Annotated in this window: 48 protein-coding genes and 1 riboswitch (2 of these 49 running past the window's edge); of the genes, 30 read left to right on the forward strand and 18 right to left on the reverse strand. The window is 70.9% G+C overall.

From position 1 onward, the window contains the following. Both ACFV46_RS12930 and ACFV46_RS12935 read left to right on the forward strand, forming a co-directional pair. On the forward strand, positions 1-2,168 hold the 3' portion of the coding sequence (locus tag ACFV46_RS12930) for a glycoside hydrolase N-terminal domain-containing protein (protein WP_385498110.1). The gene continues 247 nt to the left of window position 1, outside the view; 2,168 of the gene's 2,415 nt are visible here — the last part of the coding sequence; the start codon falls outside the window, past its left edge; it ends in the stop codon at positions 2,166-2,168. Positions 2,169-2,288: 120 nt separating this feature from the next. Continuing rightward, entirely contained in the window at positions 2,289-3,074 is a 786-nt protein-coding gene (locus tag ACFV46_RS12935) for a DUF1963 domain-containing protein (protein WP_385498111.1), read from the forward strand. A 58-nt stretch (positions 3,075-3,132) separates the two neighbouring features. On the opposite strand, the gene ACFV46_RS12940 is transcribed toward ACFV46_RS12935, so the two are convergent. Then, positions 3,133-4,233 (reverse strand): NAD(P)/FAD-dependent oxidoreductase, encoded by a 1,101-nt coding sequence (locus ACFV46_RS12940; RefSeq protein WP_385498112.1) that lies wholly within the window; start codon positions 4,231-4,233, stop codon positions 3,133-3,135. Positions 4,234-4,488: 255 nt separating this feature from the next. Then, positions 4,489-5,445, reverse strand: a complete 957-nt coding sequence (locus ACFV46_RS12945) for a GlxA family transcriptional regulator (protein WP_385498113.1) — start codon at positions 5,443-5,445, stop codon at positions 4,489-4,491. Between the two features lie 158 nt (positions 5,446-5,603). Here ACFV46_RS12945 and ACFV46_RS12950 point away from each other — a divergent pair, with 158 nt between their 5' ends. Then, positions 5,604-6,242 (forward strand): HD domain-containing protein, encoded by a 639-nt coding sequence (locus tag ACFV46_RS12950; protein ID WP_283288419.1) that lies wholly within the window; start codon positions 5,604-5,606, stop codon positions 6,240-6,242. Between the two features lie 354 nt (positions 6,243-6,596). Here ACFV46_RS12950 and ACFV46_RS12955 read toward each other — a convergent pair whose 3' ends face one another. Then, positions 6,597-7,121, reverse strand: a complete 525-nt coding sequence (locus ACFV46_RS12955; protein WP_361929790.1) for an AAA family ATPase — start codon at positions 7,119-7,121, stop codon at positions 6,597-6,599. 166 nt (positions 7,122-7,287) lie between these two features. Further along, positions 7,288-7,409: riboswitch (cobalamin riboswitch) on the forward strand. 48 nt (positions 7,410-7,457) lie between these two features. On the opposite strand from ACFV46_RS12955, the gene ACFV46_RS12960 reads away from it, so the two are divergent. The 8 genes from ACFV46_RS12960 to ACFV46_RS12995 all read left to right on the forward strand — a co-directional run bounded on the left by ACFV46_RS12960 (position 7,458) and on the right by ACFV46_RS12995 (position 15,802). Continuing rightward, positions 7,458-8,483, forward strand: a complete 1,026-nt coding sequence (locus ACFV46_RS12960) for an ABC transporter substrate-binding protein (RefSeq protein WP_385498114.1) — start codon at positions 7,458-7,460, stop codon at positions 8,481-8,483. Between the two features lie 17 nt (positions 8,484-8,500). Beyond that, positions 8,501-9,595, forward strand: a complete 1,095-nt coding sequence (locus ACFV46_RS12965; protein WP_385498292.1) for a FecCD family ABC transporter permease — start codon at positions 8,501-8,503, stop codon at positions 9,593-9,595. Beyond that, entirely contained in the window at positions 9,592-10,377 is a 786-nt protein-coding gene (locus ACFV46_RS12970; RefSeq protein ID WP_283288428.1) for an ABC transporter ATP-binding protein, read from the forward strand. The genes ACFV46_RS12965 and ACFV46_RS12970 overlap by 4 nt, the downstream gene beginning before the upstream one ends. A 337-nt stretch (positions 10,378-10,714) precedes the next feature. Beyond that, positions 10,715-12,301: an ABC transporter substrate-binding protein gene (locus ACFV46_RS12975; RefSeq protein WP_385498116.1), complete on the forward strand. Its 1,587-nt coding sequence runs from the start codon at positions 10,715-10,717 to the stop codon at positions 12,299-12,301. Positions 12,302-12,336: 35 nt separating this feature from the next. Then, positions 12,337-13,305, forward strand: a complete 969-nt coding sequence (locus ACFV46_RS12980; RefSeq protein WP_376726458.1) for an ABC transporter permease — start codon at positions 12,337-12,339, stop codon at positions 13,303-13,305. Next, positions 13,295-14,176, forward strand: coding sequence for an ABC transporter permease (locus ACFV46_RS12985; protein ID WP_283288434.1), 882 nt, complete (start codon positions 13,295-13,297; stop codon positions 14,174-14,176). The genes ACFV46_RS12980 and ACFV46_RS12985 overlap by 11 nt, the downstream gene beginning before the upstream one ends. Then, complete coding sequence (locus ACFV46_RS12990) at positions 14,173-15,138, forward strand: ABC transporter ATP-binding protein (RefSeq protein ID WP_283288436.1); 966 nt, start codon at positions 14,173-14,175, stop codon at positions 15,136-15,138. The genes ACFV46_RS12985 and ACFV46_RS12990 overlap by 4 nt, the downstream gene beginning before the upstream one ends. After that, complete coding sequence (locus tag ACFV46_RS12995) at positions 15,131-15,802, forward strand: ABC transporter ATP-binding protein (RefSeq protein ID WP_376726456.1); 672 nt, start codon at positions 15,131-15,133, stop codon at positions 15,800-15,802. Before ACFV46_RS12990 ends, ACFV46_RS12995 begins: the two co-directional genes overlap by 8 nt. A gap of 90 nt (positions 15,803-15,892) precedes the next feature. Here ACFV46_RS12995 and ACFV46_RS13000 read toward each other — a convergent pair whose 3' ends face one another. After that, on the reverse strand, positions 15,893-16,483 hold the full coding sequence (locus ACFV46_RS13000; RefSeq protein WP_361929807.1) for an XRE family transcriptional regulator: 591 nt from the start codon (positions 16,481-16,483) through the stop codon (positions 15,893-15,895). 127 nt (positions 16,484-16,610) lie between these two features. On the opposite strand from ACFV46_RS13000, the gene ACFV46_RS13005 reads away from it, so the two are divergent. Further along, positions 16,611-16,745 carry a hypothetical protein gene (locus tag ACFV46_RS13005; protein ID WP_376726454.1) on the forward strand — a complete coding sequence of 45 codons (135 nt, stop codon included), beginning with the start codon at positions 16,611-16,613 and terminating at the stop codon, positions 16,743-16,745. Between the two features lie 222 nt (positions 16,746-16,967). Next, positions 16,968-18,560: an MFS transporter gene (locus ACFV46_RS13010; protein WP_385498117.1), complete on the forward strand. Its 1,593-nt coding sequence runs from the start codon at positions 16,968-16,970 to the stop codon at positions 18,558-18,560. Between the two features lie 269 nt (positions 18,561-18,829). Here the strand turns inward: ACFV46_RS13010 and ACFV46_RS13015 are convergent, their stop codons facing one another. The 3 genes from ACFV46_RS13015 to ACFV46_RS13025 are packed head-to-tail and all read right to left on the reverse strand — an operon-like array spanning position 18,830 to position 24,680. Further along, the gene (locus ACFV46_RS13015) at positions 18,830-21,808 is read right to left on the reverse strand and encodes a hypothetical protein (protein WP_385498118.1); all 2,979 of its coding nucleotides are present in this window, start codon (positions 21,806-21,808) and stop codon (positions 18,830-18,832) included. A 2-nt stretch (positions 21,809-21,810) separates the two neighbouring features. Next, on the reverse strand, positions 21,811-23,643 hold the full coding sequence (locus tag ACFV46_RS13020; protein WP_385498119.1) for an HSP90 family protein: 1,833 nt from the start codon (positions 23,641-23,643) through the stop codon (positions 21,811-21,813). Positions 23,644-23,699: 56 nt separating this feature from the next. Next, complete coding sequence (locus ACFV46_RS13025) at positions 23,700-24,680, reverse strand: hypothetical protein (protein ID WP_385498120.1); 981 nt, start codon at positions 24,678-24,680, stop codon at positions 23,700-23,702. A 458-nt stretch (positions 24,681-25,138) separates the two neighbouring features. Between ACFV46_RS13025 and ACFV46_RS13030 the strand changes: the two genes are divergently transcribed. Beyond that, positions 25,139-26,581, forward strand: a complete 1,443-nt coding sequence (locus ACFV46_RS13030; protein WP_385498121.1) for an FG-GAP repeat protein — start codon at positions 25,139-25,141, stop codon at positions 26,579-26,581. Positions 26,582-26,710: 129 nt separating this feature from the next. Then, complete coding sequence (locus ACFV46_RS13035; RefSeq protein ID WP_385498122.1) at positions 26,711-27,688, forward strand: L-threonylcarbamoyladenylate synthase; 978 nt, start codon at positions 26,711-26,713, stop codon at positions 27,686-27,688. A 136-nt stretch (positions 27,689-27,824) separates the two neighbouring features. Here ACFV46_RS13035 and ACFV46_RS13040 read toward each other — a convergent pair whose 3' ends face one another. Beyond that, positions 27,825-28,466 carry a carbonic anhydrase gene (locus ACFV46_RS13040; RefSeq protein WP_385498123.1) on the reverse strand — a complete coding sequence of 214 codons (642 nt, stop codon included), beginning with the start codon at positions 28,464-28,466 and terminating at the stop codon, positions 27,825-27,827. 443 nt (positions 28,467-28,909) lie between these two features. On the opposite strand from ACFV46_RS13040, the gene ACFV46_RS13045 reads away from it, so the two are divergent. Next, positions 28,910-29,671, forward strand: a complete 762-nt coding sequence (locus ACFV46_RS13045; protein ID WP_361929823.1) for a ZIP family metal transporter — start codon at positions 28,910-28,912, stop codon at positions 29,669-29,671. A gap of 290 nt (positions 29,672-29,961) precedes the next feature. Here ACFV46_RS13045 and ACFV46_RS13050 read toward each other — a convergent pair whose 3' ends face one another. Further along, positions 29,962-30,585 (reverse strand): LysE family translocator, encoded by a 624-nt coding sequence (locus tag ACFV46_RS13050; RefSeq protein WP_383653022.1) that lies wholly within the window; start codon positions 30,583-30,585, stop codon positions 29,962-29,964. Positions 30,586-30,789: 204 nt separating this feature from the next. On the opposite strand from ACFV46_RS13050, the gene ACFV46_RS13055 reads away from it, so the two are divergent. Continuing rightward, positions 30,790-31,551, forward strand: a complete 762-nt coding sequence (locus ACFV46_RS13055) for an isocitrate lyase/phosphoenolpyruvate mutase family protein (protein WP_385498125.1) — start codon at positions 30,790-30,792, stop codon at positions 31,549-31,551. 160 nt (positions 31,552-31,711) lie between these two features. Here the strand turns inward: ACFV46_RS13055 and ACFV46_RS13060 are convergent, their stop codons facing one another. Then, positions 31,712-32,050 carry a MerR family transcriptional regulator gene (locus ACFV46_RS13060; protein WP_283288465.1) on the reverse strand — a complete coding sequence of 113 codons (339 nt, stop codon included), beginning with the start codon at positions 32,048-32,050 and terminating at the stop codon, positions 31,712-31,714. Positions 32,051-32,654: 604 nt separating this feature from the next. Next, complete coding sequence (locus ACFV46_RS13065; RefSeq protein WP_361929835.1) at positions 32,655-34,340, reverse strand: ribonuclease J; 1,686 nt, start codon at positions 34,338-34,340, stop codon at positions 32,655-32,657. Between the two features lie 308 nt (positions 34,341-34,648). Between ACFV46_RS13065 and ACFV46_RS13070 the strand changes: the two genes are divergently transcribed. The 5 genes from ACFV46_RS13070 to ACFV46_RS13090 all read left to right on the forward strand — a co-directional run bounded on the left by ACFV46_RS13070 (position 34,649) and on the right by ACFV46_RS13090 (position 38,656). Further along, positions 34,649-35,008: a hypothetical protein gene (locus ACFV46_RS13070; protein WP_283288469.1), complete on the forward strand. Its 360-nt coding sequence runs from the start codon at positions 34,649-34,651 to the stop codon at positions 35,006-35,008. A 310-nt stretch (positions 35,009-35,318) separates the two neighbouring features. Further along, positions 35,319-37,406: an NAD-dependent DNA ligase LigA gene (gene ligA, locus ACFV46_RS13075; protein ID WP_385498127.1), complete on the forward strand. Its 2,088-nt coding sequence runs from the start codon at positions 35,319-35,321 to the stop codon at positions 37,404-37,406. A 242-nt stretch (positions 37,407-37,648) separates the two neighbouring features. Beyond that, entirely contained in the window at positions 37,649-37,975 is a 327-nt protein-coding gene (locus tag ACFV46_RS13080; protein WP_385498128.1) for a PadR family transcriptional regulator, read from the forward strand. Then, positions 37,972-38,328, forward strand: coding sequence for a DUF1048 domain-containing protein (locus ACFV46_RS13085; RefSeq protein ID WP_385498129.1), 357 nt, complete (start codon positions 37,972-37,974; stop codon positions 38,326-38,328). The genes ACFV46_RS13080 and ACFV46_RS13085 overlap by 4 nt, the downstream gene beginning before the upstream one ends. A 1-nt stretch (position 38,329) precedes the next feature. Then, the gene (locus ACFV46_RS13090) at positions 38,330-38,656 is read left to right on the forward strand and encodes a DUF1048 domain-containing protein (RefSeq protein WP_385498130.1); all 327 of its coding nucleotides are present in this window, start codon (positions 38,330-38,332) and stop codon (positions 38,654-38,656) included. Between the two features lie 600 nt (positions 38,657-39,256). Here the strand turns inward: ACFV46_RS13090 and ACFV46_RS13095 are convergent. The 5 genes from ACFV46_RS13095 to ACFV46_RS13115 are packed head-to-tail and all read right to left on the reverse strand — an operon-like array spanning position 39,257 to position 46,822. Further along, positions 39,257-42,439 (reverse strand): glycoside hydrolase family 38 C-terminal domain-containing protein, encoded by a 3,183-nt coding sequence (locus ACFV46_RS13095; protein WP_385498132.1) that lies wholly within the window; start codon positions 42,437-42,439, stop codon positions 39,257-39,259. Positions 42,440-42,480: 41 nt separating this feature from the next. Next, positions 42,481-43,686, reverse strand: a complete 1,206-nt coding sequence (locus ACFV46_RS13100; RefSeq protein ID WP_385498134.1) for a glycoside hydrolase family 76 protein — start codon at positions 43,684-43,686, stop codon at positions 42,481-42,483. A 48-nt stretch (positions 43,687-43,734) separates the two neighbouring features. Next, entirely contained in the window at positions 43,735-44,556 is an 822-nt protein-coding gene (locus ACFV46_RS13105; protein ID WP_385498135.1) for a carbohydrate ABC transporter permease, read from the reverse strand. Beyond that, positions 44,553-45,512, reverse strand: a complete 960-nt coding sequence (locus tag ACFV46_RS13110; protein WP_385498136.1) for a carbohydrate ABC transporter permease — start codon at positions 45,510-45,512, stop codon at positions 44,553-44,555. Before ACFV46_RS13110 ends, ACFV46_RS13105 begins: the two co-directional genes overlap by 4 nt. Then, positions 45,509-46,822: an ABC transporter substrate-binding protein gene (locus tag ACFV46_RS13115; protein ID WP_385498137.1), complete on the reverse strand. Its 1,314-nt coding sequence runs from the start codon at positions 46,820-46,822 to the stop codon at positions 45,509-45,511. The genes ACFV46_RS13110 and ACFV46_RS13115 overlap by 4 nt, the downstream gene beginning before the upstream one ends. 294 nt (positions 46,823-47,116) lie before the next feature. Between ACFV46_RS13115 and ACFV46_RS13120 the strand changes: the two genes are divergently transcribed. The 4 genes from ACFV46_RS13120 (at position 47,117) to ACFV46_RS13135 (ending at position 52,320) form a co-directional block, all read left to right on the forward strand. Beyond that, positions 47,117-48,835, forward strand: coding sequence for a class I mannose-6-phosphate isomerase (locus ACFV46_RS13120; protein ID WP_385498138.1), 1,719 nt, complete (start codon positions 47,117-47,119; stop codon positions 48,833-48,835). Beyond that, positions 48,832-49,764, forward strand: coding sequence for an ROK family protein (locus tag ACFV46_RS13125; protein WP_385498139.1), 933 nt, complete (start codon positions 48,832-48,834; stop codon positions 49,762-49,764). Before ACFV46_RS13120 ends, ACFV46_RS13125 begins: the two co-directional genes overlap by 4 nt. Positions 49,765-49,808: 44 nt before the next feature. Continuing rightward, positions 49,809-50,816, forward strand: coding sequence for a LacI family DNA-binding transcriptional regulator (locus ACFV46_RS13130; RefSeq protein WP_283288486.1), 1,008 nt, complete (start codon positions 49,809-49,811; stop codon positions 50,814-50,816). A gap of 139 nt (positions 50,817-50,955) precedes the next feature. Beyond that, entirely contained in the window at positions 50,956-52,320 is a 1,365-nt protein-coding gene (locus ACFV46_RS13135) for a glycoside hydrolase family 125 protein (RefSeq protein WP_385498140.1), read from the forward strand. A gap of 78 nt (positions 52,321-52,398) precedes the next feature. Here ACFV46_RS13135 and ACFV46_RS13140 read toward each other — a convergent pair whose 3' ends face one another. After that, entirely contained in the window at positions 52,399-53,052 is a 654-nt protein-coding gene (locus tag ACFV46_RS13140; RefSeq protein ID WP_283288489.1) for a hypothetical protein, read from the reverse strand. Between the two features lie 348 nt (positions 53,053-53,400). On the opposite strand from ACFV46_RS13140, the gene ACFV46_RS13145 reads away from it, so the two are divergent. The 3 genes from ACFV46_RS13145 (at position 53,401) to ACFV46_RS13155 (ending at position 56,711) form a co-directional block, all read left to right on the forward strand. Further along, positions 53,401-54,903, forward strand: coding sequence for an FG-GAP repeat protein (locus ACFV46_RS13145; RefSeq protein ID WP_385498143.1), 1,503 nt, complete (start codon positions 53,401-53,403; stop codon positions 54,901-54,903). Positions 54,904-54,971: 68 nt separating this feature from the next. Beyond that, positions 54,972-55,355: an antibiotic biosynthesis monooxygenase gene (locus ACFV46_RS13150; RefSeq protein ID WP_361929870.1), complete on the forward strand. Its 384-nt coding sequence runs from the start codon at positions 54,972-54,974 to the stop codon at positions 55,353-55,355. 210 nt (positions 55,356-55,565) lie between these two features. Continuing rightward, positions 55,566-56,711, forward strand: a complete 1,146-nt coding sequence (locus ACFV46_RS13155) for a PQQ-dependent sugar dehydrogenase (RefSeq protein ID WP_385498144.1) — start codon at positions 55,566-55,568, stop codon at positions 56,709-56,711. 94 nt (positions 56,712-56,805) lie between these two features. On the opposite strand, the gene ACFV46_RS13160 is transcribed toward ACFV46_RS13155, so the two are convergent. Continuing rightward, positions 56,806-57,183 carry a MerR family transcriptional regulator gene (locus ACFV46_RS13160; protein ID WP_376726377.1) on the reverse strand — a complete coding sequence of 126 codons (378 nt, stop codon included), beginning with the start codon at positions 57,181-57,183 and terminating at the stop codon, positions 56,806-56,808. Positions 57,184-57,258: 75 nt separating this feature from the next. On the opposite strand from ACFV46_RS13160, the gene ACFV46_RS13165 reads away from it, so the two are divergent. Next, positions 57,259-57,671, forward strand: the 5' portion of a protein-coding gene (locus tag ACFV46_RS13165; RefSeq protein ID WP_385498145.1) for an SDR family oxidoreductase. It continues 316 nt past the right edge of the window; the window shows 413 of its 729 coding nt (coding positions 1-413); it begins with the start codon at positions 57,259-57,261; its stop codon lies off the right edge, out of view.

The raw sequence follows: 57,671 nt of genomic DNA on the forward strand, positions 1-57,671 counted from the left end.
TCAACGAGGACACACTGTGGGCGGGAGGCCCCTACGAACCGGCCAACCCGCAGGGCCTGGCGAACCTCCCCGAGATCCGACGCCGGATCTTCGCCGGCCAGTGGGGCCCGGCCCAGGACCTGATCAACTCGACCTTCCTGGGCAACCCCGTCGGGGAGCTGATGTACCAGACGGTGGGCGATCTGCGCCTGACGTTCTCCGGCACGGGTGACGTCGGCTCCTACCGTCGGGAGCTGGACCTCGACACCGCCGTGGCCACCACCACGTACACCCGTGGCGAAGTGGCCTACCGCCGCGAGGCGTTCGCCAGCCATGCCGACCAGCTGATCGTGGTCAGGCTGACCGCCGACACGCCCGGCGCCCTCTCGTTCACCGCCGCTTTCGACAGCCCTCAGCAGACCCAGAAGTCCTCCCCCGACCGGATCACCGCCGCGCTGGAAGGCACCGGGCAGACCCGCGAGGGGATCACCGGACGAGTCCGCTTCCGCGCACTGGTCCGTGCCCAGGCCGAGGGCGGCACCGTGGGGAGCGAGAACGGCACCCTCACGGTGACCTCGGCCGACGCGGTGACCCTGCTGGTGTCCGTGGGGACCAGCTACAACGACTACCGCGACGCCTCCGGCGACCACCGCGCCCGTGCCGAGCGCCCGCTGAACGCAGCCGTCGACACCCCCTACGGACGTCTGCGCGCCCGGCATGTGCGCGACCACCGCGCCCTCTTCCGGCGCGTCGCCCTCGACCTGGGTGTCACGGATGCCGCCGCCGCACCGACCGACCAGCGGGTGGCCGCCTTCGCCCAGTCCGACGATCCCCATCTGGTCGCCCTTCACTACCAGTTCGGCCGCTATCTCCTCATCGCCTCCTCCCGCCCCGGCACCCAGCCCGCCAACCTGCAGGGCATCTGGAACGACCAGCTCTCCCCGCCGTGGGACTCCAAGTACACGATCAACATCAACACGGAGATGAACTACTGGCCGGCCTCCACCACCAACCTTCTGGAGTGCTGGGAACCGATCTTCGCCCTGCTCGACGACCTCGCCCAGGCGGGGCAGAAGACCGCGCGGGTGCAGTACGGCGCGAACGGCTGGGTCGCCCACCACAACACCGACGCCTGGCGCGGCACGGCGCCGGTCGACGGCGCGTTCTGGGGCATGTGGCCCACCGGGGGCGCCTGGCTGGCCACCTCGGTCTGGGAGCACTACCGGTTCACCGGTGACCGCGAGGCACTGGGCCGACGCCTGCCGGTCGTCGAGGGCGCCGTCCGGTTCTTCCTCGACGCCCTCGTCACGGACCCCGGCACCGGCCATCTGGTGACCTGTCCGTCCGTCTCTCCGGAGAACGCCCACCATGCCGGTGTGTCCGCCTGCGCGGGCCCCACCATGGACAACCAGATCCTGCGCGACCTGTTCGACGGTTACCTCGCCGCCTGTGACGCGCTCGGCGTCACCAGCCCGTACGCCGCTCAGGTGCGCCAGGCCCGAGCCCAGCTTCCGCCCATGAGGATCGGCGCGCTCGGGCAGTTGCAGGAGTGGCAGCAGGACTGGGACGCCGGCGCGCCCGAGCAGCAGCACCGCCACGTCTCCCACCTGTACGGTCTGCACCCGAGCAACCAGATCTCCAAGCGTGGCACCCCCGACCTGTTCCGTGCCGCACTGAAGACGCTGGAGATGCGCGGGGACGCCGGTACCGGCTGGTCCCTCGCCTGGAAGATCAATTTCTGGGCACGCGCGGAGGACGGATCGCGCTCCTACGAACTCCTCACCGACCTCCTCACCCCCGACCGCACCGCTCCGAACCTGTTCGACCTGCACCCGCCGTTCCAGATCGACGGAAACTTCGGCGCCACCGCGGGGGTGACCGAATGGCTGGTGCAGTCGCACACCGACGAGGTCCACCTCCTGCCGGCGCTGCCCCCGCAGCTTCCGCAGGGCCAGGTCACCGGCCTTCTCGCCCGCGGCGCCCTCACCGTCGACGTCTCATGGAGCGACGGCGCGCTCACCCGTGCCCGCCTCGCGGCACGCCGGACCGGGACGGTCCGACTGCGCACGGCGGCACCGGTCGCGGTGCACGCCGAGGGCGGTCCCCGCACCGACGTGAAGCGCCCCGAGAGCACCGTCGTCACGTTCGACGCCCAAGCGGGCAAAAGGTACGTCATCACGCCGCTGTGACGTGGGGGGTGCGTGCCGCACCTCACCGTCTCAGTGCGTCGCGGCGGGCCCGGTAACTCCGCTCTTCGCCGCAGGAGTTGAGGTCGGAAAATGTCAGTCGGTCCTGGCATGATCGCGGTCATGACCACTCCGATCGTGGAAGAGCTCATTCTGCAGGCGGCCGAAAAGCATGGCGTTCCCGGTCCGGTGGCGCAGGAATTGCTGGCCGGATCCCGGCCCTGTCTTCACCTGGTCCCCTTCCAGGACCTGACGCCCGCCCAGCAGCAGGAGGCCCGTCCCGCCGCGCGTACGGGAGGCCTCCCCTGCCTGCCGGACGGCGTCGACTGGCCCGATGGGCGCGAACCCCTGATACTGACCGTCGACTGCGCAGCGCTCCCTCGTGAGGCCCTGGACATCGAACTTCCCGCCGACGGCGACCTGTTGTTCTTCATCGAGATCGAGTACGAGCCGGAGTCGTCGGCGGTGCTGCACGTTCCCGCCGGCGTGGGAACCACGGAGCGCTCGGCGACGTACGAATTCGCCGGGGAACCAGAGCAGGTCAAGGTCTACCGGCCGCGTGTTCTGTACCCGGTTCCGGGACTGACCGTCTCACCCGACTGGCGCGACAGCCCGGCGACCAGCGCGTTCCTGGGAATGGGCGAGGACCGCGACGACGCCCTGGACGACTTCGAGGACACCGTGCGCGAAGCGGCAGCGGGCGGCGCGTCACACGGGGTCGCCGTCCAACTCGGCGGCTGCTCCACCCCCTGGCAGTCTCCGCCGGACGAAGGCGACCTCGTCCTCCTTGCCCAGCTACACGGACAGTCGGTCGACCTCGACGTGTACACGCAGACCCTTGTCGTCGGCACCCGCGAGGACATCGCCGCGCGCCGATATGAAGGCCTGGAGTTCGAGCAGCAAGTCTGAGCAGCCGGAGACTTCCAGCTCACCCTCGTCGGTCCATCCGTCCCGTCGACCCGCGCGGTCAGCGAGGCCGGCCGAGTGCTGCCGCCGGCCGCAGATTCTCCTCGAGTCCTTCGGCCATGGCCGCCGCGGCCAGTGCCCGTCCCAGCCGAGGTGCCTGTTTGAACAGGTTGTGCCCGGCGGTGAAGAAGATCCTGTCGGCTTCCCAGACCGCCATGCCGTCCTCGCTCCACGGCAGACTCGTCACCCAGCAGTGCAGGTACTCGACGGGTTCGGGGTCGAGGCCGGGCAGTGCGCGGGAGACGTAGGCGCGGGCGCGGTCATTGAGCGCGACCAGTGCGCTGGGGTCCGCGAAGCTGCCGTCCTCGCGTACGTCGACCGTCTGGCTGAGGCCCACCGCATACCGGCTGTTGCCGGGGTAGGGGGCCGCGTAGACGCCGACCTCGCCGAAGTCGCCGCTGCTGTCCTGCAGGCAGGCGACCCGTTCCGGGGGCGCTCCCCGGACCTGGAAGGTGAGGCGGACGTGGGCTGCCGGCCGTACGGGCAGCGAGAGCCCCACGGTGCGTGCCAGCCGCGCGCTGCTCACTCCCGCGCACACCACGGCCGTTTCGTACTCTGCGCGGCCGGCTGAGCTGAGCACTTCCACCGTGCCATGGCCCGTCGGATGCAGCGAGATGACCTCCTCGGTGACCACGGCCTCACCCAGCGCGTCGGCCAGGCTCTCGACCGCGGCACGGGTGCGGATGGCGCCGCCGTCCTCGTCGAGCATCGCGGGACCGCTGTAGTCGGCGAGCAGCGGCATGCGGGTGTGCAGCTCGGCGCTGTCCACGGCCCGGGCCGGGATGCCGCCGGCCTCCTGCAGAATGCGGAGCCTCCCGGGTACGGAACCGCCCAGGGCGGCCACTCCGTCCTGGGAGATCAGTTCCGTGCCGAACCGGTCGGCCCACTCGTCCCAGATGGCGCGGCCCTGGCGGGTGAATTCGACCAGGCGGGCGTCGTCGTGCGCGTGACGGAAGATGCGGGACTGGCCACTGGACTGTCCATGGCCTGGAACGCCGCTTTCGTACACTCGCGCCGTCGTGCCGCGTTCGGCCAGCGCATAGGCGGTGCAGAGGCCGACGATGCCGGCTCCCACCACGGCCACCTCGGGAACCCGGCTCATTCGATCGCCTCACTTCGCGTGGAGGAGCCGTCCCCTCCGCGGAGCAGGGGTGGCATTCAGTTCGCGCCGCCGCGGCCTGGTGGGTGACTGGATCTCAAGGGTGACTTTTCAGGCTCTTCGTGACGCGACGGCGAAACCGTGTCTCTCTTCAGCCTCACACCGGTCCGGCATATGTTCAATCGGTCCGGCCTCATGGGAGGAGGTCGCTCCGACGGCGTCGTCCGCGTCTCCGCCGAGGACCAGGCCGTCGCGGTGTCACTGCTCCTGCGCGTTGGCTCGGCGCGCTGTGCCGAAGCGTCGTTGGTAGGCGGCGGGGCTGAGGGACAATTTCCTCGCGAAAACTCTCCGCATGCTCTCGTAATTCGGGAATCCGGCAAGGGACGCCGTCTGGGTCGCGGTATGCCCCTGGTCGAGCAGAGCTTTGGCCATGTCGAACCGGATCGATTCCACATACCGGGCCGGTGTGGTGGACAGCTCCTCGTTGAAGAGTCGCGTGAGATGCCTGGGGCTCACATTGAGGTGCTTGGCGAGTTCGCCGAGTGAGTGGTTTCCTCCAGGATTCGCCGTGATCAAGTCGGTGATTCTGCGGAGGGCAGGAGACCGGGGCGGCGGTCCTTGCAGGGGGGCGGAGAACTGTGATTGGCCGCCCGAACGCTGCAGGTACACCACCAGGGCGCGGGCGACGTCCCGGGTCAGATCGGGGCCGTGATCCTCCTCGACGAGTGCCAGTGCCAGGTCGATGCCGGCGGTCACGCCCGCCGAGGTGTAGGTGGCGCCGTCACGGACGTAGATCGCGTCCGGTTCCACGCGGCTCGACGGGCAGCGGGCGGCGAGCTCGTGCGCGACCTTCCAGTGTGTGGTCACTCGCTTGCCGTCCAGGAGACCGGCGGCGCCGAGGATGAAGGCCCCGGTACAGATGGACGCGACCCGGTCCGCCCGATCGGCCTGGGTGCGCGTCGCCTCGATCAGGTCACGGGGCACGGGCGTGCGCGGGAAGAGATCGGCGCCTGCCACCAGGAACGTGTCAGGCGCCGGCTCGGTGGCGGCGGCGTCGACCGCGACCCGGATACCGATGGACGAGGTGACATCGGCACCGGTCGGTGACACCAGCACGATCGTGTAGTCGGCACCGAGGCGGTTCGCCTCCCCGAACACCTCCGCCGGGCCGACGACGTCCAGGAGCTTGACCCCGTCGTAGACGAGGATCGACACCCGATGCGTGGCGGAACCCGCAGCTCCTCCGCCCGCCTGTCCGGATTCGGGTGACTCATGGCCGGACCGAGGGAGCGCCGGAGGCCGGGTGATCGGCAGGGTGGAGGACGGACGCACCGTCCATTCGTAACACACCGTTCTCGGAAGGAGCGAAGATCATGAGCGAGGTCATCGCGGGGGTGGAGATCCCTGACACAGCGGCGGTCGCCGAGGCCACCCGCCTCGTCCAGGAGACGACCAGCCCTCTCATCTACCACCACTCCCGGCGCGTTTTCGTCTTCGGCGCGATACACGCTCACCGGCTCGGCCTGGAGCCCGACCCCGAGCTTCTCTACCTGGCCGCCATGTTTCACGACACGGGTCTCCTGACACCGTTTTCCGACACCGAGCAGCGCTTCGAGGTCGATGGAGCCGACCACGCACGTAAGTTCATGCTCGACAGCGGTTTCCCGGCTTCGGCGGCCGACGTGGTGTGGACGGCGATCGCCCTGCACACGACTCCGGGGATTCCCGAGCGGATGGGCCCCGAGGTCGCTCTCACGAATCTGGGAGTTCTGACCGACGTTCTCGGCCTGGGCGTGGGCGAACTGGATCGCGGGCAGGTGGACGAAATCACCGCCATCCATCCGCGGGGTGACTTCAAGAACGAGTTTTTGCAAACTTACGTCGAGGGGCTCAAGCACCGCCCGGACACCACGAATGGAACAGTGAATTCTGATGTACTGGAGCATTTCGTTCCCGGCTTCCAGCGTATTACCACGGTGGAGCGCATGATGAGCGCTCCGTGGCCGAACTGATCAAGGCACCTGGAAGGTGACGAGATGTGTGGCCGCGGCGAGCGGACCTATGCCGTAGGTCCGCTGGGGGTCCTGCAGGCAGGCCGATGAACGCCGGCCTTTGGCATCATGGCCTTCCGCGGGGGACAGTCCGTTGCCGTTCGTCTTCTCCGTCGACTGCGGGGCGGCCGAGGGTCGACGGCCTCGGCCTGCCGCCAGACGGGCTTCGTGATCCGCCGTGACGACCTGGCCGCCGCCCGCGTGGACAAGGCGCTTTCGGTGACCGAGTTCAGCGAGTAGAGCACCGGGCCTCCGGCGATCGACCACCTCGCGGTCGTTGGCCCCACCGACCTGGAGGGGCCGACGGGGCCGAACTCACAGCTCCTGAACGACAGCAATCACACGGTCCACCACCTCGGTCAACGGCTTGGAGGCGTCAACGATCGCAGCGCCGTGACGCTCGTAGATCGTTCGCGTCAGTGGATTCCATTTCAGCGCCGCCGCGAGCTCTTCCGGATGCCGGCCGAACGGGTTCGTCGTGCGGGTCGCGAGCCGATGGCGAAGGGTCTCGTCGTCGATCACCAGGCAGACGACGGCGTCGAAAAGATCGAGGATGTCCGCCTCGTTCTCCGCCGACCCGCACAGGAACGCGACGCGGGAACGGGACTCCTCGGCGAGGGCTTCCACCCGCTCGCGGACGATCTCCCACCCGTATCGATCGAGCCAGCCTTCGGGAACCGGGTACGGCGGGTCCGTCACGGCCTCGCCGTCAGCCCGGTCGAACCAGCGGCAGAAGCCGTCCTCATCGGCGTCGAGCGCGACGAAGCCACGCTGCTGCAGCACCCCGCAGACCGTGGACTTGCCCGTCCCTGAATTGCCCGTCACCCACACCAACGTCACTCCGCCAGCGTAGACATGAGCAGACGCGGCCGCACGGTGTCATTCGATGTGCGGAGCCGTCGCGAGTCGTGAAACCGCGCCCACGCCGAAGACGTCGCCACCGGCCTGCCCTTTTGCCGATGACTCGGGGAAACGTAGGATCACCTGGTCATCGCCGCGACGGGAGACAGGAAGCCGGTGCGAATCCGGCACGGTCCCGCCACTGTGACCGGGGAGCGCCCCTCCGACACGCCACTGCGCACCGCGCGGGAAGGCGGAGGAAGCGTCGATCCGGGAGTCAGGACACTGGTCCGTCGCGGGCCCGATCCGAGGAGCGCGGACTCCAGGAGGCTTCACGTGTCCCAGCTGTTCACCCCTGCCCGCACGCGCGGGTTCCTTCGTGCCACGGCCGCTGCCGTGGCGCTGTCGTCAGTGCTGCTGACCACGGGCTGCGGTGCGGCCGACGAGCGCGGCGGGGACGCGAAGTCCACCGCGGCCGCGCCCGCGGGTTTCCCGGTCACCGTCGACAACTGCGGCGTGAGGACGACGTACGACAGGCCGCCGTCGCGGGTGGTCACCATCCACCAGCACCCGGCGGAACTCATGCTCGCCCTCGGCCTGAGGGATCGTATGGTCGGCACGGCCTTCCCCGACTCCGCGGTGCTGCCCGAGCTGAAGAAGGACTACGCGGCGGTTCCCGAACTGGCGCGGAAGGAACCGTCGTTCGAGAAGGTCCTGGATGCCGAACCCGACTTCGTCTACGGCGGCTACGGCAGCGCCTTCGCCGAGAAGGAGGGCCGCTCCCGCGCGGCGTTCGCCGACGCCGGCATCGACACCTACCTCAACCGTGAGTACTGCGGCAAGAAGAAGGTGACGATGGAGGACACCTACGACGAGGTCCGCACCATCGGCAAGATCTTCGGTGTCCCGGACCGGGCCGACAAGCTGGTCAGCGACCTCAAGAGCCGCGTCGGCAAGGCCGCCGGCAAGGTCGAAGGCCGGCCCGACGTGCCCGTCTTCGTCTACGACAGCGGCGACAAGGCCGCTTTCACCGCGGGCGGCAAGAGTCTGGGCACCGAGTTGATCCGGCTGGCCGGCGGCGAGAACGTCTTCGCCGACCTCGACGATGTCTTCGGCGACGTCTCCTGGGAGCAGGTCATCGAGCGCAGACCCGAGGTCATCGCCGTCTACGACTACGCGGGTGCCGGAAGCGTCGAGCAGAAGAAGAGGTTCCTGCTGTCCCAGCCCGCGCTCGCCGACGTCCCCGCTGTCAGGAACAAGCGGTTCGTCGTTCTGCCGCTGACCGCCACGCTGGTGGGGATCCGCTCCGCCTACGCGGTCGGCGATCTGGCCCGCGGACTGCACCCCGAGAGCTTCCGGTGACCCGGACCACCACCGTCATGTCCGTCGGGACGAGAGTCCGACGACGGAAGACCGACGAGCCGGGAGAGGGCCGAACCCGGCTGGCCGTCACGCTGTTCGTGCTCACCGCCCTGCTCGTCGCCTCCGCCATCACGGGACTTGCGATCGGCTCCGTCCGGGTGCCGCCCGGCCAGGTGTGGGGCATCGTGACGCACGCACTGGGTGCCGACTGGCAGCAGCCGGACTGGTCGCGGGCCCGGGAGACCATCGTGGTGGACGTGCGGGCGCCGAGGGTGTTGCTCGGTGCGGTCACCGGCGCCGGCCTCGCGGTGGTCGGCACCGCCCTCCAGGCCCTGGTACGCAACCCGCTCGCCGAGCCGTACCTGCTCGGCGTCTCCTCGGGGGCGTCCCTGGGCGCGGTCTCCGTGATCGTGTTCGGAGCCACCCTGTTCGGTCCCGTGTCCTTGTCCGTAGCGGCGTTCGTGGGGGCGTTGGGGGCACTCCTGCTCGTGTACGCCACCGCCCGCACCGGCGGCCGCATCACCTCGTCACGTCTCGTGCTGTCCGGCGTGGCGATCGCCGCGATGCTCACCGCGGTCCTCGATCTGTTGCTGCTCACCACCGACCGGGGCAACGAGACCCGGGCGGTCCTCGCCTGGACACTCGGCGGCCTCGGCGGGGTCGACTGGGGCACGCTGTGGCTGCCGAGCACGGCCTTGCTGCTCGGAGTCGGCGTCCTGTTGGCGCAGGCCCGCAACTTGAACCTGCTGCTGGCCGGCGAGGAGGCGGCCACCACGATGGGGCTGGACGTGGCCCGTTTCCGTGCCCGGCTGTTCGTCCTGCTCTCCCTCGTCACGGGGGTGCTGGTCGCGGCGGCCGGACCGATCGGCTTCGTCGGCCTGATGACACCGCATATCGTCCGTCTGTTCGTCGGCGGCGACCACCGCCGGGTCCTGCCGACCGCGGCGCTCGGCGGAGCGGTCTTCCTCGTCTGGGCCGACATCGCCGCGCGGACGATCGCCGCGCCGATGGAGATACCCGTCGGCGTCCTCACGGCCCTGTGCGGCGGGCCGTTCTTCCTGTGGCTCATGCGCCGGGACGCCCGGCGCGGCACCGACCGAGGAGTGGCATGACCGCGACCGATCTGAGCGTCGACGGCGTCACACTCACCGCCGGAGCCCGCCACCTGGTGCGCGACGTGTCCCTGACCGCCCGCCCGGGCGAGACCATCGGGCTCGTGGGCCCCAACGGCAGCGGCAAGTCCAGCCTCCTGCGCGCCGTCTACCGGGTGCTGCGCCCCGACGCGGGTGAGGTCCGGGTCGACGGAGCCGACGCGTGGTCGCTGCCGGTGCGGCACCTGGCCCGCACCGTGGCGGCGGTGGTCCAGGAGTCGGCAGCCGACTTCGACCTCGCCGTGCGCGAGGTCGTCGCCATGGGCCGCACCCCGCACAAACGGCTTCTCGCGGGTGACACCCCCGAGGACGCCGAACTCATCGACTCGGCACTCCTAGCGGTCGACGCCGTCCACCTGGCCGACCGCACCTTCGACCGGCTCTCCGGCGGCGAACGCCAACGCGTCCTCATCGCGCGGGCCCTCGCCCAGCAGCCCACCCTGCTCGTCCTCGACGAACCCACCAACCACCTCGACGTCCGGCATCAACTGTCCGTGCTCGGCGCCCTGCGTCGCCTGCCCGCCACCGTGCTGCTCGCCCTGCACGACCTCAACCTGGCCGCCCGCTACTGCGACCGCCTCTACGTCCTGAACGAGGGCGAAGTCACCGCCTCCGGGCCTCCGGCCGAGATACTCACCCCCGAACTCCTGGCCGAGGTCTACGGGGTGGCGACCGAAGTGGCCGTCCACCCGCGCACAGGTGCCCCCCAGGTGACGTTCCTCCACCAGGAGCCACGCGGCTGACGCCTCACCCGACAGAGCCCTGCTGAGGAATCCGCACGACGGTCGGGCGCCCGCTCGGCGCCTCGTTGGCGAGGACGCGCCAACCGGAACTCGCCATGGGGGCTGACGACTTGGCCGGCCGGGCACCCTGAAGCCCGCGACGGAGCCGAGAGCCTCGGCGAACGCGTCAGACAGCTCGCCGAGCCGGCCTTCTTAAGCGGCGCGCCGTGGTCGTCCGGTCATGGTGTGCCCGTCCCTCCACCCGGCAGGAGACCCAGCCGAGCCCCCTGCTGCCCTGACATCCCTTGTTGCAAGTAATATGCAACAGCTTATGATCATCATTAAGGGTGTGAGGTCCATGACGGTCCGTCGGATACGGACAGCCGCCGCCACGGCGGCCCTACTCACCGGCGTCGCCGCTTGTTCGGCCCCCGGCGACAGCGAAGTCGGCGGCGGGGGCGACTCCGTCGTCATCGGGGTGGCGTCCGAGCCGGACACACTCAGTCCGCTGCTCGGCTACGGCAAGGACGGCAACTCGAAGGTGTTCGACGGCCTGCTCGCCCGGGGCGCCGACCTGAGGCTGAGGCCGGCCCTCGCCAAGGCCCTGCCCGAGATCACCGACAACGGCCTGACCTACACCTACACCCTGCGCGACGGCGTGACCTTCAGCGACGGCGAGCCCTTGACCTCGGCCGACGTGGTGTTCACCTACGAGACGATCCTCGACGCGAAGACCAACAACACCAGTCGCAGCGAGCTGGACGCCATCAAGCAGGTCCGCGCGGACGGCGACGACAAGGTGGTCTTCACCCTCAAGTACCCCTACGCCCCCTTCGCCGGGCGCACGGTGCTGCCCGTCGTCCCCGAGCACATCGCCAAGGGGCAGGATCCCAACACCGGCTCCCTCAACACCGAGCCCGTCGGCACGGGCCCGTACGTGCTCGCCGCCTGGAGCAAGGGAGAGAAGCTGACCTTCAAGGCCAACCCGGGCTATTGGGGCGGAGCGCCGAAGGTGAAGAAGGTGACCATGGCGGTCATCAAGGACGACGACGTGCGCGCAACCCGCCTGCGTTCCGGAGACCTCGACGGCGCGGTCCTGCCGCCCAACCTCGCCGCCACCTTCAAGAGCGACGGCGCGAAGAAGACCTACGAGGCGAAGACGTACGACTTCCGCGCGGTCACCCTTCCGCAGGGAAACAAGGTCACCGCCGACCGTGCCATCCGGCGGGCACTGGACGCCGCGGTGGACCGGCGGGGCATGGTCGACACGATCCTCGACGGCGCGGGAAGCCCCGCGTACGGGCCGCTGCCCGTCGACGCCCCCTGGTTCGCCAAGGGCATCGAACGCGAGCAGGACCTCGGCGAGGCCCAGCGGATTCTGGACGACGCCGGCTGGAAGGCCGGCGACTCCGGCATCCGCGTCAAGAACGGCCGGCGGGCCTCCTTCACCCTCCTCTACCCCTCCGGCGACAAGGTCCGCCAGGACCACGCCCTCGCCTACGCCTCCGACGCCAAGAAGGCCGGAATCGAGGTGAAGGTGGAGAGCGCCACCTGGGAGGTCATCGAGCCGCGCATGAAGGACGACGCGGTCCTGGCGGGCTTCGGCAGCAACGGAGACCCCGACTACGGTCTCTACACGCTCCTGCACTCCTCCCTCGCCGGCGACGGCTTCAACAACATGGCCCGCTACCGCGACCCGGTCGTCGACAAGGCTCTCGACACCGGCCGCCGCAGCGCGGACACGGCGACCCGCAAGGCCGCATACGACGAGCTCCAGCGTGAACTGGTGAAGAACCCCGGTTACACGTTCCTCACCCACATCCACCACCTCTACGTCCTCGCCGACCGCTGGGGGGACGGGCTGACCACGCAGGTCGAACCTCATGAGCACGGCTTCGCCTCCGGGCCGTGGTGGAACCTCGAGACCTGGCAGCCCGAGAAGTGACGCCGGCCCACGGAAGATCCCTGCCCTGGAACGCCATGGCACGACTGGCGGGCCGGCGGCTGCTGTTCGCCGCTCCGATCCTGTTCGTCGTCACCTTCGGCGTCTTCGCGATCGCCGCCGCCTCCCCGTTCGACCCGGTCAGGGCGTACGCCGGAACGGCCGCCCTCGGCGCGGACGCCGAGACGCTGGCCCGGCTGCGGGAGAACCTGGGCGTGGACAAGCCGTTCGTCTCCCGCTGGTGGGACTGGCTGGCCGCCGCGCTCGGAGGCGACCTCGGGCAGTCCAGTGTGATGCGGCAGCCGGTCACCCAGGTGATCGCTGAACGCCTCGTGTGGTCCGCCCTGCTGTGTGCCGTGGCGTTCGTGGTGGCCGTACTGACGGGCACGGTGCTGGGTGTGCTCGCGGCCCGGCGACCGGGATCGATCCTCGACCGGGCCGTGACGTCGCTCGCCTACGCGCTCGAGGCGGCACCTGTCTTCTGGCTCTCGCTGCTGGCGGTCTGGCTGTTCGCCCTCCGTTGGGGCGTGCTTCCCGCGGGCGGTCTGACCGACACCGCCAGCGAACAGGTCACCTTCGGGCAGGTCACCCGCCACATCGTGCTGCCCGCCGGAATCCTCGCCGTCTCCCAACTGCCCTGGTTCACCCTGTACGTACGTCAAGGCGTCGGCGACGCCCTCGCCGAGGACCCGGTACGCGGCGCCCGCGCCCGGGGCGTGAGCGAACGCACCGTCCTGCTCGGCCACGCCCTGCGCTCCGGCCTCCTCCCGGTCCTCACCCTGGTCGGCTCCCGCGTACCCGAACTCATCACCGGAGCCCTCCTGGTGGAGAGCGTCTTCAGCTGGCCCGGCATCGCCGCGGCCACCGTCGAAGCGGCCACCGCCGTCGACTTCCCGCTGCTCGCCGCCCTCACGACCCTGGCCACCGCCGCCGTACTCCTCGGCAACCTGCTCGCCGACCTGCTCTACGGCCTCTTCGACCCGAGGGTGGAGTTCCATGACATGTGAGGCACCTCAAGGCACCGTCTGGCGGTCGTACGGCACCGATCGTCGCTCCACCAGGACGGTGCGCGTGCGCGTCTCGGCGGCCCTGGTCGCCGCCACCGTGCTCGCCGTGATCCTCGTCCCGCCCCTGGTCCAACTCGACCAGCAGGCCGTGGACCTGCACGCGAAGCTGCTGCCCCCGAGCTGGTCGCATCCCTTCGGCACCGACGACCTCGGCCGGGACCTGCTCCTGCGGTGTGTCTACGGCCTGCGGGTCTCCCTGCTGGTCGGCGTCGCCGCCGCGCTCACCGCGACCCTGATCGGTACGGCCGTGGGTGCGGCCGCCGGAGCACTCGGCGGATGGGCCGACCGAGGTCTCATGCGTCTCGTCGACACGCTCTCCTCCGTACCGCACCTGCTGCTGGGCATCTTCATCGTCGCCATGTTCCGGCCCGGCGTGTGGCCGGTGATGGTGTCGGTCGCGCTCACCCACTGGCTGTCCACCGCGCGGATCGTGCGCGCGGAGGTGCTGTCGCTGCGTGCGCGCCCCTACATCGACGCGGCGGTCTCCGGTGGGGCGTCCCGGTGGCGTGTGGCGATACGGCATCTGCTGCCCGGCGTGCTGCCGCAGGCCGCGCTGGCCGCCGTCCTGATGGTGCCGCACGCCATGTGGCACGAATCCGCGCTGTCCTTCCTCGGGTTGGGCCTGCCCACCCATCTGGCCAGCCTCGGCGGTCTCATCCAGGGCGCGCGGGGCTCGCTGCTCGCCGGGCAGTGGTGGCCGACCCTCTTCCCCGGCCTTCTCATCATCGTGCCCACGCTCGCCATCGCCGGGCTCGCCGGGGCCTGGCGCGAGCGGATCAATCCCCGCCGTCGATCGGAGCTGATGCTGTGACCGGGCGAACCCCGATCCTCACCGTACGGGGGCTGTCCGTGCGCTTCCTCATGCCGGGTGGGCGGCGGATCGCCGCGGTCACCGACGCGCACTTCGACGTGGCCCCCGGCGAATGCCTCGCCCTGATCGGCGAGAGCGGCTGCGGCAAGTCGGTCCTCGCCTCCGCCCTGCTCGGCCTGCTGCCCGCCAACGCCCAGGCGGCGGGAGAGGCCCGCATCGGAGACCTGGATCTGCTCGCCGCCGACGAACGAACTCTGGCACGGGCAGTACGAGGCCGCCTGATCGGCCTCATCCCGCAGAGCCCCGCCGCACACCTCACGCCGGTGCGCACGGTCCGCTCCCACCTGGAGGAAACCGTCATCGCGTTGACCGAAACGCGAGGGCGGGCAGCCGTACGCTCCGCGGCCGAGGCAGCCGCCGAACGCGCCGCCTTCCCGGCCGGCCACCTCGACCGCTTCCCGCACGAACTCTCCGGCGGCATGGCCCAGCGCGCGGCCACCGCCCTCGCCCTCGTCGGCGACGCTCCCCTGCTCCTGGCCGACGAGCCGACCACCGGTCTCGACCGCGCCCTGGTCGAACACACCGTGGACGAACTGCGCCGCCACGTCGACACGGGTCGCCGGGCACTGCTGGTGATCACCCACGACCTGGCCGCCGCCGAGCGCATCGCCGACCGGGTGGCCGTGATGTACGCGGGCCGCCTCGTCGAAGTCACCGATGCGGACCGCTTCTTCGGGGCCTGCGGCCCTGGCCACCCCTACAGCCGCGGTCTCCTCCAGGCCCTCCCCGACCGCGCCTTCGCCCCCATTCCCGGCACGCCGCCCGAACTCGGCGACCTCCCCGCGGGGTGTGCTTTCGCCCCACGCTGTGAGCGGGCCACCGACGCGTGCACCGCACTGCCCCAGCCCGCCGACGGCGTCTCCTGCCATCACCCGCACGTACCGGAGGACCTCCGTGCTTGAACTGCACGACATCACCGCCGGATACGACACAGGGGCCCCCGTCGTCCGCAACGCCACCCTGGCCCTCGCCGCCGGTGAGAGCCTCGGGCTCCTGGGGCCCAGCGGCTGCGGCAAGTCCACCCTCGCCCGGGTCGCGGCCCTGCTGCACCGCCCCGACACCGGCACCGTGCGCCTCGACGGTGAACCCGTACAGGGCTGGCGGTACCGCGCCCCACGCCTCCAACGCACCGCACTGGGGGTCGTCTTCCAACAGCCCCGCCTGTCCGCGGACCCGCGGCTGCGCCTCACCGACCTCATCGCCGAGCCCTTGCGGGCCACCGGCCGGCGCGACGAAATACCGCAGCGTCTGTCCGACATCGCGCCGGCCGTCGGCCTCACCCCCGATCTCCTGGACCGTCGGCCGCACGAGGTCAGCGACGGCCAGCTCCAGCGCGCCTGCCTCGCCCGCGCTCTGGTCCTGCGTCCGCGCTGGCTGATCTGCGACGAGATGACCGCGATGCTGGACGCCTCCACCGCCGCTGCCCTGGTCGCGGCCGTCGAGGAGTACCGGGCCGCCACGGGCGCGGGACTGCTCGCCGTCGGCCATGACGACAGGCTCCTGGACCGCTGGTGCGACCGCACGGTCCACTGGGACGACCTCAGCGCGGCAGAAGTCCGGGCTTGACGCCCGCGCGCCCTGCGGCCGGAGCCGTTGCGGGGCGCTGCCCGACGCGCCGGAGGTCGTCCCCGCGGAGCCGTCGGGCGGCCTGCGCCGTCATGCGGGAGCGTCTTGGGTGTCGTCGCCGCCGTCGCCTTGGTGGCCCCGGCGGGCGTCGCGGTCGAAGATGCCCAGGATCTCGCAGGGCCCGCCCTCGGCGCCGATCGCGTGCGGCATCATCGTGGGGAATTCGGCGGCCTGGTTGGGTTCGAGGCGGAAGCGGCGGTGACCGAGCATGAGGATCGCCGTGCCGGACAGGACGACGAGCCATTCGCGCCCCGGGTGGGCACGCATGCGCGCCGGGTTCTCGGGGGGCGGTTCGGTCATGCGCTGGCGCACCACGCTCATGCCTGGGTCGGCCTTGATGGGCCAGCGCATCCGGCCGTGGGCGCTGTCGATCGTCGGGCTGGTGACGACGTCGTCGGTGGCGGTCTCCACGAGCTGATCCAGCGTGGTGTCCAGGGCGCGGGCGAGGGTGACCAGCTGATCCAGTGCCAGACGGCGCCGGCCGTTCTCGATGCGGCTCAGTGAGGACTGACTGAGGTGGGCGCGGGAGGCCAGCTCTTCCAGGGACCAGCCCTGTGCCACTCGCAAGGCGCGGATGCGTTTGCGTACGAGGCTGTCCAGGTCTCCGTCTTCTTGCGTCATAGGCAACAGTGTATGCCTTCCCCGCAAGGCGCGGTTAGCGTCGTGTGTGGCTGGTCCGCAACGTCAGGGACCAGTGACGAGGCGACGCAGGAGGCCAGGGCTGTGACCACTTCTTCTCCGCACGCGAGTGACGCACGGCGGGGGTGCCGGGCGCTTCGAGTCCGGCACGGCGGGCCCCACCGAGGTGCCGGGCGCCTGGGTGACCGGCGACGCCACCGCCGCGCCGCCCGGGTCGGCGCTCACCCAGCGCCCGGCGCGCTGACCGGCGCCCGCATCGGCAGCCTGTCGGCCACCGCACACACCGACGCGGCCCTCGCCGTGGCCCCGGGCGAGACCCCGCACCGCTGACATTCGGACGGGGCACCGGCCCACCGCTCGAGCGCATCGGCGACGCGCGTGACGGCCCACGCCCCGCCCACCCTCCTTCACCGGCGGCCGGTCCTGTTCCGGCGCCTGCTCGGCATGCCCATCGTGAGAGGAATCCATGAGTACGAACCAGTCCGTACCAGCCAAACAGGCCGGCGACGGGGGCGTCCCCGACGCACGTCGGCTGCGCACCATACTGATCACCGTCTCCATCGCCCTGATGGCGGTCATCGCCTCGGTGACCGGGCTGAACGTCGCGCAGACCCACATGGCCGTGGAGTTCGGTGCCTCCCAGAACACGGTCCTGTGGATCATCAACATCTACACCCTCGCCCTGGCCGCGCTGCTGCTGCCGCTCGGGGCCCTGGGCGACCGTCTGGGCCGCAAGCCCATGCTCGTCGCCGGGCTGGGAGTCTTCGGCATCGCCACCGTGGTCGCCGCACTGGCCCCGACAGCGGCAGTGATGCTCGCCGCCCGCGCGGTCAGCGGCGTCGGCGCCGCGATGATCATGCCGGTCACGCTGGCCGTCATCACCTCCACGTTTCCCGAAGAGCAGCGAGGCAAAGCGATCGGCGTGTGGACGGGCGTCGCCGGAGGCGGCGGCATCCTGGGCATGTTCCTCGCCGCACTTCTCGTCGACGTCGCCGACTGGCGCTGGCTGTTCACGCTCCCTGTCGTCCTGATCGTCGTGGCCCTGGCCATGACACTGAAGTCGGTTCCCAACTCCCGCGAGGCCTCGGCTCACCGATTCGACACCGTCGGGGCCCTGGTCTCCGTGATCGCCGTGACCGGCCTCATCTTCGTCCTGCAGGAAGGTCCCGAACGTGGCTGGACCGCCCCCGCGACACTGATCAGCCTGACCGTCGGGCTCGTCGCCGCCGTCGGCTTCGTGGCCTGGGAGGTGCACCGCCGCGACGCCTCCTTGCTCGACGTGCGGCTGTTCCGGGAACGCGGGCTGTCAGCCGGCTCGCTGACACTCCTCGTGGTCTTCGGCGTCCAGGCGGGCATCGGCGTACTCCTCTTCCCGTTCTTCCAGGCCGTACTCGGCTGGTCGGGTCTGCTGTCCACGGTCGCGATGATGCCCATGGCCCTCGCGATGATGACGGCTTCCGGCCTGGCCCCGAAGCTGGCCGTGGGTATCGGCCCACGCTCGACCATGGTGGTGGGCATCGCACTGGCCGGCGTCGGCATGGCGCTCATGGCCCTGTTCGTCTCGGTGAGCGGCGGCTACCTCTCCGTGCTGCCCGGCCTGCTCGCCATGGGCGTCGGCATGGGTCTGTCGATGACCCCGTCCACGGAAGCCGTCACCGCCTCCCTGCCGCGGGAGAGGCAGGGTGTCGCCTCCGCCCTCAACGACGTCACCCGCGAGTTCGGCACCGCACTCGGCGTCGCTCTGCTCGGCGCGCTCGTGTCCACCGGCTATCGCAGCGCCATCGACGACAGGCTGCACGGCGTCCCCCAGGATGCCGCGAACACGGCGCGCGAAGGTGTCGCCAACGCCGTCGAGGTGGCGGGCGGCACCGGCCCGCACGCACCGGAACTGCTGCAGGCAGCCCACCAGTCCTTCGTCGACGGCTGGCAGCAGGCCATGTGGGCAGGGGCCGCCATCATGGGCGCCCTGCTCGTCCACATCGCCCTTCGCGGCCCCAAGGGCACCCCCGCTGCGGTCGCGGAGCCGTCGGACCCGGCGGAGGCGGTCTCGGCCGGCTGACCGCAGCCGGTCGCAGCCCGCTTCTCGTTTCGTCGAACGGTCACCATGATCGGACGTCGCCGAAACGGTGCGGAGGAAGTCCTTGACGCGGAGTCCTGGCCGTTGCGCACCCGTACCGGAGCACCGCCGTGCCGTTCTTGTGCAGTTCGGCATGCGTGGGGAAGTCGTCCGTCGAGGCGGTCCCGCGTGAGCGGTTCGGCCGCGGTCTGATCCGAAAAGGGGATGCCGCGGGTGCCGGGGAGGGGAAGCCTCCCCGGCACCCGCGCCGTTCACTGCTCGTCGCGCAGCTGCTCGGCCAGCTCCGTCAGGGACTCGGCCTGCTCGGTGTGGCCGAGGGACGTCAGCCGGGACGCCGCCGCCTCGACCCGGGCCAGGGCCGGGGCGGGGCGTTCCAGGTATGCGCCCTCGACGACGCCGGCCAGGCGGACGCACTCCGCCCACTCACCGGCCACGTCGGGGTCCTCACCCGGCTCCCCGAGCAGCCCGAGGGCCTTCTCCAGGGCGGCCAGCGCCTCGTCGTACGCACCGGCGTACGCGTTGATCCGCCCGTGCTCGTAGGCCAGGGCCGTGTCCAGGGAGCGGCCGTGCGCCTCGAAGCCGGCGGCGCGGGCCGCGTCGGCGACCCGGCCGGCGTCGTCCAGGAAGGCGCGGGCTTCGGTCAGGCCCTCGGGGCCCTGCTGCTGGGCCTGGAGCCGGGCCAGCTCCCGCAGGGCGTTGCTGACCTGCTCGTACCGAGGGGCGCCGGCGTGGGCGGCGAGCGCCTGGTCCACGGCCTCCCGGGCCCTGGCGAACTCACCGGCCTCGCCGAGCAGCATGGCCGTCTCCGCCGCGATCATGGCGTGGCTGCCCGGGTCGTCGTCCCAGCCGGCCGACTCGGCCGCGAGGGCGACGAACTCCGCCGTGGCGGCCTTGAGGTCGTCACCGGCGCGCAGCGCGCGGGCGCGGGTCAGGCGCAGCTGGGCGACGAGCCGGTCGTCCAACTCGCCGCCGACGACGTCCGGCTCCACGAGCAGGGAGTCGAGCAGCGCGATGCAGTCCTCGATCCGGCCCAGGTCGAGGCTGATCTGGGCGGCGTTGCTGTAGGTGCAGAACGCGTCGAACCGGGTTCCCGCCCGCATCTCCAGCTCCGCCGACCGCGTCAGATGGCGCAGCGCCTCATCGGCGCGGCCCAGACTCATGCAGGCCTGCGCCAGTTCGCCGTGCAGGGTCGCGGCGTCGACCGCTTCGGCGGGCCACTCGGCGGCCAGCCGTACCCCTTCGCTGAGGCTCGCGTGGGCGGCGTCCGCGTCCCCGAGGCCGAGTTGGATCTTTCCGCGCAGGGACAGCGCGCGGGGCAGGTGCCAGGCGGGACCGTCCGTCCGCAGCAGCTCGACCAGTCCGTCCGTCTCGGCGAGCGCGGCGGGCAGGTCACCGGCCATGGCGTGCGTGGTCGCTCGCAGCAGCCGGGCGGCGGCGATCTGCCCGGTGAGGGCGTGTCGCGTGGCGAAGTCGTGCAGCAGTTCCGCCTCGGCGAGGATCGGGGGCACGTGCTCGCTGTCCCCCGAGGCCTGGAGTCGCAGGCCCCGTGCGCTCACCCGCAGGCGCAGCAACCGCGCCTCCAGGTACGGGGCGATCCCGGACGCCTGCTCGTGCAGCCGCACCAGCTCCGCGTGGGCCTCGGCGAACATCGCGACCTTGGCAGCGACCCGCGCCTGCGGATCCGCACCCTCAGATCCGGCGCCCTCGGAAGCAGCACCCTCCGAGCCCCCGGCCTCCGGTACCTGCGTCACCGCCAGCACCGCTCTCGCACGGGCGACCACCGCGTGGCCGGCGAGCCCCGTGTCCTCGTACAGACCCGCGGCCTCCTCGTACAGCGTCGCCGCGTCGGCGTGCGCGTCCTTGCGCTCCGCCAGCGTCGCCTCCTCCTCCAGCAGGTCCGCCCGCAGCCGCACCAGCGGGCCGACGTCCGGGTCGTCCGGGTGGACGTAGTCCGGGGCGGTGGTGAGGGTGCGCAGGCGGGCCCAGCAGGCGTGCGCGTCCGGGTGGCCCTGCTCGTCAAGCTCCCGTGCCCGCTTGATCAGTTCGGCGGGCGTCTCGGGCAGCGCCTCGGCCGGTGCCGGAGCGGCCGGGGCGGTCGCCGGGACGACGTCCTCCAGGGTGCGCGGCCGCAGGGTCAGCTCCAGCGACTCCAGCAGCGGCGCCCTCTGGAGACGGGCCGCGCGGCGGTCGGTGTGGGCCGTCGTGCCGTTGCGGGCGTCGAAGCGGGTGGCCAGGTCGTCGGCGCGCTGCCGCACCTCCGCGCGCAGCGACGCCACCGTCCAGCTCCGGCCGGGGAACCCGGCGGCGGGCAGCTCCCCGTGGCCCAGCGTCTCGACCCGGGCGAGGAGCACCTCCACACCGGTGAGCAGGTCGAGCTGGGCCAGCGGCGAGTCCACCTCGTCGAACAGGGTGCGGTTCTCCGCGAGCAGTTCCAGGCCGCGCGCCTCGTTGCCGGTCAGCGCGCAGAACTCCAGGTGACGGCCGATCTCCCCGGCCATCGAGGGGTTGCGGCGGCAGCCCCGGTACCCCGCCAGGTGCAGCCGGCGCGCCTCGTCGGTGCGGCCGGCGCGCAGCAGCGGCAGCAGCGCGTACGACACGGAGCGGGCCGGCTCCTCCTGGCAGGACTCCTCGCCGGCCAGCACCGGCTCCCAGGCGCGCAACGCCCGCTGGTCGTCGCCCGCCGCCAGGTGGTACAGGGCCCGCTCGCAGGTCTCGCACGCCTCGCAGTCGCTGAGCGGGCTGCGGGTCCGGCCCGCCCACAGCTCGTAGGCGAGGGCGGTGTCCTCGCCGACGTGGGCGGCGAGCTGGTACGCCTGTCCGTAGTACGGCTGGAGGTCGAGCCCGGCCTTCTCGTAGCGGTCGCGCATCTCCGTCTGCCACTGGCGCAGGCTGGCCAGCGGCACCTCGGGCAGGCTGCGCAGGGCGTTGGCGACCCACTTGAACCGCCAGAACAGCTGGTGGCGCAGCCGGTCGTCGAACACGTCGGGCTGCTCGTCGAAGAGGTTCAGCAGCCGGGCGAAGACGACCGGCGACTTCCGGGGCTCGGAGCCGTACGTGTACGCCTCCTGGAGCTCCAGGAGGGCGTGGATCAGCGGCACCGGCTCGCCGAACAGCTCGGCCGCCTCGGCGAGTTCCTCGGCCGTGACGGTGCGGGTGCGGCCGTAGGGGCGCCGGTCGTTCTCCCGCAGCGCCTCGTACAGCTCGTCGGTGGTCTGGGGTGCGGTCTGCATCGTCAGCTGTCCTTGCGCAGGGCGTGGGCGAGAAGGTCGAGGAAGGAGCGGTTGATGAGGCTGGACTCGGCGGGCCTGAGCGGGCGCCGGGACAGCAGCGCGGCCTGCCCGTACAGCGCCTCCGCGCTGGTGCGGGCCAGTTCGGGCTCGTCGATCGTGACGGCGGTGCGCACCAGCGGGTTGAGCTGGTTGAGAATCAACTGGGCGCGCGGGGCCTCCTGTTGCAGGGCGCCGAGGATGTCGCCCCACAGGCCGCCGTCCTGCTCACGGGCGAGCCGGGAGCGGGTGCGCTCGTGCCGTGCCTCGCGGCTGTCGACGAGCAGAGCTGGGGCGGAAGCCGGCTGGAAGGCGCGCAGCGCGACATCGCAGTCGAACACCACGAGGGCGTCCCGGGCGAGCGCCAGGTAGGCCGCGGCGGCCAGCTCCGTCTCCCGGTCGACCGGGTCGAGGTGCGCGGTCAGGGTCGCCGGGTCGAGGTCGGCGACGCTCACCTCGGGCCTGATCTCCGGCAGCCGGTGGGCCAGTTCGCGGTCGTAGGTGTAGCCGCCGTTGACCACGCCGAGCCCGGCGGCGGACGCGATGGCCGCGACCTGCCGGAACTCCTCCACGCTGGACGTCACCAGCACGGTGCGGTGGGTGCGGGAGAACTCGTCCAGGGTGCAGTGGCCGTCGGTCGTCTCGAACGGCAGCCACGGCAGCAGCATCCGCAGGATCTCGTCGTCGTGCACGGCGAGCGACTTCACCGACAGGTGGTGCGCCTGGAGGAAGCGGTGCAGCAGGTCCGGGTCGCTGGCGGCGACGCGGGCGATCCACGCGCGCAGCTTCTCGGCGAGCGCGTCCCGGACGGCGGCCAGGGTGTCGTCCTCGTACAGGGCCTCGCGGGACGCCGTCGGACGCAGGCTCTCCGCGTCGACGACGCAGCGGACGAAGAACGCCCAGTCGGGCAGGATCTCCTCCGCCTGCTCCGACAGCAGCATGCCCTTGACGTGCACCCGGTGGCCGTGACGGCGCCCGGCCGGCACCGCCTCCGGCAGCACGCACGCGATGCCCTTGAGGCCCACGGCGGGCAGGTCCAGCTCGATGGTGTCCAGCGGGGCGAAGCCGAACACCTCCTCGCCGTAGGCGGCCAGCGCGCGGGAGCGGGCGCCCGGCGTCGGGTACGTCCGTGTCCAGGGCGCCGTCTCGGGGTTGACCGGGACGGCGGGGCCTGTGCCGTCGTCGAAGGTCACCGGGTGGCGCAGCAGCGAGCCGAAGTGCCCGGCCAGGGACCGTACCTGCGCGGGCCGGGTCCACTCGCCGGCGTCGGCGCGCGGGGTCAGTGTGACGGTGGTGCCGGGCCGGGGCCGGGCGGAGGCGGGCAGGGTGCGCACGGTGTAGCTGCCGTCGCCGCGTCCCCGCCACTCCACGGCGGGCGCGTCGGGCGTCCGGGCGGACCGGCTGACCACGTGGATCTCGTCCGCGACGAGGAAGCAGGACAGCAGGCCGATGCCGAACTGGCCGATGAAGTCGCCGCGTTGCTCGGCGATGCCGTCGGCGCGTTTGCTGCTGCGGCCGATCGTGGCCAGGAAGGTGTGCACGTCGGCCTCGGTGAGGCCGACGCCGTCGTCCTCGACGCGGACCACGGCGGTGTCGGCGTACAGCCGGATACCGAAGGTGCCGGCGGGGGCCGCGGGTTCGAGCGAGTACCGGGCGGTGAGCGCGTCCACCGCGTTCTGCATCAGTTCGCGCAGGTAGACGCGGGGGCTGGAGTAGAGGTGGTGGGAGAGCAGGTCGACGAGGCCGCGCAGGTCGACCTGGAAGGTGCGGTCGGCGGTGTTCTCGGGCAGGGTCGTCATCGGCGGTCCGGGGTGTGAAGGCGTGCGACGGGCGGCGGAAGAGGGCGAGGCGGGGCTCAGAAGGCTTTGCGGAGGCGCGCGTACGTCTTCTGCGGTTCGGACATGTACGTCCACGGCCACTCGGTGTACGCGCCCTCCAGCTCGCGGAAGACGTTCGAGGCGGTGCTGCTCCCGGCCAGGGACAGGGCCATGGCGAAGATGTTGTAGTCGCCCTGCCAGCCCAGGCGGCGCTCATAGGCGTGGTGCAGGACGCTGCGCTCCGCCGCCTGCCTCAACTCGGTCCGGATCCGGGGCTGCTGGAGGCAGGACTGGTCGTCGGACTCCACCCACTCCTCGATGTACGCCATGGCCACCACGCAGCCGAGCCGGTGCCCGTCGGGTGCCTCGGCGAACGCGGCGCGGGCGAACTCCAGCGCCTCGCCCGGCTCACCGCCCCAGCGGGGCTGGAGCTGGGACAGCCATTCGAGGTGGACCTCCAGGTCGAGCGGATCGCGGCGCAGGGCGGCGTCGCGCCGGGTCTCCGCGACCGCGGAGCCGAGCGACATACCGCGTGCGGAGGTGAGCAGGTGGCGCCACGGCGTGATCCAGTCCGGACGCAGCTCGGCCGCCTCGAACAACTGCTGCTCCGCGATCCGGAGCCGCTGGTGGAAGACCTGCCACTGCTCCCGGGTGACGTCCACGGCACGCGCGCTGGTCCGGGCCTCCCAGCCCCAGTTGACATGCCGCGCCCCGGATATCAGCAGGGCCAGGGCCCGGTGCTCCTTGTCCTCCTCGACGGCGCGGCCGATCCAGTCCTGCACCCCGTCCAGGACGGCCAGTTTGGCGAGGACCGGGTGGTCGCGGCCCAGGTCGAAGGGGGCCAGGGCGGCCTTGACCGCCTCCCAGTCACCTGCGCCCGCAGCCTCCTCGACCGCCAGCACCCGTGTGTCCCCGAGGGCGCGCAGGGCGTACGTCCCGTTCTTCCTGCGCGGCGCCGGAAGAGCGTACGGATCCGCCCCCGGTCCGTCCCCGCCCCTGCCGAACAACGTGCCGAACATGTCGCGCCCTCCCCTGGTCCGCGTGATCGTCCGGCGCATCATAGGACGCCCCACCGACACCGCTTCCACAGGGTTTTCACACCGGGGCCACGCGAACGCCCCAGGTCGTACGAGGTGCTCAGCCGGCCCGACGAGGACGATCGCCGGCCGTTCCGGCATCGTCGAGCGGTCCAGCCAACCGTGCTCTCGCCGCCCTCCATTCGTTGATAGCATCCGCTCACTCGTGCGACAGCGGATCGCTGGAGGGGGGGGTGTCCGCCTCAGGCAGATGTCTGCATCACCGTGGTCGGCGACATCGTCAACAACTGTTGGCCCGACTGGACTTCCGCGGGGCAGGCAGCAGTGCCTCTGGCCCGGGCCAGGCCTTCCGACCCCGATCCGCGGCACGCCTCTCGGTGCTTGGACGGTTCCAGCTGCTGTCCCCTCGACGGCGGCATCTTCGAGGTGGGAGAAGCAGGATGAGGGTGAAGGACGAGCGCGGGCGCAGAGGTTGGGCTGTTGCCACAGTCGTGCTCGCCGGGCTGCTCGGCAGTGTGCAGGTTCCGAGCGCGCACGCCGCCGGAGACACCGTGCCCGCGGACTTCAACGGTGACGGCTACCGCGACGTGGTGCTGCGGGTGCCCGGCGCCGATGTCGCCGGACGGGAGGACGCGGGCGCTGTGATCGTCCTGTACGGCTCCGCCTCCGGGCTGTCGGCCAAGTCCCGCGTCCTGATCACTCAGAACTCCCCCGGCGTGCCCGGAAGCGCCGAGCGCGGCGATTACTTCGGTGCCTCGACAGCCTCCGCCGACCTCGACCGGGACGGCTACGCCGACCTGGTCGTCGGCGCGCCTTATGAGGACCTCGCGCAGGGTGCGGACAAGGGCATGGTCAGCATCCTGTGGGGCAGCCGGTCGGGCCTGGTGTCCGGGCGGGCGCTGCCGACTCCGGACGACCCCGAGGACTTCGACCGTATCGGGCGGGACGTCGCCGCTGTCGGCAAGGGTTCCTCTTCCACCAGCCTGGTGACAGTCGGCGGCTGGAACTACACACAGACCTTCCGGGGCCCTTTCACCCGGTCGGCAGGGCCTGCCTCTGCGGGAATGGGACTGGGTGAGTGGTTCGGTTCAGTGACCGCGGGCGACCTCGATCACCACGGCAGCGCCGACACCGTCGCTGTGACAGGGCGCGCCGGCGGACACACCGGTGGGCGAATCCACGTCAACCCCGAGAACGAACCTCTGTGGAGCGTCCCCCTGACCCATGGCGACGCGCTGGTGGCCACGGTCGGCGACGTCAACGGCGACGGATACGGCGACATCGTCGCGGGTGACCCCGACGAGCCCGAGCAGCGCGGAGTCGACGGCGAACTCGGCGGGCGCATCCTCATCTGGTACGGCAGTGCGGCAGGTGTCCCCACCGACGCCGAACCCGTCGTCGTGTCCCAGGACACCACCGGCGTCCCCGGATCCGGCGAGAAGGGTGACGACTTCGGCGCGTCGGTCGTGGTCGCGGACTTCGACCGCGACGGCGTCGGCGACATCGCCGTAGGCGCGCCCGGCGAGAAACTCGGCACCGTCGCCGGCGCCGGCATGGTCACGGTCATCCCCGGCAGACGCACCGGCACCCCGGGCTCCGGCGCCTATGCCTACACCCAGGACACCACGGGCGTCCCCGGCGGCAGCGAGAGCGGCGACCACTTCGGCACGACCCTGTCGGCCGGCGACGTCAACCGCGACGGGCGTCCAGAACTCGTCGTGACCGCGAACGGGGAGAACGGTTACGCCGGAGCCGCGTGGATCCTGCCCGGGGGCACCACCCGGCCCGCCACCTCCGGGAGCAAGATGCTCACCACCTCACAGCTCGGGCTCCCCGCCTCCGGATGGCAGCTCCTCGGCGGCGACGGCCTCCCCCTGCTGTGACCGCATGACCCCACGGGAGCACGTAGTCCGGCACGTGATCGTGAACAGCTCCGGGGATCACCGGAACCGTGCCCGGCGCCGAAAACGATCGGGACGGTCGCTGGTCCTCGACCATCTAGGATTGCGAGGGTGAAGGCAGGAACCAGTGACATCGAGAAGGCGGCCGGTGTGCTGCGCGCCGGGGGCCTGGTGGCCCTCCCGACCGAGACCGTCTACGGTCTGGGCGCCAACGCCGAGGACCCCGCCGCCGTCTCGCGCATCTTCCAGGTCAAGGGGCGCCCGCCCTCGCATCCGCTGATCGTCCACATCGGCGGGGCCGAGCTGCTGGACGACTGGGTGCAGGAGGTACCGGCGACCGCCCGTCTGCTGGCCGAACACTTCTGGCCGGGGCCGCTGACGCTGGTCCTGCGGCGCGGGCGCCGGGTGCCGTTGGAGGCGACCGGTGGCCTGGAGACGGTGGCGGTGCGCGTGCCCGACCACCCCGTCGCGCTCGCGCTGCTGTCGGCCTTCGGTGGAGGTGTCACGGCCCCGTCCGCGAACCGCTTCGGCTCGGTGAGCCCCACGACCGCGGACGACGTCCGGGCCGAGCTCGGTGATGCCGTCGACTTCGTGCTGGACGGCGGCGCCTGTGAGGTCGGTGTCGAGTCGACGATCGTCGACGCCACGGGCGAGATCCCGACCATTCTGCGGCCCGGCGGGGTGACGCGCGAGGACCTCGAAGCGGTGCTCGGGTGCACGCTCGCGGTCCCCGCTTCCAGTCACATCCGGGTTCCGGGACAGCATCCGTCGCACTACGCGCCGCGCGCCCGGGTCGTACTGGTCGAACCGGAGAAGGTCGTCGCCGAGGCTGAGCTGGCGCAGGAACTGGGCCACCGGGTCGGCGTCTTCCTACCCGCCGCTCTCGGCGGCGCCGAGGTGAAGGCGCACGCGGTCGTGCAGGTCCCCGGCTCCATGGCCGCCTACGCGCGCGGGCTGTACGGGTACCTGCGCGAACTCGACCAGCGGGGGTGCGACCTCATCGTGGCGTCCCTGCCGGCGGAAGAGGGCCTGGGACTGGCGATCGCCAACCGGCTCCGCCGCGCCGCGGGGCCCCGGGCCACCGTGTGACCAGCGCCGTCGCGCTCCCCTGACCGCTGCTCCGGGTGCGTACCCGGGGTGATCGTGGGGGGACCCGGTGGATCCCCCCACATATACGGAGTGCCTTCGGCCGGGCATCACACCCGGCCGGCTACGGGCGGGACGGTCAGGACGCGGCGGGGGCCACGGCATCGAGGCCGCGGGAGGCGATGAGCTGCGCACTGCCGTCGGCCAGCCGGTAGGACAGCCCCACCACGCCGACGCGGCCCGCTGCCACCCGCTCGGCCAGCACGCGGGAGCGTTCCAGCAGCAGGTCCACGGTGTTCTCGATGTGCCCGGCCAGGATCTCGTCGGCCGTCTCGCGTCCGGTGGCCCTGGCCGCCAGCACGCTCGGGGTCACCCGTTCGACGACGTCACGGACGAAGCCGCCGGGCACCTGGCCGCCGTCGGCCGCGGCGCGGGCCGCTGCGATGGCCCCGCACGAGTCGTGGCCGAGTACGACGACGAGCGGGGCGTCGAGCACGCTCACGCCGTACTCGATGGAACCGAGGACCTCGGCACCGGCGACATGCCCCGCGGTGCGCACCACGAACAGGTCTCCCAGGCCGCGGTCGAAGATGATCTCGGCGGCCAGGCGCGAGTCCGAGCACCCGAACAGCACGGCGAAAGGCTGCTGCGAGGGGGCGGTCTCGGTGCGGCGGGTGGCGTCCTGATTCGGGTGCTCGGGGGTGCCGGAGACGAAGCGCTGGTTACCGGCCATGAGCAGTTCGAACGCGTCGCGAGGCGTCGGGTTGTGAATCTCGGTCATGGCGGCAGCCTACGAGCGGGCACCAGCCGTCGCACGGGCCGGTCCCGTTCGACGCGGCCGGCCCGGGCGAGGTCGGCACCCTCGCCGTCACGCCCAGACGGCGGGCGAGAGCGGCCTCGGTGAGGAACCTCAGCGCGCGACGGTGTCGCCCCGCTCCGTACGGTGACCGGTCCCGGTCGCTGCGTTCGTCGTCCACGTCCCCACAACGAGCCAGGGACCGCCCGCGCTGTCGGCCGAACGGGCGCGGCGCGGACCGCCCTGCCCCGTACCTCCCCGGGCTCCGCCGGATCGGCCGTCCCCTCCTTCGAGAGTCCGACCTGCGGGTCCGCCACGCCGTCCGTGCCAGGATCGTCGGCCTGCCGGGATGAGGCGTTCCATCGGCTCGGCGCAGGTGCGCCGCCGACGGGAAGATGATGCGGGCGGGCGCCGGGTACTCACGATCCATGACAGAGGTGCTTCAGGCGGGGTTGTGGGGTCTGGTGGCAGGTTCGGCCCTGCTCCTCGGAGCGGTCGTGGGGTACGGGCTTCGGGTGCCGCAGTGGGTGATCGCGACGGTGATGGCCTTCGGGGCCGGCGTGCTGCTGTCGGCCGTCAGCTTCGAACTGCTCGGAGAGGCGTACGAGCAAGGGGGCCTGCCCCCGGCCGTGGTCGGCACGCTGGTCGGCGCCGGCGCCTACACCGCGGGCAACATCTGGCTGGCCCGCCGCGGCGCCAGGCACCGCAAACGCTCCGGACACCATCACGACCAGACCCAGCCCTCCGAGCAGCAGCAAAGCGGCTCCGGTCTCGCCCTGGCGTTCGGTGCGCTGCTCGACGGTGTCCCGGAGTCGGCCGTCATCGGCGTGAGCCTGCTCGACGGCGGAGCGGTGAGCATGGTGACGGTGGCGGCCGTGTTCATCAGCAACGTCCCCGAAGGGCTGTCCAGCTCGGCGGGGATGAAGAAGGCAGGACGCAGCAAGGCCTACGTCTTCGGCGTCTGGGGGGCCATCGCCGCCGCCTCCACGCTCTCCGCTGTCCTCGGCTACACCGCGGGCAGCCACTTCTCCCCCACGGTGATCGCGGCCGTCACCGCGGTGGCCGCAGGAGCGATCCTCGCGATGACCGCCGACACGATGATCCCCGAGGCGTTCCAGGACGCGCACCTGGCCATCGGGCTGGTCACCGTCAGCGGCTTTCTGGTCTCGTTCGCCCTCTCCCACACCTGACGCCCGGTCGTTGATCGGACCCGCCGCTGCCGGCCTCGGCCTGACAGCCGAAACCGCCGTGCCCGGACGAGAACGGCCTGTACGGGCGGGCGCTGCCGTCGCCGTCCGCCTCGGCATCCGCGAGCACGCCGTCCCTGTCCACCAAATGAGGGGTGCCCCGCCGATGAGACGGTTGAAGCGTCGGCGGCGCCGGTCGGCGTCCCACGGAGTCGCCGACGCTTCGGACACCTACGCCTGCGATGCCCACCGCAGCGCCTGGCATGGCGTCACGGCTCCACAGCGCTCACGGCTCAGGGCCGGGACAGGGCGACCTTGACCCCGAATCCGATCAGGACGACACCGGTGACGCGGTTCGTGGTGCGGCGCACGGCAGGCTTCTCGAAGAAGGCACGAGCCCGGGCCAGCACCAGCACATAGCCGCCGAGCCAGAGGCATGTGAGGCTCGCGTGGATGAGGACCAGCAGGGTCATCCCCAGGTGGGGCGAAACACCGGACGGCGCGAGCGTGGGCAGCAGGCCCGTGTAGAAGACGGCGATCTTCGGGTTGAAGAGGTTGCTGATCAGCCCGGTGCGCCACGGATTGCCGGCCGGGGCAGGGGCGTCGCCCGTCGCCGGGCTCCCGGAACGGCTGCGCCGGCTCTGCAGCAGAGCCTGGACTCCCAGGATGCCCAGGTAGACGGCACCGGCGAGCTTGACGACCGTGTAGGCCGTCGCGGACGTGGCAAGGACGGCGGCCAAGCCGGCCACGGTGAGCGCACCCCATACGAGCAGGCCTGCCGTGATGCCGCCGACCGTGCGCAGGCCGTCCTGCCATCCGGCCACGAGGGCTCGTTTCGTCACCACCGCCATGTCCGGGCCGGGAACCATGGTCAGGACAGCGAGTACACCGGTGGCCACCAGCAGCTGAGTGAACATGCGGGTCAGTCTCGCATCCGGAATCGCCGTGCCCTGCCGACGGGGCAGCCCCTGGACCGACGAGAACCAGGTATGCGCCGTGGGCCGGTGACCGCAGGGAACAGTCGGCTGCCCCGACCGAAATCCACATCGCAGTGCACGCTCACATCAACGGGCAACAGCTGGGCGCCCTTTGTCCTGGAGTCCCGGGGTAGCGTTCCTCGCATGGACTTTCACACCACTGTTGACCGCGCTCAGCGCCTCAAGCAAATGCACGCCCAGGACGAGCCGCTCGTGCTGCCGACCGTCTGGGACGTCTGGTCCGCCCGGACGGCGGTGGCCGCCGGGTTCCCCGCGCTGACGATCGGCAGCCATCCCCTGGCGGACTCCCGAGGAGCCGATGACCACGAGGGGCAGACCTTCGAGGAGGTGATCGCCGCTGTCCGCCCCATCATCGCGGCGGTCGACGTCCCCGTCTCCGTGGATCTGGAGTCCGGGTACGGGCAGAAGCCCGCCGACCTCATCGCGGGGCTCATCCAGGTCGGCGGCGTCGGCCTCAACATCGAGGACACCGTCCACTCGGACGGTGGCCGTGTGCGGAGCACGGACGAGCACGCACGATTCGTGGCCGACCTGCGCGCGGCCGCTGACGACGCAGGGGTCCCCGTGTGGGTGAACGGGCGCACCGACCTCTTCCTGCACGCGCCGGACGCTTCCGGCGTCCTCGATGACGCCGTCGCGCGACTGCGGGCCATGGAAGAGGCCGGCGCCGACAGCGTCTACCCGGTGGGTATCCAGGACAACGACGAACTGCTCGCCGCCGTGACCGGGGCCGTCGACGTTCCGGTGAACTCCACCGCCCATCCCGCCAAGCACGACCTCGGGCGGTTCCGCCGTCTCGGCGTCCGCCGCATCACCTACGGCCCGCTCCTGCAGTTCGCCATGGCCGACAGCATGAAGGACTTGCTCAAGCCGTGGGCGCCCTGAGGGGCTGACCGAGTGACCGGGCCGTCCGCCGGTGTCCCCACCCCGGACGGTCCGAACGCCACCGCGCGCAGCAGTCACCCGCGCATGCCCGATGCAACGTGCGTGCGACGCTGGACAGCACGGCGGTGCGACGCGGCGGGCGACAGTCCGGTCCGCAGGGTCAGGCGGAGGGCTTCGGCCGCGGGCCGTGTGCGCGCAGTTCCTCGTTGATGCGCTGTGCTTCGTCGAGTTGGTCTTCGAGGATGACGATGCGGCAGGCGGCCTCGATGGGAGTGCCCTGGTCGACTAGCTCGCGAGCCCGGGCGGCGATGCGCAGCTGGTAGCGGGAGTAACGCCGGTGGCCGCCTTCGGAGCGCAGAGGAGTGATCAGGCGGTGGTCGCCGAGGGCTCGGAGGAAAGCGGGGGTGGTGCCGAGCATCTCGGCGGCCCGGCCCATCGTGTAGGCGGGATAGTCGTCGTCGTCGAGGTTGTCGACGGCACGCGATGCGGCAGGGGGCATAGACCTCTTCTTCCGGGGACGCGTCGGGGGGCCCGAACGCCGTCCTGGCGTCCGGGCCCCGAGCTTTCAACACCATCTACCGGCGCATTGCGCCGACCTTCTGTATCCGCAGGGAGATCCGCCCGCGAGGGCGGTGCTGCGGGGATCGCGGATGCGTGACCGGGGACCACCTTCCAATCCGGGGTCTGCGGTACCCGGGCTGACTCGCTCGCCCGGGCGATCCTGATGGTGCTTTCGCTCCTTACCTTCGGTTACACGGGTGGTACCGCTGTTGATGCGGATGCTCGCGACCCGCGGGCCGCGCCTTGCTTCACGTGCCTGCGCGGCAGTTCCTGTCTGCCGCGCTCACTTCGACTCCTGGGTACGTGGAACAGCATAACTCCGCGATCCACGAATTTCTACTGTCGTCACGACAGATTTTCTACGCAGTCGATGCAGGCATGCTGCCTCGAGTGCACCCGGAAGAGCGCACTCCCACGTGGGATGTTCGCCGGGCGGGCACCGGACCGGCCGGGGAGCCGGACGTCGCGTCGCCGAGGCGACGACGCCCGAGGGTGTGCTCCCCGGCCCCGCGCGCGTTCCTTGGCGCCCGCCGCCCCGCGGCTCAGGCGTCGATGATGACGGGGATGATGAGGGGCTTGCGCCGGTGGGTGCGGAACGCCCAGTTCGCCACGGCGCGGGCGAGGAGTTGTTCGAGTTGGCGCGGGTCCCCTACGCCTTCCTCCGCCGCGGTGGCCAGGGTTTTCTCGATGACGGGGATGACCGGTTCGAAGGTGGTGTCGTCGTGGACGAAGCCGCGGGCCAGGAAGTCGGGAGCCTCGGCGAGCGCGCCCGTGTCCGCGTCGACGATGGCCACCACCGTGACCACGCCCTCCTCCGCGAGGGTGAGGCGGTCCTTGAGGGAGGCTTCGGTGGCGCCGCCCACTTCCATGCCGTCCACGTAGACGTTGCCTGCGGGGACCTTCCCGGTGATGGATGCGCGCCCGTCCACGAGGTCGACCACGACGCCGTCCTCGGCGATGACGACCCGTTCGGGATCGACGCCCGTTCGGATGGCGAGGTCGGCGTTGGCCCGCAGGTGGCGCCATTCGCCGTGCACCGGCATGACGTTGCGGGGCTTGACGATGTTGTAGCAGTAGACGAGTTCGCCGGCGCTCGCGTGCCCGGAGACGTGCACCTTGGCGTTGCCCTTGTGGACCACGTGGGCACCCCACCGGGTGAGTCCGTTGATCACCCGGTAGATGGCGTTCTCGTTGCCGGGGATGAGGGAGCTGGCGAGCAGGACGGTGTCGCCCTTGCCGATGCGGATCATGTGGTCCCGGTTGGCCATCCGTGACAGCGCGGCCATGGGCTCGCCCTGGGAGCCGGTGCACACCAGAGTGACCTTGTGGTCCGGGAGCTTCTCCAGCTCCTTCGTGCTCACGACCAGACCCGAGGGGACCTTGAGATAGCCCAGGTCACGGGCGATGCCCATGTTGCGGACCATCGACCGGCCGACGAAGGCGACCTTGCGGCCGTACTGATGGGCGGCGTCCAGGACCTGCTGGATGCGGTGCACATGGCTGGCGAAGCTGGAGACGATGACCCGGCGCGGCGCGGTGCGCATCACCTGTTCGATCGCCGGGTTCAGCTCACGCTCGGACGTGGTGAAGCCGGGTACCTCGGCGTTCGTGGAGTCGGTGAGGAACAGGTCCACGCCCTCCTCGCCGAGGCGGGCGAAGGCGCGCAGATCGGTGATGCGGTCGTCGAGGGGGAACTGGTCCATCTTGAAGTCGCCGGTGTGCAGCACCATCCCGGCCCGCGTGCGGATCGCGACCGCGAGGCTGTCGGGGATGGAGTGGTTGACCGCCACGAACTCGCAGTCGAAGGGCCCGAAGGAGCGCCGGTCGCCCTCCCGCACCCGCACCGGGCGCGGCCGGATCCCGTGTTCCTTGAGCTTGGCCTCCAGGAACGCCAGCGTCAGCTTGGAGCCGACGACCGGGATGTCGGACCGCTCACGCAGCAGGTACGGAACACCGCCGATGTGGTCCTCGTGGCCATGGGTGAGGACCACGGCCACGACGTCGTCCAACCGGTCCCGGATCGAGGTGAAGTCCGGCAGGATCACATCCACGCCGGGCTGGGTCTCCTCGGGGAACAGCACGCCGCAGTCGACGATGAGCAGCTTGCCGGCGTGCTCGAAGACGGTCATGTTGCGGCCGATCTCACCCAGGCCCCCCAGGGCGATGACACGCAGCCCTCCTTCCGGCAGGGCAGGGGCGGCCTTCAACTCAGGGTGCGGATGACTCATACCCTGACGGTACCCGGAGAGCCGGACAGGATGATCCATTGCCTGTGTGATCTCTTCCGTCCTACGGCGTGGGGCAGCGGCACGGGGTCGGGGCGCGAGGCCCGGACGACACGCGTGACCTGCACACATCGTTCGTCAGGGCTGCGCCGCACCGTTCGTCGCACCCGTTGCCGACGCACGCGTGATCGCACCTCGATGCGCACCCCTGGCCTGTCGTGCGCCATCACGTGGCGCCGTCCGCGCCCGGCTCGCCCGGTCGCGGCACCGCTGCACCCGCCAGCGCAGGCCGGTGAATAGAATCCGGTCCCATGCCGAAGCCTGACGAGCTGCTCGTTGCCATAGCCGCCCTCGTGGAGTCCGGCCAGAGCAATCAGATGTCCCTGACCGCGATCACCAGTGGTGCCGTCATCACCGGTCGGCTGGCCCCGGAAGCCATGTGGAGGCAGAGGGTGTCCGAGGTGCTGACGGACTCCGCCGACCTGGGCGCGTTCTCCGCGGTCTTCGACGCCCCCGCGGGGAAGGACGGACCGCCCACGCATCTGCATTTCCACGTCGCCCGGATCCTGCAGGGAACGGTAGGGATCCCGGAGACGGGCGGGATGTACCGCGTCGCGATCGAGGACGTCAGTGCCTGGACCGTGGGCGACTTCAGCTACTCCGACCACTGACGCACGACCCGCTGCACAGGGTGGGGCCCCGTCGGCATATGCCGACGCGGCCCCACCCTTCGGTACGGCTCACGGGCGGAGGGAGCCCGAGCGTCGCGGAGGCCGACTCGTCCGGGTCGGCCGGGGGGCAGATGCGGCCGTGGGACGGACGTCGCGGGTGACGCCCGGTCGGGTCGTGGTCCTGAGGACCTCACCGGTGCTGCAGTCATGCCGGTCCCTGCCGGTGACGACGTGGCCGAACTGCTGGCGCCGCCCGGTTGCGTCTCGCTGCGCCAGGGCGATGTCAGTGGTGGCAGGCAGGATGACGGGCATGACAACACCCGCAGCTGTGATCAGGGATGCCACCGCTTACGCGCAGGCGGTCGAGGACGCGGTGAAGGCGTCGGCCGCCTACTACGAGAGTGGGACGTCGGCGTTGGACGACGACTCCTACGACCGGCTGGTGCGTGGCATCGCCGCGTGGGAGGCCGAGCATCCCGATCTGGTGCTGCCCGGCTCTCCGACGGGGAAGGTCGCCGGTGGGGCCGTGGAGGGCGACGTGCCGCACACGGTGGCGATGCTGAGTCTGGACAACGTGTTCTCCCCCGAGGAGTTCACCGTCTGGACCGCGTCCCTGGCCCGGCGCATCGGCCACGAGGCCGAGCGGTTCAGTGTCGAGCCGAAGCTGGACGGGCTCGCGATCGCCGCCCGTTACGTCGGCGGTCGTCTGAGGCAGCTCATCACACGGGGGGACGGGACGGCCGGGGAGGACGTCTCGCACGCGATGGGCACCATTGAGGGCCTGCCGGACCGACTCGCGGAGCCCGTCACCGTGGAGGTCCGTGGCGAAGTCCTCATGACGACCGCTCAGTTCGAGTACGCCAACGAGGTGCGCACCGCACACGGCGGACAGCCGTTCGCCAACCCGCGCGGCGCCGCGGCGGGCACCCTGCGCGCCAAGGAGCGCGCCTACACGGTGCCGATGACGTTCTTCGGCTACGGCCTGCTGCCCCTGCCCGGCACCGAGGCCTCGCTCGCCACACGGCTGGGCGAACTCGCGCACAGCGAGCTCATGGTTCAGGCCGCCGCCTACGGGGTGAACACCACGGTCACCACCGCGGTGCCCGGCATCACGGCGGACACGGTCGAGCAGGCGCTGGACCGGGTGCGGGAGATCGCCGCCCTGCGGGCCGAGCTGCCGTTCGGGATCGACGGGATCGTCATCAAGGCCGACCTGGCCGCCGACCAGCGATCGGCGGGATCGGGTTCGCGCGCTCCGCGGTGGGCGATCGCCTACAAGCTGCCGGCGGTCGAGAAGATCACCCGGCTGCTCGAGGTGCAGTGGAACGTGGGCCGCACCGGCATCATCGCCCCCCGTGCCGTCCTGGAGCCCGTGGAGATCGACGGCGCCACCGTCACCTACGCCACCCTCCACAACCCGGCCGACATCACTCGGCGCGACCTGCGCCTGGGCGACCACGTCATGGTGCACCGGGCCGGCGACGTGATCCCCCGCGTCGAAGCCCCCGTCGCCCACCTGCGCACCGGCGACGAACAGCCCATCGTCTTCCCTGAGGCGTGTCCGCGGTGCGGGGCCGGCATCGACACCAGCGAGCAGCGCTGGCGCTGCGAGAACGGGCGCAACTGCCACCTGGTGGCGGCCCTGTCCTATGCGGCCGGCCGCGACCAGCTCGACATCGAAGGCCTCGGCCACACCCGCGTCGTCCAGCTCGTCGACGCCGGGCTCGTCGCCGACCTGGCCGACCTGTTCACCCTGAGCCGCGAGCAGCTGATGGGCCTGGAGCGGATGGGCGCGACGAGCACCGACAATCTCCTCGCCGCCCTCGCCGCCGCGAAGGGCCGGCCGCTGTCGCGGGTGCTGTGCGCGGTCGGGGTCCGCGGCACCGGCCGCTCCATGTCCCGCCGTATCGCCCGGCACTTCGCCACCATGGACGACATCCGGGCCGCGGACGCGGAAGCGATGCAGCAGGTCGAGGGCATCGGCACCGAGAAGGCCCCCTCGATCGTCGCCGAGCTCGCCGAACTCGCCCCGCTGATCGACAGACTCGCCGCCGCCGGGGTGAACATGACCGAACCCGGCGCCACCCCACCCGCCTCGTCCGACGGCAACACCGGCGACCGGGAGGAGAACACCGTGCACGCGGGCGGACCGCTGGCCGGAATGACCGTCGTCGTCACCGGCGCGATGACCGGCCCTCTGGAGAAGCTCAGCCGCAACCAGATGAACGAACTCATCGAACGAGCCGGTGGCCGCTCCTCCTCCAGTGTCTCCAAGAAGACCACCCTCGTCGTCGCCGGAGACGGCGCGGGGTCGAAACGAGCCAAGGCGGAAAGCCTCGGGGTCCGCCTGGCCACCCCGGACGCCTTCGCCGCCCTGGTCGCCGACTACCTCGAATGAGCCTTCCCTAGAAACGTTCCGCAGCCGCCCGACAGCCCCGGTTGGTCTCCTCGTCCAGCCGGGGCTGATCGCATGCTTGCGGACGCAGCGTCATGAGGCTGCGGCTGGAACCCGGTCCAGGCGGCCCCGTAGGCCCTGGATCGCGTCCACCGAACACGTTGCCGTTCCACTACTCGGTGATACCGTATAGCGGTACTCGGTATCACGCAGTACCGGAAAGGGTTGAGGAGTAGTACCCGGCGATGGACGACCTGACGGAGATGTTGAAAGGGACGCTCGAAGGATGCGTGCTCGAGATCATCAGCAGCGAGGAGACCTACGGGTACGCCATCACCCGCCAGTTGAACGATCTCGGCTTCACCGACGTCATCGAAGGCACCGTGTACACGATCCTGCTGCGGCTGGAGAGGAACGGGCTCGTCCACGTGACGAAGCGACCCTCCGGGGTCGGTCCGCCGCGCAAGTTCTACGCGCTCAACGACACCGGGCGCGAGGAGCTCGCGAAGTTCTGGGCGAAATGGCAGTACCTCTCATCACGCATCAACAGGCTGAAGGAAGGCGGGAGATGAACTTCTGGGAGAAGGTCACCGGCAGCGATCTCACCAGGGAATGGAAGACGTTCGAGGCCCGGGCCGAGGTCCTTCCGGACGGCCACCGGGCGGCGTGGGGGACGATCGTCACCCACCTCTTCCCCTACGGGGACTTCACCGGCCGCAACCTGATGCCGATCCTCGACGCCGCCCTGGGCCTGCTCGAAGTAGCGGCGGCGGACGGGCAGAGCGTCGATGAGGCTCTCGGCGAGGACATCCAGGGCTTCTGCGCCGCACTGGCGGGCGGAGCAGGGGCACGGACCTATCGCGACCGGTGGCGCGAGCAGTTGAACAGGAACGTCGCGAGAAAATTGAGCCGGCTGGGAGGCTGACGTGAGCATCCAGGACATCGTCGAAGGCAAGAAGCAGTGGCGGGCGCACATGGCCAGGATCAAGGCACTCCCGCCGGACTATCAGATCGTCTACAGGGAGATGCAGAAATACCTGTTCAAGGTCGGACCGGTCAGCCTGCCCGACGGGCCCCTCCTCCCCGGCATCGTCGACTTCTTCGAGGAGGGCGTTGCCGAGGGCAGGGGAGTTCTGGAACTCACCGGGACCGACGTCGCCGCGTTCTGCGACGGCCTGATCAAGGACTCCCCCACCTACGCGGATGCATACCAGGAATCCATTGGCGGGAAGCCCCACACGACCAGCAAGTAGGGGCAGCCGGAGCGGTCGCGAGGCTGCCGGTTGCGGCGGGCCGGCGCACGACGCCACGTACGAGTGCTACGAACGCGACCGTCAACAACCCTGAGGGGACGGACATGAGCAAGGCGCTCGAGACGATCGAGCGCCGCGGATTCTCAAGGCCATCGCGCGGGCCCACGAGATGAGACTGGACGCGCTGGCCACGGTCGCACGCGCGGGACGTGTTCGACTTGGCTACACGATCGAACTGACGTGAGACGTCAGTCGGGCTCTGTAAGGGCGCCAGCTTACGTTGGCAGACAGCTCGCGCCCCGTGCAGCGGTGGCGCACGGGGCGGTCTCCCGCCCGCCGGTTGCTCCCCTGTCCGCGGGCCGCGGACGGGGACGCCCGGCACCGTGAGCGCGCCGCGGTCGTGTGCGGGATCAACCGGTCAGGGGAGCACGATGCCCCCGCAGGCACGTTCGACCACTCCCCCATGCGGCAAAGCCGCAAAGCACACGCCCGGGTCTCGCTCGTCAGCCGAAGCCCCCTCGAAGACGGCCTGGCCCAGCCCTCTGTGATGAAGAGGCCGTCACGGTCCACCCGTGCGGCCTCCCCATCGCCCGAGAGCTCCTAGTCGGCCGACAGGCTCGACCGCGTGCTCGTCCCGTTCGCCGGGGAGGGAGCGAGGTGGAGCACGACGGCTGCCGTTCCGAGCGGCGGCATGTCGACCGGGACGGCGCCGTCCTCATCCCGGCCGATATCCCGCGGAGTCAGGCCCAGGTAGGTGGTGCCCACGGCGCGGGCAACGGTGAAGGGGGTACGCAGGCGGCAGGTGACGGGGGTGTCGGCCAGGGATTGCAGACGCACCATGAGCCTGCCGTCACCCGGGACGGTCATACCGACGAGTCGTACGCGGGAGTCGTCCAGAGTCAGGAACTCCGTCTCGGCCGGAGGTTGAGACGGGCTTTCCGCCCGGGCGCGGACCGGGACCAGCGGGTGGCTGGTGACGGCCGCGACGCGCAGGGCGAGGGCGTCGGCCGGGAGCGTGGGGTTCTCCGCGGCGGTGCCGAAGCCGACGCTGTAGCGGAAGACGTGGTCGAATGCCTGCTGCGCGGGAAAGTTGGTGTCCCAGATGTTGTTGTGCACCCAGGAGAAGACGGTGGCCGGCTCCTCCTGGGGCAGCGACTGGGGGTAGGGCACGTAGGGGATCGCGATTCCGCCCAACTGGACGAGCGGGGCGTCGGCTGTCGCCAGTGCGGCGTGGCGGCGGCCGTCGCTGAGGCTGATCCAGCGGCGGATGGCGCGCATGTGGGTCGCGGAGCCCGGTACGGTCTCCCGGTCGGTGCCCAGGACGCCGCCGGTCGCCTCTGTGTGGACGACGGGGTTGTCGAGGGCGAAGGGGAAGGCGAAGAAGGCACTCTCCTTCGTGAGGGTGGCGTCCTTGTCGACGCGGTTCTCCAAGTCGATGCGTGCCGCGTGATGCGGAAGGTGCACCCGCACGCGCAGCCCGCGTGTGCCGGCCGGGGAGGACGCGTAGACGAGGGTCTGCCCGGTGGCGTCCGTGACGCGCTCGACGAGTGCCGCGGGAGGTGCGGTACTGCGGGAGGCGAGCAGGTGCATCGAGTCGTCGGCCACGGTCTTGCTGGACTGGTGGTTGAACGCTCCGGCCGTGGCGTACTCGTCGTAGACGTAGCCGTTGAAGCCGACGGTGGCGTCCTGGCGCACCATTTCACGGCCGGTGGCCTTGTCGACGATCGAGGAGATGCACGCCTCGCGCAGGTCGACGGTCACGCGCAGGAACTCGTTCTCCAGGACGGTGGGGTGGGCAAGCTCGCCGGATGTCCCGTCGCCCTCCTCCGCACGCTCGGCGGCCGGGACGATGTCGAGGCGTACGGCGCCACAGGCCGGTACCTCCGTGACGGGCACGTGCAGGAAGCGCCCGGCGGCGCGGTGACGTTCGTTGCTCTGGGCCTCCTCCACGAAGGGCAGGGGCGCACCGGTGCGCGCGTCCAGGACCTGGACGGCGTCGCCGAGCGCGACGGTGCTCTCGGGAAGGAAGAGCCGGGCGGTTTCCGTCCGGGGCCAGCTGCAGGTGTTCACAGTGTAGAAGGAGGCCGCCGCGTCGGCCGCGGGGGCGAACGCCTCGCCGAGCAGAGCGGAGGCGGCGTCCAGGAGTGTCTCGGCGTCGTCGTGGGCGCGCACGGCCTGGGAGTACTTCCAGTGCCACTGCTTGTCGCCGGATCCGTGACCGTGGTCGCCGTGGGTCCAGGGGTCGCCCGCGCCCCAGGTGTGCTCGTTGAACAGGGAGGCGGACCGGTAGACGTCCGGTGCGCCGCGGGTGACGGCCGTGCTGCCGGGGACGCCCATCAGGTGGGCGTACCCGGCGATGGTCTGGGCCTCGGTGAGGGCCGCCTGCCCGCGTCGGGTGGCGGACAGCGGGACGGCGCCGGCGCCGACTCCGTCGACCCACCAGTCGCTCCAGTCGCCCCGGTAGGTCTCCAGACGTTCCCCCACGCGCTTCTCGGCGTCCTCGAAGAAGTCCTGGTTGCGGGAGGTGCGCAGCTGCGGGTAGGCCCACTGCTCGTTCCAGCGGCGGACCGTGTCGGAGATGATGCGGCGCGGCGGGCCGTTGTCGGCGAACTTCCCCAGGACCCGCAGGTGTAGCACGTCCCACGGGTAGGGGTCTGCGGTGCCGGGCAGGTCGAGGGCCGGGAAGCCGGGGATCCCGGGCCCTTGATGGGGGTAGGGGAACTGGGCCAGGGCGCTGAGGTAGGCGGGCAGCAGGTCGTCGACGTGGTCGTAGGACTCGTCGAAGCCGAGGATCGAGCCTTCCATGTAGGCGAGGCCGTGCGGGGTGTCCGTCCTCCAGACCAGGACGCTGTTGCCGCTCGGGGTCTGCCAGCGGAAGAGGCGGGGCAGGTGTTCTCCGCCGACGAGGTGGGGTACGGCGCGGCCTGCCCAATTGTGCGCGACGGACAGGTAGCGGATGCCGTTGTCGCTGAGGACGTCGGGGAGGCCGACCACCTGACCGGGGACGTCCGTCTGCATGGCGGTGGTGATGTCGATGCCGTGGCGGTCCCGCAACTCGGTGACCGGGCGCAGGAGTTCGTGGAGCTCGTCGGTGGAGCAGGTCTCGGTGTGGAGGTTGAAGGGCATGGCGGTGAGTTCGACGCGCCCTTCCCGCACCCGGTCGAGGAAGTTCTCCACCTGCCGGTGCGGCCGGTTGGCCTGCCAGTCCTGGAAGGAGTGGAATCCTTCGACCGCCCACCGGAACCGGGCGGGCGCAGGCCAGTCGTCGGTGTCGTCGCAGAGCTCGAGGAGTGAGTCGAGGTAGGCGCGGCTCTCGGCCATGACGCGTCCCTGCGGATCGGTGTAGCCGATGTCGAGGTGGGAGTGCTGCACGAGGTGCAGGGTCCAGTGGCGCTGCGGTCGCGCCTCGAAGGGGATGTGGGTGCCTACTTCGAGGTCCGGCAACTCGATGCGCAAGGTGGTCGGGGTGTCGACCTCCGGGATCAGGAGGCGGGTGTCGCCTCCTGGTCCGGGCAGGATCCGGCAGGGCACGGGGGTGCCCCCGACGGTGGTGATGAGGGCCCTGGTGACGCACGGGTGCGCGGGTGCGTTCCCGGGTCCCCGCACCTGAAGCCGGATGGACTGCTGCAGGCCGCCCGCGCCGTCATGGCGCAGCAGGGGCTCTCCCGACAGCCGCACCTGACGACCGCCGAGGGCGGCGAGGGTCGCCACGCGCTCCTTGAGGAGGTCGCGCGCGATGTCGGCGTCCCACCCGGACGGACGGGACAGCGGTGGCTTGGGCATGGTGCGTGGGGTCCTTTGCGTCGGGGGTGCGGTGCGCTGGGTCAGGAGGTCCGGCGGCCCTGGTGGGTGGCGTCGGCGAGGGTGGCGAAGATCTGGACCATGGCCGACTGGTTGAGCGTCGCGGCCGGCGCGTCGGGGTCGTAGTCGCCCCCGTTGGAGGGCTGGAAGCGGAACAGACCAGTGGTCGTGTCCCGGTTGGACCGGTACGTACCGTCCGCGTAGGCGCTCATGGCCTTCAGATAGGCAGGGTCGCGGCGAACCTCGTCCAGGTCGAGGAGGTCCTTGAAGTAGAAGGAGTTGAAGACGGCGGGCTGGTCGTGCAGGCGGCTTCCCTCGGTCCAGAACGCCAGAGAGCCTCGTGCGTCGTCCACGGCCTTCTTCAGGTACCGGGCGTCACCGGTGCCGCGGTAGAGGGCGGTGGCGGTGCCGATCATGGCGCCGGAGTTGTAGGTCCACAGGGTCTCGTTGGTGCTGCCGTCGTCGCCGCGGTCGTTGACGTAGAGGCCGGGTGCCTTGCGCATGCAGGAGTAGACCCAGCCGTACCACTGTTCGGCCTTGTCGAGGTAGGCGCGGTCGCGGGTGTGCTCGTAGAGGCGGGCGGCGAGCTGGGCCGAGAGGGCGGTGACGTTGGTGGCCCGGATGGTGTTGCCGGGCGAGTCGTACCAGTCCATGCCGCCCGGGCACGCCTTGGAGGTGTCGTCGTCCCACGCGCGGGAGACGACGGGTACGACCTGTTCGGCTCGCCTCAGGTACCGCGCGTCGCCGGTCGCCTCGTACTGGTCGAGCTGGGTCAGGGCCACCACGGCGTTGTCGTCGTAGTAGATGTCGCCGCCGGCGCCCAAGGGGGCGGGCAGATAGGACGCGTAGCCGGGGCGCTCTCCCCCGGTGAAGTAGAGCTCGGCCGTGTCGAACCGCTCGGTCGCGTCCTGCCGGTAGGAGGTCCCGGTACGGGGCAGTTCCTGCATGTCGACGGCTGCCTGAGCGGCCTCACGGAAGGGCCACAGGTAGGAGTGCTCGGGGTCGGTGGTCTGCCGGGGGGTGTGTTCGAGGTAGAGGCCGTGAGCCTGCGGGCCCTCGTAGAAGTACTGCTGCAGGGCCCGGTAGGTGCTGGTGGCGCGGTCGGCCCACTCGCCGGAGGAGACCGGGCGGGCGCGTTCGGGGCTCTGGGCGTGTGCGGGGGCGGCGGTCCAGAGCAGGCCGGCGCAGACGACGGGTGCGGTGGCGCGGATGAGCACCGAGCGCAGCATGGATGGTTCTCCTTCACGACGAGGGGAGGGTGTGGGAGACAGGCCCGGTCAGCGGTGGATCTTGAGGCTGCTGACGAAGAAGCGCTGGGCGGAGAAGAAGAGCACCACGGTGGGCAGCGAGACCAGGAGGGCACCGGCCAGCACGATGGGCGGCCCGACGTTGGAGTAGTTGCCCTGCAGGTCCGCGAGCGCCGCCATCACGGGCCGGATGTTGCGGCTCGTGACCATGGTGATGCCGAACAGCAGGTCGTTCCAGACGGCCACGAACTGGAACACGAACACCGCGATCATGGCGGACCTGGTCAGCGGAACGTGGATCTGCCAGAACACCCGCCACCACGAGGCACCGTCCATGCGCGCGGCCTCGATGATCTCCCGGGGCAGCGTCAGGGCGTAGTTGCGCATGACGAAGAACGCGAACGGGACGGCGACCGCGGTGTAGATCAGCACGAGTCCGACCTGGGTGTCGTACAGGGAGGTGCGTGCGTAGGACAGGAACAGCGGGCGGATGAAGACCTGCAGGGGCAGCAATGTGCCGGCGTAGACGACCCAGAACCACAGGGCCTGCCGCTTGACGGGCATGATGATCGTGGCGAACGCGGCGAAGCCGGCGATCACCGCGGCGGCCCCCGCGCTGACCGCCGAGTACAGGAGGCTGTTGCCCAGCGAGGGGCCCAGGTTGGCCTTCTCCCAGGCTTGGGACATGTTGTCGAAGAGTCCGAAGTCCTGGGGCAGCCAGTGCGGGCTGCCGGAATAACTCTGCGCGGGCACCGCCGCGTTGACGACGAGGAGCCAGGTCGGGATCAACCACAGCAGAGCCAGGGTCGCGATGGCGGCGTTGCGCAGCATTCGGCCGAGGGACATGGTCATACGCCTTTCACGTCGAGCTGGCGGCGCAGGTAGAGCCAGGAGGCCGCGAGCACGATCAGGGTGAGGACGACCGCGATCGCCGCTCCGGCTCCGGGCCGCAGTTCGAGGAAGGTCTCGTTGTACATGGACACGGCGAGGGTTTCGGTGGCCCGCCCGGGGCCGCCCTGGGTGAGCACCCAGATCAGGTCGAACGACTTCAGTCCGTTGACCAGGCTCATCCCGATCACGATGATCGACACCGGTCGGAGCTGGGGCAGGACGATGTGGCGGAACTGCTGCCAGGCACCGGCGCCGTCCAGGGAACCGGCCTCCAGGGTCTCGGGCGGGATGGACTGCAGTCCGACGAGGAAGAGGATCACGGCCACGCCGGTGGCCTGCCAGGCGTTGGCGAGGATCATCACGACGGTGTTGCCGGGCCAGGTCAGCAGCCATCCCTGGGCCAGTGAGTCGAGCCCGAGACCGGTCAGGACCTGGTTGACGGCGCCGTCCGTGGTGAGCATGAAGTTCCACACCACGGCCACCGCGGACCCTGACAGTGCGTAGGGCAGTACGACGCACAGCCGGACGAGGCGCGAGAAGCGGCCCGCGTTCGTCATGCAGGCGATGGCGAGGCCCAGCACGAAGGGGAGGACGACCGTGCCGACCACCCACATCAGGGTGTTCTGGATGGAACGGGACAGCGCCGGATCGGACGCGAACAGCGCGTAGTTGTCGAACCAGCTGAACGGGGCGGTACGCGTGTCGCTGAAGAAGCTGCGGTAGGTGGTCCACACGAAGGGAGCCAGCAGGAACAACGTGACCAGGATGACGGCCGGGGCCATGAACCCGCCGGCCAGCAGGCGCTCACGCGCAACGCTCCAGGTGGGGACGCGAGAAGGGCGCCGTGTCGCGGACGGGGGCGCCGCCTGCCCGTCGGCGGCGGTCGGCGCGTGGCGGTCGGTCGTGGGAGTGCTCATGCTTCGTCTCGCTTCCAGGCGGCCCATTCGTCGTGTGCGCGCTCCTGCATCCGGCGCAGCGTGTCGGACGCGGAGGCCTGCCCGGCCATGAATCCGCCGAGATCGTTGGTGTTGCCCTGGATGAGGCTGGGCGGACTGGCCTCCCAGTAGCGGACCAGTGCCAGCCGGCGGTTGCGGGCGATGTCCCGCTGGAGTTCGGCCACCACCGGATTGGCGGAGCGCACCTTCGGGTTGGCGGAGCTGTCCTGCAGGAAGTCGCTCCACACCCGCTGGACGGACGGATCGAGCCAGGCCCCGACGTTCGCCATGGCGGCCTGGTGCGAGGAGGCGCGGCTGGGGACGACGAAGACGCCCGACTCGGCGATCACACTCTTCGCCGTGGAGGGACGCACGGTGGGAAGGATGAAGGCGCCGTAGTCGGTGCCCGGCTTCATGCCCGCCGCCGCCATGCCGGACGCCTGCCAGGTGCCGTGCAGGAACATGCCCACCGTGCCCTCCTTCAGCGCGCCGGGGCCGCGGGCCTGGTCGAAGTCGGGTGCGGTCATCCAGCCCTTGCGCGTGAAGTCCTGCCAGATGTCCATGGCCCGGCGGGCCGGTTCGTCGGTGTAGGAGGCCTCGCCCGCCACCAGCTGTTGGTAGAAGCGGGGATCGACCTTGCTGACGAGCTCCTGGAACCATTCGATCGCGGGCCAGCCGCCCACCTGGCTCGCCAGGAAGGGCGTGATCTTGTTGCGTTTGAGGACCTCGGCGCAGTGCAGCAGTTCGTCCCAGCTGCCGGGAGCGGACAGGCCCAGCTTGCTGAAGACGGGTTTGCTGTAGAAGAGCACGTAGTACGACTCGTAGAGCGGGATGCCGTAGGCCGTGCCGCGGTAGGAGAGGGCCTCCCTCGACGTGCGGCGCACCCATCCTCTGTTCGCGTACCGCTGCCAGACGTGGCTCAGGTCGGTGAGCCCGCCCGCACGCGCCAGGCGCTTGAGCTGATAGCCGGACGCCCACTTGACGAGGTCGGATGCCTTCGAGGTCTGCAAGGTCATCTGCACGACCTGCTGATACGAGGTCACCGACGGGTTCGACAAGGGCCTCAGGGCATAGCCGGTGATCTTCTCGAGCTCCCGGCCGGCCGAGCGGTAGCCCTCGTCCCAGGTGGCGTTGTCGTTGGAGATGCTCGTCGTTCCCGGCTGCGCCGACGTGCTCGCTCCTCGCGCGCAGCCCCCTGCTGCCAGGGCGGCCGCGCCGGCGACCGCACCGGCCAGGAGGCTCCGCCGAGCGAGGGGCGTGGCCGCACTGCTGGTCCTGCCCGATGTTGACATTGATCACCTTCACGGAATCGGGCCAGCGTGCGTGGCCGGATGTGGATCACAAGGCACACCTGGCGCCGGAAGATCCCGGAGCCACCGAGCTGCGTGTTGCGGCGAGGTTAACGACACCATTTCCGAACTAGCAAGGGTTCACCTGGAAAAGAATCCCGTCACGGAAGCCGGGTTCTTCGAAAATGCAGGTCAGAGCGCCTCAGGGTTTGCAAGATTCAGTTGGGGTAGGCGTCGACGCCTTCGGCCACGTACTGTTATCGTTAACGCATCGTGGAGTCGAGTAAGGAGCAACTTGTGCCCGCGCCCCGTTCGTACGACCCCCAGCCCACCTACCAGCCGACCGACGGGAAGGTGCTCGCCGGCTGGGCGCCTCTGGCGGCGGAGCTGCCGCCGGGCGCCCTCGTCCTGGGGGTCGACGGCCCCGCGGCACTGGACTGGGCCGCGCTGACCGGCGGCCTGACACACGCCGTACGTTCGACAGGCCGCGCCGTGGACCTCTTCGACGTCCGCGACCACTACGCACCGGCCTCCTGGGACCGGATGGCCGCCCAGCCGGTCCCTGCCGACGACCCGTTCTTCACCCCGCTGTCCCAGGCGCACGTCCTGGACCTGTTCGACGCCGTCCCGCGTCCCGAGCGACCCGCGCATGATGGAGTGGTGGTGGTGTACGGGCCGGGAGCGTCGCTGTGCGAGCCGGACGTGCTCTGGTACGCCGACCTGCCGAAGCGGTACGCGGAGGCCGCCGTGTCGAACGGTGACCTGCCGGTCGGCGTCAATCTGGGACGGCCCGGTGAGCCAGGCGATCTGAGGCGCCTCTTCTACACCGACTGGCCCGTGGTGGACCGGCACCGCGACGCGATCGCGAGCCGCGTGGACCGTTGGATCGACACGCAGAACGCGGCCTCCCCGGCCTCCCTGGACGGCACCGCACTGCGCAGCACACTGGCGCACCTGGCACGCGGTCCCGTACGCACCCGCCCGTACTTCAACTCCACCCCGTGGGGCGGCCGGTGGGCGGCGAGTGAACTGGGTTTCACCCCGCGGGCGGGCAACACGGCCCTCGGCTACGAGCTGATCGCCCCCGAAGCGGGGGTCCTGGTCGGCGAGAAGGGCGGAGCACAGGTCGAGATCCCGTTCCAGTTGCTGTGCGTCGAGCACCCCGAGGCCCTGCTCGGTGAAGAGGTGCACCGCCGGTTCGGCACCTCCTTCCCCATCCGGTTCGACTACCTCGACACCATGGGCGGCGGCAACCTGTCCCTGCACCTGCACCCGCGCGAGCAGTACATGCGGGAGGTGTTCGGCTGGCCGTACACCCAGCACGAGACGTACTACGTCACCGCCAGCGAGGACGGCGCCGAAATACTCCTGGGTCTCACCGAGGACGCCGACATCGACGCCATGCGGCGCCAGGTCGAGGACGCCATCGACAAGGGCACCCCGATGCCCGTCCAGGACCACGTCCAGGCGCACCCGGCGACCGTGGGCCAGCTGTTCATGATCCCGGCGGGAACACCGCACGCCTCGGGTGCCGGCAATCTTGTCCTGGAAGTGAGCGCGACTCCCTACCTGTACTCCCTGCGCTTCTACGACTGGCTGCGCAGGGACTCCGCCGGTGCGTCACGGCCCCTCCCCTACGAACACGGCTTCGCCAACCTGGACACCGCCCGCCGCGGGGAGGACGTGCGGAAGGACCTGGTCCAGCACCCGCGTACGCTGCGCTCCGGCGAGGGATGGCACGAGGAGGTGATCGGCGCGCTGCCCGAGATGTTCTACGCGGTGCACCGGCTCGTCGTGACGCCCAACGCCACCGCCCCCGACGACACCGCGGGCCGTTTCCACATCCTCAACGTCGCCGCCGGCCAGGGCGCCGTCATCGAGACCCTCGACGGCCGCACACACTCCCTGGCCTTCGCGGAGACCCTCACGATCCCCGCCGCGGTCGGCCCGTACCGCCTCCGCGCGCTGGGCGACGACGAGGTCCGGATCGTCAAGGCGCTGGTGGTCGAGCCGTGACCGCGACCAGCGCGCGACCGCCCGCACCGGTCCCCGTCCTCGACATCGGCGGGACGCACGTGACGGCCGCCCTCGTCGACCCGTCGACGAGCGTCGCCCTCCCGTCCACGATGGTCCGCAGGCATCTGAGCTCGGACGCCGCGGCCGACGACATCCTCGACGCCATAGCGCTGGCCGCCTCGGCGCTGCCGGCCGGACACGGCCTTTCCTGGGGCGTGGCGATGCCCGGTCCCTTCGACTACGCCGCGGGCGTCGGCCGCTTCACCGGTATCGGCAAGTTCGAGTCGCTGTCCGGCGTCGACGTCGGGGCCGGACTGCGCGAGCGCCTGGCCGGCCGCGCCGAACGGCTGTGCTTCCTCAACGACGCGGACGCCTTCGCCATCGGCGAGTACCGCGCCGGTGCCGCCGCGGGTCATCGGCGTGTCGTCGCCCTGACGTTGGGCACCGGCGTGGGCTCCTCGTTCCTCTCCACGGGCCGCCCGGTCCACACGGGCCCCTCGGTGCCCCCCAGCGGACACGTGCACCACCTGACCGTGCACGGCCGGCCTCTCGAGGACACGGTCTCCCGCCGCGGCATCCGCGCCCACTACGCCCGTCTCCGCGCAGCGCCCCACGACCAGCCCCTCCTCGACGTCCACGACATCGCCGCACGCGCCAAGACGGGCGACGCCGCCGCGGCAGAGGCCTTCCGCTACGCTTTCGACGCACTCGGCCAGGCCCTGGCCCCATGGATCGACCGCTTCGAAGCCGCCGCAGTGGTCATCGGTGGCTCCATGGCCCAGTCGTGGCACCTGATCCACCCTGCGCTCACCACAGGTCTGGCGTCGGCCGCCAGGTCGGACGTGCCGGTTCTCCCGGCCCGGCAGCCTGCGGAGGCTCCCCTGATCGGAGCCGCTCACTGGGCACAGGACACATCGGACGCCCCATGAGGACCGGGGCGACACCGCACGCAGGCACAGGAAGGGGCACGGGCATGACCGCTCGCCGGGGCAGCGGGCCGACCATGCACGACGTCGGCAAGCTCGCGCAGGTCAGCGCCATGACCGTCTCACGCGTCCTCAAGAACGACCCCGGTGTGTCCGAAGCGACCCGTGAGCGCGTCTTCGCTGCGGTCGACCAGCTGGGCTACCGCCGCAATCAGACCGCGCGCAGCCTCCGCCTCGGCGGCAGCGGGATGATCGGCCTGGTGGTCACGAACCTCGCCAACCCCTTCTACTCCCGCCTGGCCCTGGGCGTCCAGGAGGTCGCCACGGAGCACGGCTTCCGGATGCTGCTCAGCAACTCCGCCGAGCAGGCCGACCGCGAGCCCGAGCTCATCGACGGACTCGTCGACCACCAGGTCGAAGGCCTGATCGTCGTCCCGGCGGGCAGCCGTCAGCAGCATCTGGCCGCCGCGATGCGGCACGTCCCGGTCGTCCTCGCCGCGCGGCCCCCCGCCGGGCTCGACACCGACTGCGTCCTGGTCGAGGACTTCCACGGCGCGCGCGAGGCCACCGCCTGTCTCCTGGCCGAGAGCCACACCCGCATCGCCTTCCTCGGCAACCCGCCCGCGCTCTACACCGGTGCCGAACGTCTGCGCGGCTTCTGGGCCGCTCACGAGGAAGTAGGCATCGAGCCGGACAACGCACTCATCCGCCAGGGCCTGGTCGATGCGGCGACAGCGGAGCAGGCGACCCTCGAACTGCTCCAGCGGGCAGACCGCCCCGACGCGCTGTTCTGCACCAACAACCGCATCAGCCAAGGCGCGATCCGTGCCCTCTACAAGGCGGGCACCACCCTGCCGCTCGCCGGCTTCGACGACTTCGACCTGTCCGACGTCCTCGGCCTGCCCCTGACCCTCGTCTCCTACGACGCCGACGAGATCGGCCGCCAGGCCACACGTCTGCTGATCGACCGCCTCGAACACCGGGACACGGCCCCGCCGGCCTCCCGCCGCGTCACCGTCCCCACCCGCGTCATCCGCTACGGCTCGGGCGCCTGACCTTTCCACCGGACACCCGCGGGCGGTAGCCACCGCCCTCGCCCCGCCCTCGTGCGCGCGGACGCGGGGTCCCATCAGGAGGGCCCCCTCCCCCGCCGCCCGGGCGACGACTGCCAGACGACCGCCGAAGGACTTCCCCATGCGATCCCCGGACTTCCCCACCAGCGTCGCGGACCACCCCGTCGTGCGACGCGCCGTCCACCGACTCGATGACCTCGGCGACCCACGCTTCGGCCGGACGCTGGTGCGCTGCCTGGACGACACCTTGGCCCGGACCATCCGGCCGATGCCCGACGGCTCCGCCTTCGTCGTGACCGGAGACATCCCCGCCATGTGGCTCCGCGACTCCTCGACGCAGATGATGCCCTACCTGGCGTTGCTGCGTGACGACACCGCGCTGCAGGACCTATTGCTCGCGGTGCTGCGCCGTCAGTTCCAGCAGATCGCACACGACCCCTACGCCAACGCCTTCAACGCGGAACCGTCGGGGCGGGCTCATGACCGGGAAGACCTGTGCGACGACCCCTGGGTGTGGGAGGAGAAGTACGAAGTCGACTCCCTCGCCTTCCCGCTCCTGCTCGCTCATCGCTTCTGGGCGGCCAGCGGACGAACCGACCACCTGCCGCAGACGCTCCGCGCGGCGCGCACCGCCATCGAGGTGTGGCGCACGGAGCAGGACCATGAGAACCACTCCGCGTACCGCTTCGTGCGGCACAGCGGTCCACCGAGCGACACCCTCCCGAACGGGGGACGAGGAACCCCCGTCGGCCGGACCGGGATGACCTGGAGCGGCTTCCGGCCCAGCGACGACGCGTGCCGCTACGGGTACAACATCCCCGCGAACCTGTGCGCCGCCGCAGCACTCGACGGCGCGGCGGAACTGGCGCACCAGGTCCGCGACACCGAACTCGTCGCGGACGCGGCCCGATTGGCGGCTGAGCTACGAGCAGCCACGGTGCGGCACGGCACCGTGGAGCACCCCGAGTTCGGCACGATCTACGCGTACGAGGTGGACGGCAGGGGCAACGCCCTGCTGATGGACGACGCGAACATGCCCGGACTGCTCTCCCTCCCCCTCGTCGCGAACATCGCCCCGACCGACCCGCTCTACCTCGCCACGAGGAGATTCGCGCTCTCACCGGCCAACCCCACCTGGTACCGGGGAGACGCGGCCGAAGGCATCGGCAGCCCGCACACACCTGACGGGCACATCTGGCCCATCGGCATCGCCGTACAGGGACTGACCAGCGACGACCCGGCAGAGCGCGTCACGGCACTGCGCACGCTGCTCGCGACCGACGCCGGCACGGGCGCCATGCACGAGTCGTTCCACAAGGACGACCCCCACCGGTTCACCCGCCCGTGGTTCTCCTGGGCCAACGCGATGTATGCCGAACTCGCCCTGGATGTCGCGGGGTTCGGCACCCGGCCGCTGTGGGACTCGAACACGAAGCAGGGGGCGGCACGGGGCGCCACGTCACATGGCCGGTCAGGGTCCGCGTGAAGGGTGCGGCGGCCGGCGTCCCCGGCGAGGCGAGGCCGCATCGATGGGCGCGCGTCGCCTTCCCCTGCCCGCGCCACCTCAGCCGGGTACGACCTCGAAGGCGACCGACTCGGTGCCCGTCTGGCGCCAGTCCGTGGAGACGTCCGCCGTCAAGGTGTACGACCCGGGCTCGTCCAGGCTGTCCTCGAAGTTGAAGAGCGTGATGCTCGGCGGCCGGCATCGCCCGCTCGTGACCCGCCGCACCACCTCGGAACCACGGCTCAGCGTCCACTTGACGTAGCAGCCGCGGTCCAGCCGCCCGGTGTCGTCGTAGACCTCGGTGTCGGCACCGGGCCGTGACCCCGCGCGGTAGGTGTCGGGCCCCGTCTTCCCGGACGAGCCCAGCTTGATCCGGACGGTCAGAGCACCCGTGTGCCCCGGGGTCTGGACGACGGCCGCTTCGGGAGTGTCCTCCTCGACGGGCCGGGTCACGGGATCACGCGTCGGCTCGGGGGCCTCCGGCTCGTCGTCCGGCGCAGGCGTGTCCTCCTCCTGCGAAGGGGGCGTGCGCGGGACCTCCGGCGTGGTCGGGGCCGTGAAGGTGTCGGTCGCCGTGGGACCCGCGACCGACGGCGGAGCGGGGTCCTCCCCCTTCAGCTCCTTCACGCCGACGATCAGGCCCACCACGGCGGCGACGAGGCCGATGATGACGATGACCGGGTGATCGGCCAGACTTCCGCGCGATGTACTCATGGTGGTCCTCCCCCGTCGGCTTCCCCAGAACCCGTGCGACGCGCCTGACGCCCGGTGCCGATGGGGCAGACCCTAGCGAATCCGGCAACGCTCCGAGACCGGTTCGCAGCGCCCCCCGGCGTCCACCATTACGCCGACACCCACCCCGTGTTGATGGCCGGAACGTTCGACGGGGCGTACAACCGTGACCGTGCCCCGGCTGTCTTGTGGAGTGAGCGTGCTTCCGGGTGGGTGCGGCACGGACCCGCTCAGCGCACGGGACGTCGGGCCCTGGATCGGTCCCGCGCCGTGCGGGGCGTCGTCGAGCAGGACGCCGCGACAGATCCCGAGGGCCAGGGAGGTTCTCCAGTGCGTCACATCAGAAGCGCGGTCGTCACGGCCGCGGTGCTCCTCGTCGTCGCTGGCGGGGCGGTCGTCACTGCTCCCGCCGCAGAGGCCGCGGTGCCCTTCCCGTCGATCGGCTGGCAGCAGCGCAACTGCGACTTCGACGGTGACGGCTACGACGACGTGCTGACCGGCGCGCCGGGGGCCACGGTCGGCGGCGCCGCGCGGGCCGGCTACGTGAGTGTGCAGTACAGCTCGTCCGGTGGCCTCAGCACCACCAGGAGGACCGTCCTGCACCAGAACGTCTCCGGCGTCCCCGGCGGCGCCGAGAGCGGCGACGGCTTCGGCCGGGCCGTGGCCTCCGGAGACCTGGACGACGACGGCTACGACGACGTCGTCGTCGGCATCCCCGGCGAGGACCTGGCGGGGCTCTCCGACACGGGTGCCGCCACCGTCTTCTGGGGCTCGCCGGACGGGCTGCGCGGCACCGACAGCACCTGGCTGGAGAACGGCGACGCGCTTCGGGCCGGTGCGCACTTCGGCCGGGCGATCGAAGCGGCACGCTACTTCGCGCCCGACCCGGCACGACCGGACGCCGACCCGCGTGACTCGATAGCCGTCCTGGAGGACGACGCCCTCCTGTTCTTCACCGCCTCCCCCGGCGAGGCAGGCCGGCGGGTCACGATGTCGCACCTCAGCGTGGAGGCGCGGGACTTCGCGCCGGCGGGCACCGGATTCACGTTCCGCGGTCTCTCCCACGGCAACTACAACGAGGACCCCTGGGCCGACCTCGCCGTCTCCGGCGTGACGACCGGTGAGCGCGCGGGCACCGGCTCGGTGCGGGTGCTGCACGGCGCGCCGGACGTCGAGGACATGGGCGACGGCGGCACCTTCCCCGGCGGGCCGGCGATCGTCTCCGGCGACTGGGACGGAACCGGGCAGGACGACCTCGTCGTCGGCGACACGGGAACAGGCTCGCCCAAGGGCGGCGGAATCGCCCTCTACCTGGGCCGCGGAGACCTGTCCGGTCTTGAACCGGAGCCCGCGCAGTACTGGACCCAGGACTCCGTGGGCGTCCCGGGGGTGGCCGAGACGGGCGACCAGTGGGGCGCCGACCTGTCCGCCGGCGACACCGACGGCGACGGGCACCCGGACCTCGCCGTCGGCGCACCCGGCGAGGACGTCGGCAGCGTGTCCGACGCGGGCGCGGTGTGGGTGCTGCGCGGCGACCGCGGCGGGCTCACGCATGTGGGAGCGAAGAGTTTCGACCAGCAGCATGCCGGCATCCCCGGCGTGGCGGAGGCCTCGGACCGCTGGGGCGGCCAGGTCCGGCTCATCGACGCGAACAAGGACGGCCTCTTCGGTCTGCTGGCCTCCGCACCGGGCGAGAACACCAACGACGGCTTCGTCTGGGTCCTCCCCGCCTCGTCCTCGGGGCTCACCGCCGCGGGCACCTGGAACTACGGTGGTGCCCGGCTCGGCGCACCCGCGGCCGATGCTCGGTTCGGGGCGGCGATCGACGAGTAGCGGCGGTCGGCCACCCGATCCTGACCGAACGGTGGATCTCGGACGCCGTCCTGCCTCAGTGTGGCGACATGAACGATCACTCCGAACTCCCCGTCCTGCCGGTGGAGGCCTTCGAACCCCCCTACTACGTCGCCGTCTTCACGACAGTGCGCTCCCAGGAACAGAGCGGCTACGCCGAGACCAACGCCCGCATGGAGAGCCTCGTGAGGGACATCCCCGGCTACCTCGGGATGGACCACGCCCAGACCCCGGGAGGGTTGGGGATCACGGTCGGATACTTCCGCGACGCCGAGGCGCTGGCCGAGTGGCGGAGCCACGCCGAACACCGCGCGGCGCAGAGGCGCGGCCGTGCCGAGTGGTACCAGAGCTACACGCTGCACGTGGCGAAGGTGGAGAGGAGCAGCGCGTATCACGCGGAGGGAGGTGTCCGGCAACGGCCGACAGCCACGTGACCTGAACGTGGCGACGCTCCCGTTCGACCTTCAGGGCGCAGTTGGTCTATACCAAGGGCGGCGGTCAACGTATCCTCATCCGTATCCGGCCGGTAGCACACGGTTCACTCCCCACACCCCCCACAGATCGCGTGCTGTCGCAGACGATCCCGCACAACAGGCCGGGGCAGTCACGCGACCTGCCGATTCACCGCCTCCAGGAGGAACACGGTGAGAGTTCGCACCAGAAGCTCGGCGATCATCGGCACCATCTGTCTCGTCGCCTCCCTCGCCCTGACCACGGCGTCCGCCGACGAGCCCGCTGCCGCGCGGCAGGCGGCGCGCATCACCCTCACGAACGTGGCCACGGCCAAGAACCCCACGGCCGGCGCCGCCGGACCCGGAGGGAGGCTCTGGATCGCCGAACGCGCGGGCACGGTCCGGGTCCTCGGCGACCAGGGTCTCGGCAGGCCCGTCCTGGACATATCCGCCGAGACCACCACCGACGGCGAACGCGGGCTCCTCGGTATCGCGTTCGACAGGAGGTACGCCCACTTCTACATCTCGTACACGAACCTCGAAGGCACCAGCACGGTGGACGAGTTCGCCGTACGCGGCGGAAAGATCCAGCCGCACACCCGCCGCACCGTCCTCACCCAGGCGCAGCCCTACGCGAACCACAACGGCGGCGACATCAAGTTCGGCCCCGACGGCTACCTGTACATCGCGCTCGGCGACGGAGGCTCCGGCGGCGACCCGCACGGCAACGGACAGAACCTCGGCACACTGCTCGGCAAGCTCTTGAGGATCGACCCCAGGGGCGGCACGCCGTACGCGATCCCGGCGGACAACCCGTTCGTGAACACCCCGGGCGCCAGGGGCGAGATCTGGTCGTACGGACTGCGCAATCCCTGGCGGTTCTCCTTCGACGCGGGCACGGGCGACCTGCTGATCGGTGACGTCGGCCAGAACGACTGGGAGGAGATCGACTGGGCCCCCGCGAGCAGCAAGGGCGGAGAGAACTACGGCTGGGGCCAGATGGAGGGCACCCATCCCTTCCGTGGCGGCACGGAGCCCGCGAACCACGTACCGCCGGTCCACGAATACGACCGCGGCAACTTCGGCTGCTCGGTGACGGGTGGCTACGTCTACCGGGGCAGGGCGATCCCGGCGCTGAAGGGCCAGTACGTCTTCAGCGACTACTGCGACGGCACCATCCGCTCACTGCGGTTGAAGAACGGCAAGGTGACAGCCGTGAACGACCTCGGGGTCAACGGCGGCGAGGTCATCTCCTTCGCACAGGGCGGCCGTGGCGAACTGTACGTCTTCGCCATCGGCGGCAGCGTCCTCCGCGTCGACCCCGCAGCTCGCCCCTGACGACCCCGCGCCCACGCGTCCGACAGCCGGACCACAGAGGATGGCCCGCGCGCGAGCTCATCGCGCGGGCCGAGACGTGTCGCCGACCGCGCGGCTACGGGTGCGTGTCCGTGATCGCGATGACGGCGTCGAGGCGATCCCGTGCGGCTTCCAAGTCCTCGATCTTGGCCTGGATGCGCTCGCGCTCGGCGCGCAGCATGGCTCGTTGATCGGCGTCCGTGTGCCCGGAGTCCCAGCACGGCAGGAGTTCGGTGATCCTTCGGCTGGTCAGGCCCGCGGCGAACATCTGCTGGAAGAAGCGGACCAGGGCGATGGCGTCCTGCCGGTACAGGCGCTGGCCGGACGGGCTGCGCTCCGCGGTGAGCAGCCCCTGCTGCTCGTAGTAGCGCACGGCGCGCACCGAGACGCCCGCGCCCCGTGCCACCTCTCCGATGCGGATCAACCGCTCGGTCGCGTCCATCGTGACGGACATCGGTTTTCCTCTCACCCAGGCTCTGACCGCCGGCACTTGCCTCTGACGTTGGCGTCAGGTTTTAGCGTACGGGACATGGACATCAACAACTCCGTCGCCCTTGTCACCGGAGCCAACCGCGGCCTGGGCCGCGCCTTCGCCCAGAGCCTGCTCGAAAGGGGGGCCCGCAAGGTCTACGCGACGGCCCGCCGACCGGAGGCCGTAGACCTGCCCGGGGTCGAGGTCCTCCCCCTCGACATCACCGATCCCGCATCCGTGCGGGCCGCTGCCGAGGCCGCCCCGGACGTCTCGATACTCGTCAACAACGCGGGAGTCAGTACGGGGACCGACCTGGTGACCGGTTCGCTGGACGCGGTGCGGCACGAGCTGGAGACCAACATGTTCGGCCACCTGGACATGATCCGGGGGTTCGCTCCGGTGCTCGCCCGAAACGGCGGGGGTGCGATCGTCAACGTCCTCTCCGCCATGTCGTGGTTCGGGGGCAGAGG

Origin of the sequence: Streptomyces sp. NPDC059852, from assembly GCF_042731455.1 — a bacterium.
Lineage (GTDB): Bacteria > Actinomycetota > Actinomycetes > Streptomycetales > Streptomycetaceae > Streptomyces.

Bases quoted from the DNA above. Each gene is read 5' to 3' on its own strand.
- ACFV46_RS12935 (WP_385498111.1), top strand. From the start codon at position 2,289: ATGACCACTCCGATCGTGGAAGAGCTCATTCTGCAGGCGGCCGAAAAG.
- ACFV46_RS12940 (WP_385498112.1), bottom strand. From the start codon at position 4,233: ATGAGCCGGGTTCCCGAGGTGGCCGTGGTGGGAGCCGGCATCGTCGGC.
- ACFV46_RS12950 (WP_283288419.1), top strand. From the start codon at position 5,604: ATGAGCGAGGTCATCGCGGGGGTGGAGATCCCTGACACAGCGGCGGTC.
- ACFV46_RS12965 (WP_385498292.1), top strand. From the start codon at position 8,501: ATGTCCGTCGGGACGAGAGTCCGACGACGGAAGACCGACGAGCCGGGA.
- ACFV46_RS12970 (WP_283288428.1), top strand. From the start codon at position 9,592: ATGACCGCGACCGATCTGAGCGTCGACGGCGTCACACTCACCGCCGGA.
- ACFV46_RS12975 (WP_385498116.1), top strand. From the start codon at position 10,715: ATGACGGTCCGTCGGATACGGACAGCCGCCGCCACGGCGGCCCTACTC.
- ACFV46_RS12980 (WP_376726458.1), top strand. From the start codon at position 12,337: ATGGCACGACTGGCGGGCCGGCGGCTGCTGTTCGCCGCTCCGATCCTG.
- ACFV46_RS12985 (WP_283288434.1), top strand. From the start codon at position 13,295: ATGACATGTGAGGCACCTCAAGGCACCGTCTGGCGGTCGTACGGCACC.
- ACFV46_RS13000 (WP_361929807.1), bottom strand. From the start codon at position 16,483: ATGACGCAAGAAGACGGAGACCTGGACAGCCTCGTACGCAAACGCATC.
- ACFV46_RS13010 (WP_385498117.1), top strand. From the start codon at position 16,968: ATGAGTACGAACCAGTCCGTACCAGCCAAACAGGCCGGCGACGGGGGC.
- ACFV46_RS13015 (WP_385498118.1), bottom strand. From the start codon at position 21,808: ATGCAGACCGCACCCCAGACCACCGACGAGCTGTACGAGGCGCTGCGG.
- ACFV46_RS13020 (WP_385498119.1), bottom strand. From the start codon at position 23,643: ATGACGACCCTGCCCGAGAACACCGCCGACCGCACCTTCCAGGTCGAC.
- ACFV46_RS13025 (WP_385498120.1), bottom strand. From the start codon at position 24,680: ATGTTCGGCACGTTGTTCGGCAGGGGCGGGGACGGACCGGGGGCGGAT.
- ACFV46_RS13030 (WP_385498121.1), top strand. From the start codon at position 25,139: ATGAGGGTGAAGGACGAGCGCGGGCGCAGAGGTTGGGCTGTTGCCACA.
- ACFV46_RS13040 (WP_385498123.1), bottom strand. From the start codon at position 28,466: ATGACCGAGATTCACAACCCGACGCCTCGCGACGCGTTCGAACTGCTC.
- ACFV46_RS13045 (WP_361929823.1), top strand. From the start codon at position 28,910: ATGACAGAGGTGCTTCAGGCGGGGTTGTGGGGTCTGGTGGCAGGTTCG.
- ACFV46_RS13050 (WP_383653022.1), bottom strand. From the start codon at position 30,585: ATGTTCACTCAGCTGCTGGTGGCCACCGGTGTACTCGCTGTCCTGACC.
- ACFV46_RS13055 (WP_385498125.1), top strand. From the start codon at position 30,790: ATGGACTTTCACACCACTGTTGACCGCGCTCAGCGCCTCAAGCAAATG.
- ACFV46_RS13060 (WP_283288465.1), bottom strand. From the start codon at position 32,050: ATGCCCCCTGCCGCATCGCGTGCCGTCGACAACCTCGACGACGACGAC.
- ACFV46_RS13065 (WP_361929835.1), bottom strand. From the start codon at position 34,340: ATGAGTCATCCGCACCCTGAGTTGAAGGCCGCCCCTGCCCTGCCGGAA.
- ACFV46_RS13070 (WP_283288469.1), top strand. From the start codon at position 34,649: ATGCCGAAGCCTGACGAGCTGCTCGTTGCCATAGCCGCCCTCGTGGAG.
- ligA (WP_385498127.1), top strand. From the start codon at position 35,319: ATGACAACACCCGCAGCTGTGATCAGGGATGCCACCGCTTACGCGCAG.
- ACFV46_RS13080 (WP_385498128.1), top strand. From the start codon at position 37,649: ATGGACGACCTGACGGAGATGTTGAAAGGGACGCTCGAAGGATGCGTG.
- ACFV46_RS13085 (WP_385498129.1), top strand. From the start codon at position 37,972: ATGAACTTCTGGGAGAAGGTCACCGGCAGCGATCTCACCAGGGAATGG.
- ACFV46_RS13095 (WP_385498132.1), bottom strand. From the start codon at position 42,439: ATGCCCAAGCCACCGCTGTCCCGTCCGTCCGGGTGGGACGCCGACATC.
- ACFV46_RS13100 (WP_385498134.1), bottom strand. From the start codon at position 43,686: ATGCTGCGCTCGGTGCTCATCCGCGCCACCGCACCCGTCGTCTGCGCC.
- ACFV46_RS13105 (WP_385498135.1), bottom strand. From the start codon at position 44,556: ATGACCATGTCCCTCGGCCGAATGCTGCGCAACGCCGCCATCGCGACC.
- ACFV46_RS13110 (WP_385498136.1), bottom strand. From the start codon at position 45,512: ATGAGCACTCCCACGACCGACCGCCACGCGCCGACCGCCGCCGACGGG.
- ACFV46_RS13115 (WP_385498137.1), bottom strand. From the start codon at position 46,822: ATGTCAACATCGGGCAGGACCAGCAGTGCGGCCACGCCCCTCGCTCGG.
- ACFV46_RS13130 (WP_283288486.1), top strand. From the start codon at position 49,809: ATGACCGCTCGCCGGGGCAGCGGGCCGACCATGCACGACGTCGGCAAG.
- ACFV46_RS13135 (WP_385498140.1), top strand. From the start codon at position 50,956: ATGCGATCCCCGGACTTCCCCACCAGCGTCGCGGACCACCCCGTCGTG.
- ACFV46_RS13140 (WP_283288489.1), bottom strand. From the start codon at position 53,052: ATGAGTACATCGCGCGGAAGTCTGGCCGATCACCCGGTCATCGTCATC.
- ACFV46_RS13150 (WP_361929870.1), top strand. From the start codon at position 54,972: ATGAACGATCACTCCGAACTCCCCGTCCTGCCGGTGGAGGCCTTCGAA.
- ACFV46_RS13160 (WP_376726377.1), bottom strand. From the start codon at position 57,183: ATGTCCGTCACGATGGACGCGACCGAGCGGTTGATCCGCATCGGAGAG.